The sequence below is a fragment of the Cyclobacterium sp. SOCE241 genome, from assembly GCF_056867545.1.
Genome location: NZ_CP149779.1, coordinates 2,595,212 through 2,652,882, shown reverse-complemented (window position 1 = coordinate 2,652,882; position 57,671 = coordinate 2,595,212). Strand labels below are relative to the sequence as shown.

The following is a 57,671-nucleotide window of genomic DNA, read 5'->3' as shown; positions in this document are numbered from 1 at the left end:
AATTGTTCCACTATGGCGAAAAAAATGGTAGAGAAATGTAAGCTCGCCTGTAAGCCTGTAATTATTGCTACCCAAATGATGGAAAGCATGATCGTAAACCCAAGGCCGACAAGAGCAGAAACCAATGATGTAGCATCAGCTGTTTTGGATGGGGCTGATGCAGTGATGCTTTCTGCAGAAACAGCTTCAGGAAAATTTCCTATTGCAGCGGTAAAGGCAATGAGCAGTATTATCGATCATATTGAGGTCAATGGAGAAGTGTACCACAACCTCTACAAAATCCCGGAAGATACTGAAAGCTTCCTAAGCAATAATTTATTGCTAATGGCTAGTAGGTTGTCTAGAAATGTAAAAGCCAAGGCAATTGTCGGAATTACAACCTCCGGATTTACAGCATTGCGTATTTCGTCACACCGTCCTTCAGCCGATATCTTTATCTTTACTCGGAACAAGAAATTGTTAACGCAATTAAGTTTGGTCTGGGGGTAAGGGCTTTTTATTACGATAGCCAAGTGTCCACAGATGGTACTTTCCATGATATTCAAGAAAGATTAAAATCTGAAAAACATGTGTCAGCAGGCGATATTGTTATCAATACTGCCAGCATGCCACTAAAAGCAAAAGGTAAAACCAATATGTTGAAGATTCATGTGGTGGATTAATCTCCACGGTGATAAAACCGGAAATGTTGGTTCATTTCTTTAGGAAAATGGCAGTCTGATTGATTAGGCTGCCATTTTATTTTTTTACTGGGTTTAGCCCGGATTATCCAAAAGAAGGTTTGTAGCACATTTAGTGGAAAAAATAATTTGCAAAAAAGTGCTTTTAATCAGCCTACTGTTAAGGCTTCGACAAAGGTTAATTATAAAAAATGGCTTTGGGAAAAACAGATTTGGCTTTACATTTCCTCAGGCCCCTCAGGTTTAATTAATATGACTTTTTCGCGATCCACCATCACAGCCCCCGGAAGTGAGCCTTTGACTTTCCTCACGTATTTACATGGAGTATAAATGACCGGAGCTAAAGATGCTGTTTTATTCTTTGAATAATGGGCTGCTAAGGCTGCTGCTCGTTCCAAAACTTGTTTAGTAGGGGTCATTCCTGATTGGGTTTTAATAATGACATGTGAGCCTGAAACGTCTTTGGCATGTAGCCAAATATCTTCTTTCCACGTGTACCTTCTCAATAACTCATCATTGGCCTTGGCTGATTTACCAACCCAGACCTCAAATCCCTCAACTTCAAACCGCTTATAGGGCAATTGTACCTGAGGCTTAGCAGTAGAAAATTTGTTCTCTTTTTTGAGCAATGTCTTTATGGATCTAAAATCCTCCGAATAGTTAATCGTCTCTTCTTCCTTAGCAATTTCATCCAGATCCATTTCCTTCTGGGCCAGGTTTTTTCTCAATTGGTCAAACTCAATTTTCTTATTCTTGCTCTTTTTATATAGTTGTTCCGCAAACTTTTGAGGGCTAAGCCCTCTTTTTAAAATTATTTCCCGGGTTGAATTAGTATAAAAATCAAAAAGATCTACTTTGTCAGCCCCGCTAGGAATTTGATGGAGATTGGCCATGATAACATCTGCTGTTTGGCTTGGAGGTGGTTCCTTCTCCATGCTTTCGAGTTTATCTCTGGTTTTATGGATGTAATTTAACGTTTTTTTCTCCGCTCATTGAGGTTTCGGAGCAATTGATTTTTTACCGATTCAAAGTTTTTTCTTACAACGGCCTTCTGAAAATAAAGATTGCAAGCTTCAAGGGGATTAGAAGTGCTTGCAATTGCTGATTGATAGGGTAATAGACTAAGCAAGTAATTGTCATTTTTCTTAAAAATTGAGAAAAATGGTACTTCCATCATTTCTAAGAGCTCGGTCATCAATGAAAATCGCTCTTCCAGGCCGACTTCCAGGTAACCTGCCTCTTTTAGCCAAGCTCTTGGGAGTTTACCTAAAGTGGGCAAAAATTGGGAAGCATTGCCTTCTAACTCCTTGAATCTTTCCCATGTGAGTGTCAGGTCTTTTTCTAAGCCTTGAATTTTTATCGTTTGGTCTTCTTTTAGTTCTTTCCTGAAAATATTGGATGGGAGATCTTCTTTTTCGGAGAAATAGAGAATATTTGATCGGCTTCCATGCATCTTAAACAGTAAGGCTTGGTCTTCATCCAAAATAAAATAAAATGCCCGCTCGAAGCTGAGTAAGCGTAGTTCAGTTATCTTTTTACCGATGGCTTCAGGAAAAAGATCTACATTGTTTTTTTTGCTTCTTTTAAAATCTTTCGGAAAACTTAGGCATGGATTTGAAGGCAATAGTAAAGCTCTAATGTAAAACGGCCGGCCATCCCTTCTTTTTATTTCAATGATTAATTCTTCTTTGTTTTGGGAAAAGCAAGCGACAACTGTTCCTCCCGAAATTTCACTTTGAAGCGCAGGGCATAAAAACTTAAAGAAGTGATAATTTAAGTGCATATTATAGGTGCAGTTTCATGCCGTCAAAAGCAATTTCAACATTGGGTGGCAGCGATAGGCTTACCTCTCTATGGGTGCCCATTTGATGGCTGATATGGGTCAGGTAAGCTTTTTCTGGAGCAACATGTTTTATGAATTCCAATGCTTCTGCTAGGGTGAAATGCGAGATGTGAGGTTTGATTTGTAGGGCGTTAATCACAAGTATCTTACTCCCTTTTATTTTTTTTATTTCTTCTGGAGAAACATAATTGGCATCTGTGATATAAGTGAAATCCCCAATTCTATACCCTAGAACAGGAAGCTTGTGATGCATCACCTGAATCGGATTAAATTGGATCCCTTTGATATGGAAAGGTGTATTTGTAATTTCGTTTAAAATCACTTTGGGTACTCCAGGGTATTTCGTAGGGGCAAATATATAGGAAAACTCTTTTTTAATTTGGTCTAGCACTTGTGCTGTGGCAAACAAAGGAATGTCCATTTGCTGCTTAAAATTAAACGGTCGTATGTCATCAAGACCTGCTGTATGGTCTTTGTGTTCATGAGTATATACTACAGCATCAAGTTGGGTGATTGGAGCCCTGAGCATTTGGGTCCTGAAATCCGGTCCTGTGTCAATAACAATACTTTGTCCATTTATGTCTAGGTGTAAGGAGGATCTAAGGCGCTTGTCTCTGTAATCCAATGAGGAACAAACATTACAGTTACAACCAATTACCGGAACTCCCTGGGAGGTTCCGGTTCCTAAAAATGTAATATTCAAAGCTTCAATTCTGTTTGTTTAAGTTCAATTAGGAAATCCTGTTGTTTTTGATCTTTAAAGGACTGAGGATTGAAATCAAGCATTTTCAAAATGTCTAATAATGCATTGATTTTGCCTTCTAAGGTGAAATATTTATTAATAATTACAATTTTGGTTTCCTTTAAAATACAAAAACCGGATTTAAAGTTGCCTTTCTCATATCTTAAATGATAATCCGATGAAGCAAAGATATTCTCCAGTTTGTCCAAAAAGTTTTTGGTGTATTTTATGGGCATTTTACTTATAAATATGTTTTTTCACAGTTGATAATAATAAATCATAGTCCAAAGGTTTTTGGACATAGTCATCCAAACCTGCTTTCTTAAAGTCATCAAGGGTGAAATTTTTGTAATTCCCTGTAATGGCTATAATTGGGATTTTGGATTTTACCGGGTCCGAAAGGTTTCTGATGGCTTTGGTACATACGATGCCATCCATTACAGGCATATTGATGTCCATTAGAATTAAATCAAAATCTTCCTCGGCGAGTTTGTTTAAAACTTGCTGGCCATTTTTAACAGCGGTTATTGAAAAATTCTCAAAAGAAAGAACATTCTTAGTTAGATTGATAATTACAGAGCTGTCTTCAGCTACCAATACTTTTTTTGCATCACTCATATTTTATAAAAATTTTGTCATTTTCAACCAAGGTCTTAAACTTACTAAGACTTGTTTCCAGTTGGTCAATGTCATCAGTCAAAGCCACTTTCGAGGAATTTTTTATTTTATTTTCGAAAAGAGCAGTTACTTTATACATCATATTAATACCCAGTGTTCCTGAATTACCTTTCAATATGTGAAGTTTTTCACCAATTTCTTCAAATTTATTAAAATCTGCCAATAATTTTATTTCTTCTGTGAGGTTTTCGGCTTCTTCTAAGAAATCTTTGTATACCGATTTAATATTTTCCAGGCTGTGGTATTTTAATAATTGTTGAATGACAGATTCATTAATATCTACATCAATGTCTTTGTCTTTTTCTGATATGATTACCCGGTTTTTCTGGTGGTTGAGGTGGAAATGAATCGTTTCTAATAGATCTTTTGGCTTTACTGGCTTGGCAATAAAGTCATCAAATCCTGTTGATAAAAAGTATTCCCGGTCTCCTTGATTGGAATAAGCGGAGATTGCAATCACAGGAATATCTGTTATCTCTTCTTCTTTGATGATTTTCAGGCAACTAATGCCGTCAAGCTTTGGCATTTGGATGTCCATTAACACGATGTCGTATTCGTTTTCTTTTAAAAGTGCTATAGCCTCCAGTCCATCACCCGCAGATTCGAAAAAATAATTGTGGCCGATTACGTTCTCAAAGACTTTTCTGTTGAGGGCATTGTCGTCTACGATCAAGACTTTTTTGTTTTTCATGGTCGAATTTTCTTAAATTCGGAGTTCTAAAATATAAAACTATCCATTGACTCCTTTTAATAAAATAATTCTGGTGATAGCAGGCCCAACAGCTGTTGGAAAAACTGATTTGTGCATAAATTTAGCCAAAAATTTAATACTGTCATAATATCATCCGATAGTAGACAATTTTTTCAAGAAATTAATATAGGGACAGCCAAACCAAGCAAGGAAGAATTGGACATGGTACCCCACTTTTTTATTGGCAATAAATCTATTCACGAACCTTATGACGTTAGATCTTATGAAGTTGAGGCCCTTTCGTGTATAGGTGATTTATTTAAAGAGAAGGACCTACTCCTATTAACAGGAGGTTCAGGGTTGTATACGGATGCTGTGATAAATGGTTTGGATGATATGCCCAAAATAGCTCCGGAAATCCGACAAGAATTAAATTTGCTATACGCCAAAGAAGGTATTTTCCCTCTTCAAGAAATGTTGAAAAAACTAGATCCCAATTATTATGGTAAAGTAGACCTGCAAAATCCTCAACGTTTGATTAGAGCCCTGGAAGTTTGCCAAGGTACAGGTAGAAAATACAGTGATTTCAGGGTTCGAAAAAGGTTGAACGACCCTTTAAAACGATCAAAATTGCCTTGAATAGGGATAGAGAGGAGCTTTACAGTAGAATAGACAGACGAATGGATAAAATGATTGCTGAAGGGCTGTTTGAAGAAGCTGAAAAATGCACCCCTACAAAAACAGGAATGCTTTGAATACTGTTGGTTATAAAGAGATATTTGGTTACCTGGAGGGTGAATATGACCGAGAGGAAGCCATCAGACTCCTTAAAAGAAATTCCAGAAGATATGCCAAGAGACAGGTGACCTGGTTAAAAAGGGATGAAGCATACCATTGGTTTCATCCTGACGATGTCAATGGTATACTTTCCTTAGTGCATGATCAAAGGGGTTGATGCCCCGTTATCTTGGCGGCAAATGAATAAGGTTTGGTTTCGATTAGTTTGTTGTGCTCAAACCGAAGTCTTTTTAACTCCCCAAGCTTTTGTCGAATACCTGATGCTAAGCTTTGAAATTCAACTGAATTAGACATTCCACCAATTTTCTGTAGCGTTGTGATTGCTTCCTCGATGGAATACACTTTCTGACCAGAAACTTTGTTGACTTGGTTTGATATGCTATTAAGTTCGGATGAAATTAGGCTTAATTCATGCCGAATTTTGTTTTTCTTTTGCTTTAAATTTTGGTGAACCAACATTACAAATAGAAATACAAATCCTCCTAGGGTGATGAAAATTGGAATGAAACCCATGGTTAAATACTTAAAATCTCTTGCAATCTTAAGTAGTCTTTGTTCAATGGCTTGTTTTTGTTGATGCAATCGTCGAATGGAGTGTAAACGACCTGATCATTAATAATACCGGCCATACAGTTGAATTTACCATTTAGCAAGCCCTCTACTGCGGCCAATCCGCTTCGGCTACCCAATAACCTATCTTTGGCTGTAGGGCTCCCACCTCGCTGAATATGCCCAAGGGTGGTCACTTTAAACTTCTTTTCTTCTTCTCCTACAAATTCGGACTTCACTTTTGCCATAATGGTGGCCGCATCACCTTCTTCATCACCTTCGGCCACCACCACTATGCTTGATGTTTTAGATTCTCTTAAATTTTTTAAGTAATCAGACACTTGCTTTGAGGTGGTTATGGTTTCAGGTACCATCACTACTTCAGCTCCACCGCCTATGGCACATTCTACAGCGATATAGCCACTGTCTCTGCCCATTACTTCCACAAAAAAGACACGGTCATGTGCTGCTGCTGTATCCCTGATCTTATCTATTGCTTCCAAAGCTGTATTTACAGCTGTGTCGAAACCAATGGTGTAATCGGTACCATAGATGTCGTTGTCAATGGTGCCGGGACAACCTACTACAGGAATTCCGAATTCCTCATAAAATATTTTAGCACCGGTAAAAGTACCATCACCACCTATGGCCACAAGGCCATCTATGCCGTGCTTGGTCAATTGATCATAGGCTTTTTTCTCCCTTCTTTGGTGCGGAATTCATTGCTTCTAGCGGATTTTAAAATGGTACCGCCCCTTTGAAGTATGTTGCTAACCGAATGGGATTCCATTTTTGAAATATTCCCATTGATGATGCCATCGTATCCGTATTTGATGCTGTATACATCCAGGTTATGATAAATTCCTGTCCTTACTACTGCCCTGACGCAAGCGTTCATTCCGGGCGAATCCCCACCAGAGGTATAAACTGCAATTTTTTTCATAAGTATATTTCATTTAAAGACCAAACCCGGATAATGGGTATAAATTGCTACCTGTTACTTTGGGCTGATTGAAATGTAAAACTAATCAATTCACAGTATCTGCTGAATGTTTGGGCAAAAAAAGGGTGGAATTTAAATACCACCCTTTAAAATTAATTAAGCATTTTGTGCTTTTGCCGCTCTATTTCTTTCATTCTCTTCCAGATGAATTTTTCTCATCCGAATACTTTTAGGCGTTATTTCTAGGTATTCATCTTTTTGGATGTATTCCATAGACTCTTCTAAGGAGAATTTTTTTGCGGGAGCTATCTTCGCGTTGTTATCTGAACCGGAGGCTCGCATATTGGTAAGTTGCTTACCTTTTTTCACGTTTACTACAATGTCATTGTCCCGAGAGTGCTCACCAATAACCATTCCTGTATAAAGCTCGTCTCCTGGATCTACAAAAAAGATTCCTCTATCTTGTAATTTATCGATGGCATAAGCGGTACATTGACCGGATTCCATAGATATTAGAGAACCATTAATTCTTCCTGGAATTGTACCTTTAAAAGGTTCGTATGAAGAGAATCGGTGATTCATGATCGCTTCTCCTTGTGTGGCAGTCAATACATTGTTTCTTAGACCAATCAACCCTCTTGACGGGATGCTGAACTCAAGGTGTTGTAAATCTCCTTTTGGCTCCATTACCAAAAGTTCTCCCTTTCTCTGGGTAGCTAGCTCTATCACTTTTCCGGCAGATGACTCAGGTACGTCTACTACCAATGTTTCAATAGGCTCATGCTTCGCTCCATCAATCGTTTTATAGATTACCTGCGGCTGTCCTACTTGCAACTCATAACCTTCTCTTCGCATGGTTTCGATAAGAACGGACAAATGGAGAATACCTCTACCATAAACCAAGAATTTATCTTCACTATCAGTTGGCTCTACCCTCAAAGCAAGGTTTTTCTCCGTTTCCTTCATTAACCTTTCTCTCAAATGGCGAGAAGTTACAAACTTTCCTTCTTTACCGAAGAAAGGAGAATTGTTGATGGTGAAAAGCATGTTCATGGTAGGCTCATCAATTGAGATCCTATCCAAAGGTTCAGGATTTTCAAGGTCTGCAATGGTGTCCCCAATATCAAAACCTTCTACACCTGTGATAGCGCAAATGTCTCCTGCTTGAACTTCTGTTACTTTATTTTTACCAAGACCTTCGAAAACATGAAGTTCTTTAACTTTAACTCGCTTAACTACACCGTCTTCTTTGCAAAGGGCGTATTGCTGACCTTCTTTAATGCTTCCTCTTTTTACCCTTCCGATGGCTATACGACCTACGAAATTTGAAAAATCTAAAGAAGTGATTTGCATTTGAGTGCTTCCCTCATCGATTTTCGGTTCCGGAATGTATTTGACAACTGCATCTAAAAGCGGTAGAATGCTATCATTAGGATTCTTCCAGTCTTCACCCATCCAGTTGTTTTTGGCAGAGCCATACAAAGTATGGAATTCTAGTTGCTCTTCTGTTGCATCAAGGTTGAACATTAATTCAAAAACTGCTTCATGAACTTCGTCTGGACGACAGTTTTCTTTGTCCACCTTATTGATGACTACGATAGGGGTAAGACCTAGCTCCAAGGCTTTGCCTAACACAAAACGGGTTTGTGGCATGGGTCCTTCAAAAGCGTCGACCAAAAGAATAACACCATCAGCCATTTTCAAAACTCGCTCTACTTCACCACCGAAATCGGCGTGACCGGGAGTATCAATAATGTTAATTTTGGTATCTTTGTACCTTACAGAAACATTTTTTGATAAAATGGTAATTCCTCTCTCTTTCCAGGTCATTGTTGTCCAATATAAGGTCTTCAAACTGCTGATTTTCTCTGAAAATTTTAGAGGCGTGTATAATTTTATCTACCAAGGTTGTCTTTCCGTGGTCAACGTGTGCAATAATTGCAATATTTCGAATACTCTGCATGTGAAATTAAATTAAGATGCAAAAGTAAGAATTAAATTTTGAAAAAGTATTTAAATCTGTAATTGATAATTATTAAATAATATTATTCTTTTAAAAACGTCCTCTTTATTTTTAAAATTATTTTAATTCAAAAGGCTTACTTTTTAGGATGACGTTAGAGCCCGGATAGCTAATATCTAAGCTGTTTTCGGCCGTTATAAGTAGCATTGTAGGCTTGTACATCGTTTCTTTTTCAAAAGATGCTTTTCCACGGTTCTTAAACATGCCACTATTGTTAGCAATTTCTCCAAGTTTTATAAGGCCTTGTCCAGTTGCCTCAATCCAAACTATATAATGTTTTTTTGGGGGAGAAAGTCGTTCCGGTAGTGCTAAATTGTTAATGTCAAGATTAACTTGGTAAGCTCCCTCCTTGGTTTTATTTATTGAAGCGACCGGTTCTGCACCAGGAACAACACTTGAAACAGGGAAGGTGACTTTGGTGGAACAGGCATATGCCCCCGAAAGAATTACCAAGGCTGTAATATAAGTGAAAATGTTTCGTTTGAATTGTAAGTTTTTTTTCATCGTTTTGTTCTTTTTTGTGAGTGTTGATTGTCAATTATTTTTAGATTCTCTGTTATGAGATCATAAATTTTTAGCAACTAATGCTTTTGTAAAAAATTGGTTGTGGCTGATTCCTCCTAAAGTTAAATTAGATTTTATCTTCACAACCATTTCCGGGAGATAATTGTTTTATTAATGCCTATCCTAAACCCGAGTGATAAGCTTACTGTTAAAATAGCTCATTCAATTGGATAGTATGGAGGCTATAATATAATAGTTTAGGCTTACTTCAAGTTATTTGAAATTAAAGTGATCGAATTATGTGTTTAAAACAGTTTTATACCTTCATCTCTTTTTTATTGTAAACTTAAATTCATGTGAAGATCCTTAAATGTTTTATTTTAGTGGGTTTTTTCCATTACCTTCAGTCATAAATACCCAGCGTATATTTTCAATATTGTTCGGTTTTTGTGCCTTAGCAGGAGAAATTGAGCCTTTCCACTGTTCATCACTTCCTTTAAATACCTTAATTTCTCTCCAAGAATAGTGCCCTTTTTCATAATCATACGAAATTCCGTCGTCATCATACAAAGAAAAGTGGCTTGGAGCCTCTCCATAATGAAAAATTTCCAGGTCATATCGCTCTCCCTTTCCCGGGGCATGTAATCGGGATTTCATCATAGGTATAATTCCTCCATCCTTTACAAAAACAGGGATTTGATCCAAGCGACCTTCTACGGTGATTATTTCTCCATTTCCTACGTATATTCCTGTGTAAAAGTCATACCAATTTCCTTTAGGTAATACTACACTGCGACTTTTCTCCCCGGCAAATAAGGGAGCTACCAATAAGGATGGCCCGGCCATGTATTGGTCTGTAATTTCTTTTTTTATTGCTTCTTCGTAGGGGTTTTCTTCAAGGTCCGTAAGTTCATTTTTTGGCCCTTGGGGTTTGAGGGTAAAACCTGACTCCAGCTGCATCGCACGAAAAGGTGGGATTCCTTCAAAATGGTAATCAGCAAAAGCACTGTACCAATATGGCATCATTTTCATTCTTAACAGTGCCATTTCTTTTACCTCTTCGGCTACTTCCGGATAAGACCAAGGTTTGGTGTTACTAGCCCAAGCATTGATCATGGCCATGGGTGAAAAGACCACCGTTTGAAATCTTCTCAACCATTCCTCTGCGCTTTTGGATGCCCTTGCTTCCGGTGTCCATAATAGTCCGGAAAATCCACTGTTGATAAGTGCTGTGATAAAATCTTTGTGGTCATAATAATCATTGTAAATGACATAGGGAAAAGAAACACCTCCACCATTTGAAGCCCTTACCAGTCCGTAAGTCCTCCGGTTTTGGTCACGAAATAGTTGACTTGATTGTTTTTGAACCAGCAAACCATAAGTCTGCCGCATTTGTTCAGCAGCAAGTCCGGATGGGAATCGGGCCACATCCGGCCAAAGCCAACGATCATAACCGTCCACTTCATCAATTTTATATCCACCTACTCCCGGAAGAACGTGTTCTTTATTAAAGGTTTTCCAGTACAATGCCTGAGCTTCCGGAATGCTGAGGTCAGGAACAGCTCCGGCCCAAACCGTATGGCTTCCATAGTATGGTTTAAGTGTGTTATAAAAATCTGCCTCCGGGGAAACATAAGGATTGATCCAAAGGTTTAAACTAATATTTTTGTCTTTTAGCTGCTGTATAAGCTTTTCCGGTTGGGGGAAGCGTGTGGGATCCCATGCGAAAGTATTAGGGTAGGACTTACTTTGCCAGCCCGGTTCAAGACCAATGAAATCCAAAGGATAGCCCTTGGATTCAAATTCCTCTGCTTCAGCCAATACTTGTTTTTGGTCATATAGTCGGTGAACCCTTTGAGTGAAACCAAGTCCCCATCGGGGAGGGATTGGGCCTCCTCCATTAAATAAATTAAACCGTTGAATGGCTTCCAGCATGGAAGGACCGGCAAAAATATAAAATTCTACCCCTTTGGCAGGGATCAAAATTTCCACGGCATCAGAATATGGTGTGGCCGTCCATAAAGGGTCCGTATTTCTGTCTAAAGCTTCTGCAGGATTGTCACTGTCTAGCCTAGATCCACTGCCTGCATAGATATCCAAGTACCTCGAAGAATTGATGAAAACCCCATAGCCTTCACTTGTCACATAAAATGGAACAGGGGCGTGCGTTCTTCCATTGTCCTGGCCGCCATAATGATCCACATGTAGGCGCAATATCCTTCCTCTTTGATGAATGGTTTTGAAATTTAACCCGAACCCATAAATCTCTTCTCCTTTTATTAGTGGCAATTGAAGATAGGTTTTTCCATCTTGTAATCTGCCTGAGATTTTGTCTTTACTCATGGGGAAAGGTGGCTTGCCCAGTTTGGTCAAAGCAGTAAAATTGGGTATTGCGCCCGAAGCAGTCAATAGATTGTATTTCTCAGCCTCTCCCAAGGTGCCTTTCCATACACCAGGCGCGGTATTTTCCCAATGGATTTCCTGAGCAGTGCTTGCAAAAACAAGGGATAGGAATAGGAACCACGAGTAAAAATATTTCATAAGGTCAGGGTTTTGTCTTTCAATTGGAAATATTAATAAAATAGGTGAAATAAAAAAGCATCAATTGCCATAACCTACTTAAAACATTGGTACAATTTTATCAATCTACCGTATATTGGAGAGTTAAATTTGAAGAAACTTTAAAAATGACCTTAAATAAACCTAAAAATTATCTTTTTTCTGCATTGTTCATGATGGTAACCTCAACGCTTTTTCTCAAAATATTTGGCAAGTCAAGCAATTGACCCATCAAAAAAGAATCATGCCATGGACAATAATCAAAATTTTTCACCTGATGATGTCTGGATAGTTTATGATACGAGACCAAATGAAGGAGGAATAGGGGAAAATGCAATCATAGAAAAGGTAAATGTTCAGAACGGTGAGACAAAAGTTGTTTATCAAACCGAGCATTCCAATGAATATGGTCCAGGTGTAGGGGCGGTCAGTTACCATCCAAGTAAAAATGAACTTGTATTTATCCATGGTTTGCCTCCATCCAATAAAGAAAAGCCCTATGCTATGCATAGAAGACTAGGGAGGATTGTGGATGAAACCACCAATTCATCTTATTGGATGGATAGTCGAGATGTTGAGGCCCCATTTACTGCCGGAGCATTACGAGGGGGACCCATAGGCACCAGTGGAGTGGTGATGGGGATTGGTTAGGCTATACTTATAATGATGCCATAATGTATGATTTGGAGGAGAAAACAGGGGAAACGTTCAATTTAAGGACAATAGGGGTGTCTAAAAGAAACCTGAAAAGCCCAAAAGTCACAGCAAAAAACGGTGAAAATTTCCAGGGAGGATGGTATTCGGTGTTGGTCGTTAAAGTAGTGCCAAATCCTCGCCCGGGTACAGAGGAAATTAGCAAGGCATATAGTGACTGGTGGGTTGGCCAAAAGGGGTATCAAAGGGAAGATGGTAGTTGGCAAATGGCCAGAGCTTTCTTAGGTGACCTAAAGACCAAAAAAGGAGAGAAACTTACAGAAGTTTTTATAGTGGATATTCCTGAAGAAATTAATGTGGAGGGCCCCGAAGGTCCGCTTGCAGGAACTTCTACTACCATGCCCATGCCACCTGCAGGAGCAGAAGTTAAAAGGCTAACTTATACTGAGAACGAAAAATATCCGGGTGTTACCACGGATTTCAGGCATTGGGTGACTTCGTCAATGGATGGGTCTTTTTGTCTTATTTGGCCAAAGATGAAAATGGGATTGATCAGGTTTTTTTAATTCCTGCTCTTGGAGGAGAACCTAAGCAAGTGTCTTTTCATGAGACAGCAGTGCAGAGTACAGTGCGATGGCACCCGAAGACAAAGGAGTTTGCATATATCTGCAATAATCAGGTTTTTGTCAATACTGTAGATGAGGAGATGAATCCAGGCAAAGCCTCTGCTATTACTCCAACCTTTGACACTGTACCTTTTGCTATCAATTATTCAAATGATGGAAAAAAAATAGCCTTCAACAAAGATGTTAAAGGCTATGTGCAAATTTTTATAGCGGAAAGACCTTGAATTAATTATTCAAATCATACCACTCTATTTCTCCTAAAGGTGCCCTTCGGCCTCCTTTTCCCTGAGAAGCACTTCCCGGAGCATAATTCTTGGACAAATAATCAAGAATTACTTCTTCTTGTGTGCCCAGGTCCCACAGGTTTTGGGAGCTTTGCATCCACCTGATCATTTTTTTCCAACCTTCACGGTCAGCATAGTTTTGGGTAACTAGTTTAGCTGAATGACAGGCGGTGCAATTGGCGATAACCAAATTAAGCCCTTCGTCTGCTATTAAGCCTGTGGGTACATGAATTCCATTTACTATTTCTGATGCCAAAGGGTTGGCATCCACCGGTGCGTCAGCAGCAACAAACTCCCCATCGGAAGGGGCTTGGTCTTTGGTGGACCACAAATAAGCTCCAAGGGCTAATAATGCGATTAATATTGTGGCAATGATTGCTCTCGATTTTCCCATATTAGGCTACTTTTATGGCAATTCTATGACATGCATTGTTCAGGTATCCTTTTGGATTCCAGCCCGGGGTAACCATGGGTTGGCTGATGCCTTTGTTATCTGTAGCTTTGGCCCAAACTTCATAATATCCTTTTTCAGGAAAATTAATTTTAGCTGTAAAGTGCTGCCAAGAGTACTGATTAGCGGCTTGTTTGAGATTACAGCCATGCCAGGTGGCTCCAAAATCAATAGAATATTCCACTTTAGTGATTTGCTTAGCACCGGTCCAGGCGTGTCCTCTAATTTCCAATGCTTGTTTAGGGGCGATCATTGCACCGGATTTTGGATAGGAAATAAGAGATTTTACAGGCATGCTTTCTATGATTTTCATGTCCTCGTTTTTCACTTCCGCACCCGGTTCCACAGGTGTTTTAGGAATTGAATAGGAGGGGCTGCCATTTTTTCTCCATCGTGAACTCGGTCACGAATAGACAAGGCCTCCAGCCACTTTCCGGATACTGATGCAGGGAATCCTGAAGCTATCAATCGTAAAGGGTGTCCATGTGCTATAGGGATGTCCTCTCCATTCATGGCAAAGGCTAATAAAGTGTAATCCTCCATTGCTTTAGAGATAGGTATTCCCCTGGAAATAGGGCTTTTGTTTGGATCACGGCTGATGTGTTTGTCAGCACCGTGGTAACCCACATATACCGCATTGTCTTTTATTCCTGCATCCTTTAGTAAATCCCTAAGTCGAATTCCTGTCCATTTGGCACAAGATACGGCACCCAAAGACCATTGGTTTCCCTTGGTAGGTGGAAAGTATTCTTTTCTGCCATTTCCTCCACATTCCAAAACCAGTTGGTAGGTGTGATTGGTGAATTTTGTTTTAAGTTCTTGTAAAGAATAGGTTTTTTCTTCATCCATGGCCTCCCCTTTTATGGTTAAGGTCCAGTTGTCTACATCGATTTTATCAGGAATCAACCCATTATTTCTTATGAACATTTTATCGGCAGGTGTGACATCATCGTCCAATAAATGGGCTTTTGATTCCACATTCCAAGGCTTGTCATTCAAGACAATCATATCCTTATGTTTTCCGAAAAGTGTGCCCGGATCATTGTCTTGTTCCAGAGCAACAGGTGTGTAATTTTCGGGAAGGGCATAGACTATTTTACTACCCAAAAGAGCAGCCATTGAACTCAATGCTGATCTTTTAATAAATTTTCTCCTATTTGGATTTTCTGTTTTAGCCATAGGTATTCTGGTTTCAATTGAAATCGTAAATTAAACGATTTTAACGGAAAAATATAGGGAGAACTTAATATAGTTGAAAAGCGGTAAATACGCTATTTCGATCAATACAGACATGTTTCTTTAAAGCAAAATATTGGATGGCTTACATGATATTTGCTTGTACAATCTTTGTATTTATAGTTCAGCTGACATTGAAGTAATTGTTTAACTCTTCTGTCATTAGACTTTTGTCTTCTAAGTCTCTCACAATGATGCCTTTTTCCAATAGTACTATTCTTTCACAGATTTCCGTTACATGGTTTAAATCATGGCTAGAAATTAAAAAGGTAACCAAATTTTCTTCTTTTTCTTTTAAAATTAATTTTTTCAACCTGATTTGAGAGCTTGGGTCAAGGTTTTCAAATGGTTCATCAAGCAAGACAGCTTCCGGCTTTCCTAAAAGTGCGGCCGCTATCCCTACCTTTTTTATGTTTCCTTTGGATAGGTCTCGAATGTACTTTTTTGTGCCCAAGATCTCCCCATTAAAAAAATCGGCAAACTTGTCGAGATGCAGTTGAAGGTCTTCTTCAGATAGCCTATAAATTTTTATTAAAGCTTTGAAATATTCCTCCGGGCTAAGATAGGAGAGGAGCATGTTTTCATCCAAGTAGGCCCCCACTTTTGTTTTCCATTGCTCTCCCTTGTTTACCTCTTCCTCATCCACGCTTACAAAGCCCTCGGTGGCCCTAACTAGGTCGAGCATAATTCGAAATAAGGTAGTTTTTCCTGCACCATTATTCCCCACAAGGCCGATACATTGGCTTTTTGGGATGGTAAGTTCAGGGATGTTAAGGACGGTCGTGGTGCCGTATATTTTTTTTAAAGCGTTTATTTTTATCATAATTCTTGACGAAATGCAGCGGAAATTTCATACTTTTTCTCTACAACCACATCAGCCATTTTTTTAGAGACCATTGGGAATACCAGCAGGCCGAATCCTCCAATTATACTGAGAGCCAACAAGCCGAAATAATCCCCAAACCAGTAGGCGACAGGTAAGAAAACCACATAGGGTACAGCTACCAAAGGAACAATCATTAGGAATTGAGAGAGGCCCATGCCTTCATAGTTGAATATAGAGCCTTTGTTGAGGTTCATTGGCTTGGGTTTCCAAAGGGCAATGTAAATAACCAAGTGTATGGTAACCCCCATATTGAATAAAAATGTAGCCAAATGTATGAATAGTACATTCCAGCCGAAATAAACATAGGGTACGGAGAGGATGAAGCACAAAAAAGAAATACCACAAAATAGCAAGTATTTCCCTCTGACCAAAGCGCGCAATCCATTTTTCTGGTGGGTGTAGAAGTCAAAAGTAGGCGAATTCCAGCTTAGGAATAATTGCCCATATTGAAGCATAAAAATTCCCGTAATGAAGGTGCCTACAAAGATAAATAAATAGCTAAATCCTGTTTCTACCCGGTAGGCAGGGTTGGTGTAAAATATCAATCCATACAGTAAGAAAAAAGGCAAAGCATAAGGTAGGTTCTGCTTTTCTTATGCCTGATGATAAGTTTCCATTCCAAGTTGGCCATTTCACCGGCAAGTCCAAATTTTGATAAAAAGCCTAAATCTTGGTTGGCAAATTGTAAATGCTCTCCTTCTGCCAACTCTTCCAAATAGGCATTTTGCCTATAAAATGCAAAGCATAGGAAGTAGCTTAAAATAAAAAAATGGCTAATAATACGATAGGAGCAGGGTTTTCAAGGGCAAAGGTGAAGACGGGTTCAAAGAAACCACCCAGATCATATAAACCGAAATAATTTGAACCAATACTAATCAAAAGTGCGCTGAATACAACGAGTGTTCCAGTAAGACTGTCCTCAAACCTCTGTTTAAACCATAGCACAAACCAGTGCATGGACCAGCTAGTTAATAAAATTGCTCCCAACCATACCAAAGCAGGCGCCATTCCATACACTAACATGACTTCCACAAATGCAAAGGGCCCAAATATTAACAAAGCCACAATGTTAAGTGGGGACAAGAAACTGCAGATCAGTAAAGAATGAATTATTCCTGATTTAGGAATAGGTAAATGTAAATAGTTTTCTAGGTTGATTACCGGCAATTGTTGGATGAAATACCGGTAAATTAGCTCTAATAAAAAGAAATAAAGCAGGTTGCTGTTGATGAAAATAATTGCATCTGGCTTTTCTAGAACATCTGTGACCAGTCTATTCAGGAATAGCCCAAATAAAAACAGGTAACCCAATAATAAAATACCAATGAATAGCATCAATATGCCAATGGCTAAGCTTCTTGCGAAAGAAGTTCCTCTTATTCTTTTAAGTACTTCAAGTTTTATCAAGGTTTTCACCATATTGATAGCTGGGTTAATTGGGTTTCCGGAGGTTAGAATTTCTAAAATATGAAAAAAATCTCAAATGCAGTTAAATATTCCAGTTTACCGATTTATATTTCAATTTAAGTTGTTAAGTAAAAATGGATTCAGAATTATTTTTAAGGGAAATGCAGCTGAGTGACTTGGAGGCTGCCATGCGCTTGAAGACTGTGGAAGGATGGAACCAAACAGAGGCAGATTGGCAATTGATATTAGCTGAGAACCCTAGTTTATGTCTCGTAGTTGAGGGAGAAGATGCAGTTGTAGGCACAGTTTGCGCCTATTCTTACCAAAATAAATTGGCTTGGATAGGAATGATGTTGGTGGACCGAAGCTACAGAAGACGAGGAATCAGCAAAAGGTTGATGCGAGAGGTTATCCAAAGAATAGGAGACAAACAAACCATAAAACTGGATGCAACCCCCGCCGGCCAAAAAGTATACGAACAATTGGGTTTTGTTAAAGAGTATTCACTTTTTAGGTGGATCCGTCCCAAGGAAGCATCGTCAATAAAAGAAAGTGTGACAGTAGAGGTACAAGTGGTAACCCCGGATGATTTTCCTGACATCCTCTCTTATGATTACAAAGTTTTTGGCGTTGACCGGGCCAAGCTTCTGGAACAGTTGTTTGAGAGGCTTCCCAATGGAGCTTTTTGGTAAAAGAAAGAGAAGAAATAGTAGGTTATGTGCTTTGTAGACTGGGGAGTAAATTATTACAATTAGGCCCCATGATAGCCTCAAATGATTTTGTAGCACAAGCACTTATTACTCGGATATTGAAAACATTCGAGGGCCATGACTTTGTGTTGGATTTGGGAGTGCATCATTATAAATTATACTCCTGGCTGGTAAATCGTGGTTTTGTTAAGCAAAGAGAATTAATCAGAATGTATATCCCACCCAATAAGGTAAAGGAAGAATTAGCTAATTACTATTTGATAACAGGACCTGAACTAGGTTGATCAGGGGTGTTTTGAGAAAACTTTCTAAGAAATCGATAATGAGCATAAACAAGGAAGCCGGTTGGTTTCTGGAAAATGAAAAATATTTAAATGCTCAAGTTTTCAGTAGGTTAGGGAAATTGAACTGGTAAAAAGGACGAACTGTGAGTTTTAAGTTCGATTAATTTTATAAATTGCGGTGATGGAAAATTTTGTTGTTTCTGCCAGAAAATACAGACCCTCGGACTTTAAAAGTGTGGTGGGGCAAAGCCATATTACCACTACCCTCAAAAACGCCATAAAAAATGAGCATTTAGCGCAAGCATTTTTGTTTTGTGGGCCCAGAGGAGTCGGTAAAACTACATGTGCCAGAATTTTGGCCAAGACCATAAATTGTGAAAACAGAAAAGACAATGGGGAAGCTTGCAATGAATGTAGTTCTTGTGAAGCTTTTAATTCCAACAGCTCTTTTAATGTTCACGAATTGGATGCAGCATCGAATAACTCCGTCGATGATATGCGAAACTTAGTGGACCAAGTGAGGTATGTTCCTCAAAAGGGGAAATACAAAGTTTATATAATTGATGAGGTTCACATGCTTACCACCCAAGCCTTCAATGCTTTTTGAAGACTTTGGAAGAACCTCCCAAACATGCAATTTTTATTCTTGCCACCACTGAGAAACATAAAATTATTCCTACCATTCTTTCAAGATGTCAGATTTTTGACTTCAATAGAATTCAAATTCAGGACATTAGCCAGCATTTAGAATACATTTCTAAGGAAGAAGGGGTCGATTATGAAACGGAAGCGCTAAGGCTTATCGCCACCAAAGCCGATGGGGCCCTTAGAGATGCTCTCTCTATCTATGACCTGATTGTTACTTTTTCCGCAGGAAAAAAGGTTACCTATCAGGAGACAATTGACAACCTTCATGTACTGGATTATGACTATTATTTTAAAGTTACAGATGCGCTTTTGGAAGAAAGCATCTCCAAGGCTTTACTGATTTTTGATGAAATTCTTAAAAAAGGTTTTGATGGGCATAACTTTCTGGTAGGTTTAAGTGAACATTTGAGGGAACTGATGGTGTGTAAAGATCCAGATACAGCCATTTTGCTTCAGGTGTCTGAAACAGCCAAGGAAAGGTATGTAGAGCAATCTGCAAAAAGCCCCTTGTCTTTTTTATTGTCCGGACTAAGTATTTGCAATCAAGCAGATTTGTCTTATAAAGCCAGTAAAAACCAGAGATTGCATGTGGAATTGGTTTTGATGAAACTGGCTAAATTGCCCCACGCTATTTCACTTGCGGCAGTGTCGGACCAAGAGGCAAAAAAAGCCTAGCAAATGAGTCTGAAGTAAGAAATGAGGCTGTAGAAAATCCCAAATCCTCAGCAAAATCTACTCCGGCTCAAGTCATCAAAAAGACAATTTCTATTCCTTCAAACCTGAAAGCAGTTAAAAATCAGGTGAATGCGAAACCCGCAGAGAAATTGGCCAAACAAGAAAGCGCCAAAGAGGAAATACCAGTATTGGACGAGAGCTTACCTAGACAGCCCATCAATCAGGACACTGTAAAAAATGTTTTTGCTGAAGTACTTGAAGAGTTTAGAGAAGACCATAAAAACATGGAAATGGCCTTGCTTAATCAACCTTTTGAGGTTAGAGGTCAGGAAGTTGTCTTTATGTTAAGCAGTGGCTTGCATGAAGATTTATTTCCGAAACTGAAACCTGAACTCACAGGGATTTTAAGAAGAAAATTGAGACATCCGGATGTGGAGGTGACTTTTGAGATCACTGAGCATGAAAAGGATCCTATAAAAAACCTCTATACTGCAGGCGAGAAGTTTACTTATCTGATGGAAAAATCCCCTGCGCTGAAGGAGTTGAAAAAACGGTTTGGTTTACAAGCGGATTTTTGAAACGAAATTTTGGTTCTTCCCTTTCATCTGCCAAAAGCTTTTAAAGTTATTCAAGGAAGAACGGGTCTTGAAAGGGGTAAGAATAATAGAAAATGGCTTGAATCAATCTTGCTCAATATCAAGGCAGGGATGTTTCGAGTTTTAGGTTTTAAAAATCTAAACCAATGCCAAAATTAATGAGGTTTTGAAGCTGTATGGCCCGAGTGGCTGGCCCCTCATCTTGTGGAACATACACACTTTCATCATAGATCATGATGGTAGCTATTCTAGTGGTGATGTATTTATTCACTTTCAGGCTGATAACGGAGTTAAAGTTAACAACAGTATTGCCCAGTTTTTCATAGTTGGTAAAGAGGTTTAAATCCATTTTCCAACTGACATTCTCCATAACTTTAAAATCGGCTGTGGTATTTAGAGATATACCCGCCTCAGGCTTTACCTTCTCCCCAGGCACAACTCCAAATGCTCCTGCTGTACTGAGAGAATCGTCCAATACTACCGTAAACCTTCCTGTAAAAGGAGATAAAATGGAGGAGAATTTGGCTCCGTTTTTTGATGTGGTTTGGTAATTCAAACCTGTTGAGGATTGGACATAGCCCGGACTCAGAAAATCTGAAAGGCGGCTTCTACTGTCTCGATCAGCTCCCGACTCTCGATAATATCGGTACCCTTCAATCAATTGGGTTCGGGCATCTATTTGGGTGGAAAGGTAAATTTTTTTACTGAGCTGTCTGCCGTATTTACTAATGAAAATAAAGTTGTCGTTGGATTTTCTAGTGGGGTAAGCTCTACCTGTTTGCCGGTTTATTCCATAGTTGATGGTAAGGTTTGTGTCCCAGATAATATTTTCTTTTTGTAATTGGCGAAAAGTTGAAGTCCGGTATTGAGTGCAAAGGAGCTGGCTCCACCGGCAGCCCAATTGCTTAAACTTACTTGTTGTAAGCTTAAATTAAAGTTGCCCCCTTTTTTCCAATAATTAGGTTCTTCTTCTGTAGTGAAAATCAGCGAGTCTCCCAACATGATCAATGTATCACCTCCTATGATTACCGTGTCAGCTTTGGAGAGAGCATCTTGCCCAAAAACAATGCTGATTTTGGCTGTAATGAGTAAGAATAGAACGAATACAAATTTGATGTTCATGATGAATAGACAGTGAAATGCAAATATACAGTCAAAAATTTTATTTATTTTCTGATTTCCAGTTTTTGTCCTACTGATAGGAGATTATCTTCACCAATATTATTCCAACGTCTTAATTCTTCTACTGTTACAGCAAAAGCTCTGGAAATGGAGTAAAGGGTATCTCCCGGTTTTACCTGATATTCTTGGTAAGCCTCTTTCGTTTCTTTGGGAATTGTAGGCACCGGATCTTTTTTGGAGTGCTTACTTCCACTCTTGGTTGGGCCGGTTGAGGACTTGGCTGTGTTCTCGGCTCATTTCTAGGTTCAGTTCCTTGGACAGGTACAGGACTTAGTTTTACACGCTTTATACTTTCGTCTTTTTTATAGTATTTTCTTAGGCGCAATACCATTCCCGGCAAAAGCTGCTCATCTTTATAAATCCTGTTTTTGGCCATTAATGAATGCTTTCTGATACCATATCGTTGAGAAATTTCCCAAAGGGTTTCACCCGGCTGAACGACATGCTCCGGGGTTTTGGCTTTACTTTTTTTGTTTTTAGTATAATAATAGGCTCCCGGCTGAATAGGATCTGCCGCTTTTAAATCATTAACCCTTCTTAACTTCCCCTCACTTATGCCTGCTTGAATCGCTAGTTCACTTTGGTTATTAGAAATAGCAATAATACCTTTTATTCCATTGATTTTTATTTGATTAGCCTGTTTGGCGTTGCCTAGGTTACCTGTGATTTTAGGAAAACCGGAAGCATTGGTACTGCTTGCAAGTAATCCTGCATTATTTGTGGAAGGCGGATTACTGGCCAGCAATGGTCTTTCAGGAACTATTCCTTTTACTATATAGGTGATGGTGTAAGTTTTGTCGCCTGGTATGTTTCCTTTCAAACACCATTTGTTGTATTCCTTTAAATGATTTTCACTTACCCCTAGGGTTTTTGCTACAGCTTTAAGGTTAGTAGGTCCTTTGATGGAATATTCATGCAAATAATCTCCATTGCTAACCATTTTTCCAAGTTGAGCTTGATAAGCGATTTTATGCGCCAAGAACTTTTTGAGGTACCAATAGGTGCCTCGCGTTATGTCCATGCTGCGGTGACCTTTGTACTTGTCATCATAATAGCGCCTGGCACCACCTAGTCCCATTTGGTAGGACACTAAGGTGGTAGCCCAGTTGTCCAAGTATTTTTGGTGTTTTTTTAGGTACCTTGCAGCTCCTCTAGTGGCCGAAACAATGCTTTTTCTTTCATCTACCTCATTATCCACTCTTAAAAAAACTTCTTCGGCTGTTCCTTTTTTAAATTGCCAGAAGCCCACTGCATTAGAAGTGGAGACCGCATCCGAAATCAGGCTGCTTTCCTGAATTACGAGAAACTTAAAATCCTCCGGGACTCCTTCTTCACGTAAAACTCTTTCGACTATGGGAAGATAGAGGTTTACTCGGTCTAGTTTTACTTGAAAATGTGAGGCGCTTCTGTATTGAGCATCCACATCTGCCTGAATATCCTTTCTTGCTGCCTCGTTTAATTTAAGGGTGATGCCGGCAAACTCAATGATTCGGGGAACCTGTGGTGTCTGCCCAAATACCGGTGCATTTAGATGGATAAAAAAAATTAAAAAGGCAATTACTGTTTTTTTCATTCTTTGATTCCGGTTAAAGCTTTCGAGCAAGCATAATGCCATCCCTTATCGGTAAAATTACATTTTCAACTCTCGGGTCCTTGTTTACTTTCTCATTGTATGCCAAAATCGCGGCTGTGTTTTTATCCAATTTTTTCGGTTCTTCTCCAAAACCTTTCCCGACCATAAAATATTGTCTGCTAAAATTAATCCTCCGGGTCTCATTTTGTCAACCACCAAATCGAAGTAGTTGACATAATTCTGCTTGTCAGCATCAATAAAAACAAAATCCAAAGGCGCCGTTAAGTTGGGTATCACTTCAAGTGCATTGCCTATTGTATAATCAATTTTGTCATTAAGTCCTGATTGCTTGAAAAAACCACGCACCATTTCCTCCAATTCCTCATTGACGTCAATTGTTGTCAGTTTACCTTCGGGAGCTAGCCCTCTGGCCAGAAATATGGACGCATAACCTGTAAACGTACCAATTTCTAAAACATTTATACCGCTTGTCATTTTTACAAACATTTCAAGCATTTTTCCCTGCAGGTGGCCGGACAACATCCGAGGTTTCAAAACCTTTAAATGCGTTTGTCTTTTGATCAACTGAAGTAGTTTGTCTTCGCTTCCACTGTGGTCTTCACAATATTTTAATAGTTCTTCGTCCATCATGATTATTTGGGTAGATAGGTTAGAAAACTAAATTTATCTATATCATATATTTCATTGGCAAGTTCCAATAGTTCCTCAGCTGTGCAAGACCGAATGCTTGAAAAAATAGCTTCTAAAGGTTCAATTTTTCCTTTGTCAAGCAGATTTTTGCCATATACCAGCATTAGTCCGGCATGGTTTTCTTCCGCCATGGCCATCTGCCCTATGGCTTGTTCCTTGCCCATGTGCAACTGCATGCTCCCGAGTTTTCGGGTGCAAATGCGTTGAATTTCCTTTAAAACAATATTCCTTGCTTTGGCGGCTGCCTTTTCTTCAGTGCCATAATAGATGCCAATAAAGCCTGTGTCTGTAAATGCCTGATAAACGGATTCTATGCTGTATACCAAGCCGTGTTTTTCCCTTAAAGCCATATTGAGCCTTGAATTCATACTTGGGCCTCCCAATATATTGTTGAGCAAGTGAAGTTTATACCTCCTTGGGTCATGGATAGAGAGCGCCGGTTTGCCCAAGGCGCAATTGGCTTGGCTGATGTCTTTATGAAAGGCATTGGATTTTGGTACATAGGTTAATGAAGGAATCCTTTTTTTAGTGCTTCGGCTGGTGGGAATATTGCTTAGCAAAGGAGCTAACCGGTTGACAGCCTTTTTAAAACTGATATTGCCTACCACAGAAAACACCATCTTGGAGGTGTCCAAATGCTCTGCAATGAAATTGATAAAGTCCTGTTGAGTAAAACTTTTCACAGAATCTTCAGTACCTAAAATATTATAGCCTAGAGAATGATCGGGAAAGAGTAAGCTGTCGAATTCATCTTGGAGGGCATCATCCGGTGAATCCCGGTACATGGCCATTTCCTCCAATATTACCTGTCGTTCTTTTTCTATTTGCTTTGGTGGAAAAGTGCTGTTAAAGGTAATGTCACAAAGTAAATCAGCTGCTTTGTTCCAATGCTGCTGCAATACAGTGGCATAGAAACATATCTTTTCTTTGGTAGTATAAGCATTGAGTTCGCCACCTACAGAGTCAAGTCTATTGAGGATGTGAAAGGCCTTCCGCTTTTGGGTGCCTTTAAAGGCCATGTGTTCCCAAAAATGCGCCAAGCCAACCTGTTCTTCTGTTTCATCCCTGCTTCCGATGTCAAGAATAAATCCACAATGAACCAGGCGGGTACTGCTTACTTCCTGATGAACAATTCTAATACCGTTTTCAAAGGCCTTGATTTGATATGTCATACTTCTCTTTCCAAAATACAAAAATAGCATCAATTATTGGGAAAGAAACCCGGTAGTAGAAAATTTGGGCCCTTGGATAAGATTTATCTGGAAAATGAGTTCATTGCTTTGGTAAAAAAATAGTACACTAAAGCTTAGACGTTTTAACCCCAATTCTACATCAGGTCATAATGCAATGCAGCATAGTTTACATGAGTGTTTTTGCGGGTATTGTAGCTTTTTTACCAAAATTAGGCGTAAACTATTTCAATAAACAGGTTTCGCTTGTAGATGTCACTACTAGGAGTAGATTGCATCTACTCCTACCTATCAACGAACTTGTAAAACGCAATTACAATCAGCTATTTAATAGAAGACCCTTGTTCAATTCATTCCGGGTTAATAAAAATGAGGGGATTTACGCTGTCATTGTGTTTATATCCCTAATGAATAAAAAAAATAACCAATTCGAAAACCTACATTACTTTACATGCCTCAGGACTATAGGGGTTGAACAGTAATAACTGCCTGTGTCAATTACAGTATGGCAGAATACTAACCTTCCCGCAAAACTGTATGAAGTCAAAACAGTGACATCCGGAACCAGGTCGTAAGAGGTGTGATTTATTAAAATCAATTGCTTTAAGCAGTTTAAACTTGCCCAATGAAGGCCAGGTGAAAAAAAATCAATTTTTTTTCAAAAAGTTTTTTTGAGGTGAAATGCAATTTAAGTAAAACGATTTGCAATTAAGGTTTTTTGTAACGTATTATTTTGTAAAACATTGAAATTCAAAGGGATCTAGGGGTGTTGGGGGATTTGTTTTTACGGATTTTATGTTCCAATTTTGTCATGTTATCAAGTGTAAATAACGGCACTGATTATTTTTAATAGCTCTGATAAAGTAAATTTTAAGATTATGAAAAGTCAAAAAAATTAATGTTGGCCCATCTTTTTGCTCTGGTATCTTTGGTTTTGATACTGGCTGTAGCCAACCTGTTGAGTTTAAATGTATCCATAAGTGGTGGGGTGAATTTTCTTCATGTAGTGTTGATAATTGTTCCTCAGTTAGGATTTGGTTATTTGTTCTGGAACAATGTTAAAACCGAAAAGAAAGTGTTGAGTTGATTTTTTGAAAAGATTCTAAGCGTTTGGTTTATGCGCTGGAAACTATTGAATTTTTTGGGATTTTTTGAAGCTTACCAATACCTACTTTTTTTTATATTTTTTAATTTTTTTCCCACCTTTCTCTTACAATTTGAAAGATTTAATTACCCCAATGCTTAGGCGATTTTTGTGAAGGATTTGATTTCCATTTAAACTTTGTGACAAAGGCGTCTGCCAGACAAAACTCAAAGTCCAATCTTTAATGTTGAGGTCTGTTCCGGCCTGTGCAAATACCACATCACCGCCTGTTAGGGCTTGTTTTTCACCCTCCCAAGTATCATTCGCTGCATGTTCAAAATACCCACCAAGGTTAGGTACTAAAATCCAATCGTTATTGATGGTAAATTGGTGAAAGCCTACAGCCGATCCGTTAAAGCTATTTCCGAATTGGTAATCCTGGCTCCCTTCAGTGGCTGTTTTATAGCTAAAAGAGAGGTTGGCACCTGTTTTTGTATAAAACAATTGGTAATTCATTCTTCCAATCAAACTCCAGGACCCTGTGCCGGGTTGAATAATCGGATCATAAAGTTGCTCCGCATTGGCTATTTGTCTTGATTGTCCGGTGGGAGCAGTGATGGCTATCCCGGGACGGAAAGTATGCCTTGCCTTAGGGTTATAGATATAGTGGATATAATCAGCTGCTAACGTCAAATCCCCCAACCTTTCACGCTTATGGTGGTGTCCTGAACGGGATTGGGTAGGTCTAACAATTTTTCATAATAGACAACATTGGATTCGTAAGGTAGGAGAAAGGCGAAGTTCCAGTTGTTTTTTAACATGAAGTTTCCTCTCAACTCTACCGTTTCATAAGTTTCCCAATCCATTTTGGTTTTGTTGACATAAAGTCCGGTTCCCTCAGGTTCATGCATGACCCTTTGATCGGGTATAGTAGCAGATAAGGTTCTGGCATTGGGCGTGTAGTTGTTAGCAGCACTGTTTTCAAAAACGGCATTTGAAAAACCTGCAGTGGTGACTTGGTTGGTGGTGTTCCCATATTGTGTGTAGTCGCCAAAACTGCGGTGCCTGTAAAACAGACCAAAATAGCTTCTGTTTTGCAAGAGGCTGTATTCGAAAAAGTTACAGCTATCACATGCTTTTGCTTCTTTGGGTAAAAAGGAGAATGTCAACAGGGTGATCGCTAAAATAGTGAGTCGTTTCATAGTTGTAAACCTATTTTTGGTAGGCTGGATTTGTAATAAAATTATAATCATTAAGGCTGTGAAGGAAAGCCAGTAGTTGTGTTCTTTCGGTGGTACTTAATACAATACCATTTTCGAGTTCTGGGGCCAAGGTTTCATTGGTCTTAATGCCGGTTTCATAGTGATCCAATACCTCTTCAAGGCTAGCAAACCTGCCATCATGCATGTAGGGGGCGGTAAAGGATAGGTTTCTCAGAGAAGCAGTTTTATAAGCACCCATATCCTCGTCTTTGTAGGTGATCCTGTACCTGCCCTGATACAGCCCTTCCAATTCCGGTGGGTCAGGATAGCTGCTGTCCAGTCCATTGTTATGGTAACTTAAATCAGTAAATAATCCCTCTTTATGACAACTACTGCAATGTTCTTGGTATACGCTGTAGCCTTTCAATTCTTCTGAATTGAGCTCGATTTCTTCCCTTTTCCATTGGTCGTATTTGCTGTCATCGGAAATAAGGGTTCGCATAAACTGAGCCAGGGACCTTGCGATGGTTGAACTTGTAATGCTGTCTGAAGAAAATGCCTCCTGAAATAACAGGGGGTAAGCTTCATGGGTGTTGATGTATTGAAGTACTTTATTTAGATCTGCTGCCATTTCGTCGGGATGTGTGAGGGGACCAAAAACCATGGATTCCAGGTCATTGGCCCCGCCTTCCCAAAATAGCCCGTCATGCCAGGCTAAATTAAATAAGGCAGGAGAATTCCTATGCAAGGCCGATCCGGATACTCCAATATTGGTCAATGCCAGTCCATCGCTGAAAGCTTTGTCAGGCAAGTGGCATCCTGCACATGAAACTTTTCCATTGGCAGACAATCCCGGGTCATAAAACAGTGTTTTGCCCAATTCTACTCCTTCTTTGTTGAGGTAATTCCTTTCCGGTTGCGGAAAGTCATCCTGTTGAAGCGAAGAAGAATACACCGGAACATAATATTCCGGTATATTTTTTCCACCTCATCAAATGCAGGCATACAAGCATTTGACAAGCCTGAAGCCAACAGTATAAATAACAAACCGGTTTTGCAGAAGCCCATTTAATTAGGAGTGTAAATATGATTTATTTGATGGAAAAAAGGCTTTTCTGGTAATTGTTCGCCACAGAAATGGCCAATGGTCCTCCCATGATACTTGTGCTTTCTAGCTCGTGTACCACTAATTCAGTGTCGCCGGTGAACAAGCTGCTTATTTCGGCTTCTATGTCAAGGTCTACCATGGCTTCACTGCCTAAGGTTAAGCCCTCTGAAGATAAGTCAAAAGAGAATTCTTTGAAATTAACTTCTGTCTCAGGATCGTTATTGCCAATATGAATGACAAGCCCTCTTCTGTCAGAACTTTCGTATTCCCATTCACCTTCTAAGACCAAAAACTTGTATCCTGTTTTCCAGCTCCAGACCATGTCATTGCTAGGATCCAAATCGCCCACTTGATCTGTAGATAGGTTTCTTTCTTTGTCTATGCCTACGTAATAAGATAGTTTGTCGTAACTCCCAGCCGGTACTTCAAAAGTGATTTCTTTTTTCCGGCTTCATCAATAAGGTAATAACCATCTGCTACGAAATAGGTGTTGCCGGTTTCACTGTTTTCAAACGTGATATTAGAAATGTAATATTTAAATTTACTCGGGGTGAAGCTTTCACCTGAGGGCAGGTTATAAGCTTTTCCATCCAGTTCTAATGCTTCTCCATTGAGAACATGAGCGAATTCAAGGTTCACTTGAATTGAAGTAAACATTTCCTCTTCGTCATCTTTACAAGAGGTAAAGCCTAAAACGACCAATAGTATAATAGCTAAATTTTTCATCATATTTTAATTAAAAGGATCCGAAAATGCCGGATCAGTTATAAATGTCTCGTCTGTTAATGTGTGTAAAAAAGCGATAATGGCCTCTTTTTCTTGTGTAGTAAGGTGGAGCTTTACCGGATCTCCCGGTGTAATGATTTCATTGCTGGCTTCCAGGATAAGGATGTCCAAAGTCGCATTGTTTTCCACATGCTCATTGTAATGGTCCAGTACTTCTTCCAAAGTGTTAAACCTGCCATCATGCATATAGGGAGCGGTTAGTGCAATATTTCGTAGCGTTGGAGCTTTGAATTTCCCCTTGTCTTCCGATTTTCCCGTGACCGCCTCTAAGCCCGAATCTAAATTTTCATCCGAATCCAATCCGTTGTTATGAAAGCCCAACAAATCGTTTCTATCGCCTGAAGTCAAAAAACCCAAGTGACAGTCACCACAATTGCCACCTCGCAAGGCTATAGATGCTTCCGGGTGAGTGAAGAAAAGCTCCATTCCCAATTGTTCTATATCGGTAAGGACAATCTCTTCTTTGATCCATTGGTCAAACCTTGAATTGCCGGAGACCAATGTTCGCATAAATTGAGCAAGAGCCTTGCTGACCATGTCAGCACTTATTTGGCTTGTCCCAAAGGCTGCTTCAAAACGTGCTGGGTAATCCGGATCATTTTGCAATCTCACGACCGCTTCCTCTATGGGTAAGTTCATTTCTGTAGGATCCGAAATTGGCTGAAGGGCTTGATCTTCCAGGCTTTCTGCGCGTCCGTCCCAAAAGAACCTGGAGGTCCAATGTAAATTGGCCAATGACATGGCGTTCTTTACACCAATGGTGCCATTTACACCGGCGCTGAACTGCTCACCATCCGTGAAAGCCTTAGACTGCTGATGACAGGAAGCACATGAAATGGACCCGTCCAGTGACAGTTGTTTTTCATAGAAAAGCATTCGACCTAGCGCTACACCTTTCTCTGTGAGGGGATTGTCGCTTGGGGAAGCAATATTGTTAGGGAAATAATCAGGATGTTGTAATTCAATTTCGGTGTTATCGGGAAGGGGCTCTTCAACCAATTCTTCCTTGCAAGCCCAAATTGACGTACAAATCATGATTATCCCAATAGAATAAGTAATTGGGTATCGTGACATAACCTTTACCAGCCAATGTAAAATAATAGAAAATGTGACAGGTTGCCCTAAATAAACGTTAAAAAAGCGAGTTTGATTGCAATTTTGGTGTTAAAGCCACCAAGTTGTATGCCTTCTGTTTATCAAGACTTTTAACCAAAAAGACAATAGCTATATTAACTCGTTTTTCAGATTAAATGGCCCACTGTCAAAGAGAATTAGGCAATTGCTTTGGGTGGGTGAAAAATATCTACGAGTTGGGAAACCCTGTTGGCTTCCTGATAGGAAGTTCCGTGATTTAGGTTGGTGGATGGAAGGGTAGTCAATGAAATAGAGGCTTCTTGTAAAATGAAAATGCCAAAGTCTCTGTTAAATTCTATGCCTCCTGCTTGGTTTTCTTTTTGGTCCTGGGCCTTTTTAATTTCTCTGCCAGGAAGCATTGCCCATCGCAATGCAGCATGGGTTTGTCTTTATTCACACAAAAGTTCTCAATGATATAAGCGCGGTTGATGGTGAAGTCCATCTGTATGACAGAAAAAACCAAGCCGTTGAGCAAGATCATCAAGGAGAGAGATATGTGAATTATTGCTTTCGCCATTTGAATGCAAAAGTAAGGATTTATTTGTTTAAATGCACTTTGTTTGCAAAACTAAAATTGCTTCATGGGCTTATGATTTTGATCATTATCTCAGCCCTTAAATTTGCCTAAGTTTATTAAAAGTAACAGTAACCCATGTGATAGGGTTCAATGAGGTGAAGTGGATAAGTTGATTCTGAGTGTTTAGGGTAAAATTTGGTACCTGTTCAACCCCATCCGGGGTTGTGGTGTTTGAGGTAGGTTTCTGACCCGTGGGTTGCCACCCACGGCTATTATTGTTCAGGCCCTCCAGGTCTGGGATGATGAATATAATAAGTTCAGAATTAACTTGATTATGTAATATTCGGTGAGGGGATTGGCAATATTGGCTGAGGCGTGTCTGGTGGTTGTGATATATTCGGTGGCTACGGTGACTGAGTTGTCTCCGGTGGCTGAGCCTGTCGAAGCCGTCGAAGTCGTCGAAGCCATCGAAGTCGTCGGATCCGTCGGAGTAAAATTGCCGATTGTTTTTATAATCGCCAATATTGATGAAGTGATTTTGACTGACGAATAAGCTTTCAGGGTTTGAAGTTATGTAATGTGAGCAGTTGAGGGAAAAGCGACCCTGCCCAATGATTTTTTAAGTCACGTAATAACTTGTTCGTAATCTAAACCCCGGCAGGGGTGATATTATTGTAGCCAGTGGCCTCAGCCACTGGTTTAGTAAATTATCAGTTGATATGATTTTGGCGGTATTGTTGCTCTTTTCTGCAACAATGCTGACAAAATTACACCGTCTATTTCTTATCAAAAACGCGCTTTAGGGCAAACCAAATCCCAGTCCTTTTAGGAAGAGCCGGCATTGCAAATGCCTCAAATTCTTTTAAATTGGATAATTGGGAGTAGTTCTAAACTACTCCCAGCGGAGTAATCACCAACCCTGACGAAGTAATATCTACCGACGAATATGCTTTCAGGGTGTGAAGTTATGTAATGAAAGCAGTTCAGGAAAAAGTTACCCTGCCCAATTATTTTTTTAACCACGTAATAACTTGTTCGAAACCTAAAACCCCGGCAGGGGTGATATTTTTGTAGCCAGTGGCGTCAGCCACTGGTTTAGTAAAATTATCCCCCATCACGATTTTGGCGGTATTGTTGCTTTTTTCTGCAACAATGCTGACAAAATCACAACGTCTATATTATATCAAAAACGGGCATGAGGTCAAATCAAATTACCCAGCCCTGAATGCAAAATACATCAGCCCATGGTGCCAACCCTATATTAAAATGCAATACCAAACCTCAGCCCTAAAAAGTGGAGCCGGCATTGCAAATGCCTCGTATTCTTTAAAAATGGATAAATGGGAGTAGTTTTAAATTACTCCTCGGGGGAAAAGCGACCCTTCCCAATGATTTTTTAAGTCACATAATAACCTGTTCGAAACCTAAAACCCCGGCAGGGGTGATATTTTGTAGCCAGTGGCCTAAGCCACTGGTTTAGTAAATTATCAGTTGATATGATTTTGGCGGTATTGTTGCTTTTTTCTGCAACAATGCTGACAAGATCACAACTATTTCTAAAATGGCGAAATCCCTAAACACAGGGTGGGACCCCTATGTTAAAATGCCAAATCAAATCTCAGCCTTGAAAGGTGTAACCGGCATTGCAAATGCCTCGTAATCTTATCAAATGGATGGTAGGGAGTAGTTCTAAACTATTCCCAGAGGAGGAAAAGCGAGCCTTCCCAGTGATATTTTTAAGCCAGGTAATAACCTGTTCGTAACCTAAAACCCCGACAGGGGTGATATTTTGTAGCCAGTGGCGTCAGCCACTGGTTTAGTGAAATTATCCGTTAATATGATTTTGGCGGTATTGTTGCTTTTTTTCTGCAACAATGCTGACAAAATCACAACGTATATTTCTTGTCAAAAACGCGCATTAGGTCATTGGGTTAAAATGTGAAACCATATCCCAGCCCTGGATTCTAAGATATATTATTTTCTTCCCTTAACCTGTATTGGTCAAGCCGGAATTTCTCCACACGTTGCCATAAATTTATCCATCAAAGTTTAGAGAGAAATTTTAAACTTTTATATTAGTTATTAAATGATTAAGTTTAGTTCTCTTTCCTTTTTTAAGTGTTGAGAAACTTTATAGGTGACCTCTATTAAGAAAAAAACATTTTGAATAGCTCTTTATATGCTAATTTTTACAAATAATTTATCAGAATATAGGAATGTTTTTATCATTTTCCTTTCACTGTTTTATTCCTGTCAGATAGAAACAGAAAATAAATTTCTAGAAATAGAATTGGTTAAGGAGATAAAAATTAAGCCTGAAGTTCTGACCATACCTAATCCACCCTATGTTCACTTGATAGAATCAGATTCAGGTCAACACCTTTTTTACCTGAATCCTACTTCGATGAGTTTACAATTTATGAATATGGAAAATGGAAAAGTAGCAAATGAGATCGTTTTGGAATACGATGGCCCGAATAGTATGAGCAGACGTTCCGGAATTGCAGGTCTGGAAGACGACAAAGTTTGGACAACTTTTAGGCCACATGCCATTGCTTATTTCAACTATAAGGCAGAAATACAATTTAAAAAGGACATTCCATCTGGTGAGGTTGATATTACTTATGTAGGATCTAGTTTTCAAAAGGGACTTCACCAATATGGTGATAAGGTTTTTGGCATGCAACCGCTTTTTATGAACCATCATGGGATGAATAAAGAAGACATTCAAAAACATTCTCTGGTCTATAGTTATGATATGGTTTCAGATCAGACCAAATGGTACGATGTGTATTATGCTAAGGATTATTGGGATAGTGGGAAAAAACTATCTGATTTTTCATGGGTAAGAAGAGAGGACAAGCTTTATATATCCCCATGGTATGACCATGAAATACAGGTATTTGACATGGAGCAAGAAAAAGTGATTAATAAGGTGGCAGTTAAGTCAGATCATATCAATAGCTTTTATTATGTAAATGAGATTCCAGGCACACACGAAGAAGGGTTAATGGGCTATTTAAAAAATGATCTATATGGAATAATTCTTTATGACAAGTACAGGGATTGTTTTTATCGTTTTTTTATCCGGGATATACGGATGATGAAGAATATCCAATAGATAAACTGTGGATGCTAAGAAATTCAAGACCTTATACAGGCGTGATGGTTTTGGACAAGGAATTGAATATAATAGGTGAACATGTCTTTGATAAATTTCAAGTACATACTTCTTCTAATGTATTTGTAGGAGAAGAAGGCTTATACCTCTCCCTTAACAATGAAAACAGTCCCGATTATGATGAGGACCATTTAAGGTATATGGTGGTTCGGTTTGATGTGGGCGATTGAGCAAAAGAACTGTTTATAATTAAAATACCTTTGATTTTATTCGTCCTTTTTTGTGAATCCGGCATTACAAATGCCTCAATTTCTTTTAAAATGGATAAATGGGAGTAGTTTTAAATTACTCCTAGGGGGAGCGACCCTTACCCATTGATTTTTTAAGTCACATAATAACCTGTTCGAAACCTAAAACCCCGATAGGGGTGATATTTTTGTAGCCAGTGGCCTCAGCCACTGGTTTAGTAAATTATCAGTTGATATGATTTTGGCGGTATTGTTGCTCTTTTCTGCAACAATGCTGACAAAATCACAACGTATATTTCTTGTCAAAAACGCGCATTAGGTCATTGGGTTAAAATGTGAAACCATATCCCAGCCCTGGATTCTAAGATATATTATTTTCTTCCCTTAACCTGTATTGTTCAAGCCGGAATTTCTCCACACGTTGCCATAAATTTATCCATCAAAGTTTAGAGAGAAATTTTAAACTTTTATATTAGTTATTAAATGATTAAGTTTAGTTCTCTTTCCTTTTTTAAGTGTTGAGAAACTTTATAGGTGACCTTTGATAAGAAAAAAAACATTTTGAATAGTTCTTTATATGCTAATTATTACAAATAATTTATCAGAAAACAGGAATGTTTTTATCATTTTCCTTTTACTATTTTGTTCATGTCAGGGAGAAGGAGACAATAAATTGCTGGAAATAGTAAAGGTTAAAGAATTAAAAGTTAAGCCTGAAGTTCTGACCTTCCCTAACCCTGCTTATGTTCATTTGATTGAATCAGATTCAGGGCAATACCTTTTTACTTGAATCCTACTTCAAAGAGTTTGCAATTTATGAATATGGAAGATGGAAAAGTGGTCAATGAGATCGTTTTTGAAGACGATGGGCCAAATAATATGAGCAGACGTTCCGGAATTGCAGGTCTGGAGAAGGATAAGGTTTGGGCAACGTTTAGGCCGCATGCAATAGGATATTTCAATTATAAGGGCGAAATACTGTTTAAAAAGAAAATACCTTCTGGTGAGGTTGATATTACTTCTATAAGATCGAACTTTCACAAGGAACTTCACCGCTACGGGGATAAGGTTTTTGGTATGCAACCGCTTTTCATGAATCATCATGGGATGAATAAAGAAGACATCCAAAAACATTCTCTGGTCTATAGTTATGATATGGTTTCAGATCAGACCAAGTGGTATGATGTATATTATGCTAAGGATTATTGGGATAGTGGGAAAAAACTATCTGATTTTTCATGGGTAAGAAGAGAGGACAAACTTTATATATCCCCATGGTATGACCATGAAATTCAGGTATTTGACATGGAGCAAGAAAAGGTGACTAATAAGGTTAAAGTTAAGTCAGACCATATCAATAGCTTACATTATGTAAATGAGCTTCCAAGGACGCACGAAGAAGCATTAATCAATAGGTTAAGTCATGATATTTATGGGATAGTTCTTTACGACAAGTATAGGGATTGTTTTTATCGGTTTTTTTATCCAGGATATACTGACGATGAAGAATATCCAATAGATAAACTGTGGATGCTAAGAAATTCAAGGCCCTTTACAGGTGTGATGGTTTTGGACAAGGATTTGAATATACTGGGTGAGTATGTTTTTGATAAATTTCAAGTACATGTTTCTTCTAATGTATTTGTAGGAGAAGAAGGTTTATACCTCTCGCTTAACAATAAAAACAGTCCCGATTATGATGAGGACCATTTAAGGTATATGGTGGTTCGGTTTGATGTGGGCGAATGAGCAAAAGAACTGTTTATAATTAAAATACCTTTGATTTTATTCGTCCTTTTTTGTGAAGCCGGCATTACAAATGCCTCAATTTCTTTTAAAATGGATAAATGGGAGTAGTTTTAAATTACTCCCAGAGGAGTTTTATAAATTAATAGTTAATTCTATAAATAAAATTGAAATAATTATATATAAAATATATTGGGTAGGTAAAATTATTTATTAAAAATAAATTAGAATATTATTTCCCAGAAGGGGAAAGTGTGTGTGTTATATTGATTGTATAGGTCTTTTTGTAAAGCTTATACGAAATAATATATTGTTAAGTGGTGTTTGTGATGTAGTATTATTTTGTTCCTTAAGAGTTTTAGGCTTGTTTAATTTTGTAGTTTCATTTTTTTTTTTTTAGTTTTAACTAAATAAATGTTACACTTAAATTTTCTTATTATTTATGAAAAAGTTAATTAAAAAACCAGTTCTTTTATTGGGTACTCTGGGAGCATTGATTGGTTTAGGCTTTGTTTCTACGCAAAATGCAGATGTATTTGAACAAGGTTCTGTTAAATGGTGTGATTGGAAAGATGCACCTGGTGATCCTTTAGATGGGTGCAAAATTCCAATGGATAATGAACCATGTATTTGTGAAAACCAATGTTAGTTTCATTTGGATTCTTTGTTTTTCGGTTTTTTTGAAAAAGGAAATTTGAAACGAAAAAGGAAGGTCTTTGTGGTTAAAACACCTTGTTAATAGGTTAAATATAAATTTCATTAAGAATTGTTGTGTTAATTGAAATTTGAGATAATTTTAAATGCCATTCGTTGAATTTATCATCGAATGGCATTATAGTTAATTGAGATGATTATGAAAGTACAAATTATTATTATTTTTCTATTGTTTTGCTGTTGCCAAAATAGTCAAAAAAAAGATTCAATTGATCTGGTAGTTATAAAGGAGATTGAGATTAAACCTGAGAAAAATTTATTCCCTAACCCGGCTTATGTCCGTTTGGTAGAATCAGATTCAGGTCAACACCTTTTTTACATTAATCCTAATTCAATGCGTTTACAATTTATGAATATGGAAGATGGAAAAGTGGCCAATGAGATCATTTTGGAAGACGATGGGCCGAATAGTATGAGCAGAAGTTCAGGTATAGCCGGTTTAGAAAAAGATAAAGTTTGGGCAACTTTTGAGCCTCATGCCATAGGTTACATCAATTATAAAGGGGAAAAACTGTTTGAAAAGTCCATTACCTCAGGTAAAGTAGATATTACTTATTTGGGTTCGGATTTTGATAAAGAATTGCATCGATATGGGGATAAGGTTTTTGGCATGCAGCCGTATTTTATGAATCATCATGGGATGAATAAAGAAGACATTCAAAAACATTCTCTGGTCTATAGTTATGATATGGTTTCAGATCAGTCCAAATGGTATGATGTGTATTATGCTAAGGATTATTGGGACAAAGGAAAAAAAGAGCCTATTTTTCATGGGCAAGAAGAAAGGACAAGCTTTATATATCACCATGGTATGATCATGAAATCCAGGTGTTTGATATGAGTAAGGAAAAGGTAATTGAAAAGATAGATGTTAAGTCAGATCATATCAATAGCTTTTATTTTTTAAATGAGATTCCGGGATCCCGTGAAGAGGGGAGGGTTAATACATTAATTCATGACCTTTATGGAATAATTCTTTATGACAAGTACAGGGATTGTTTTTATCGTTTTTTATCCGGGATATATGGATGAAAGAGAGTATTCTTTAGAGAAACTAAGTATGCTAAACCGCTCGAGGCCTTTTATAGGCGTGATGGTTTTGGACAAGGATTTGAATATTTTAGGTGAACATGTTTTTGATAAATTTCAAGTACATACTTCTTCTAATGTATTTGTAGGAGAAGAAGGCTTATACCTCTCGCTTAACAATGAAAACAGTCCAGATTATGATGAGGACCATTTAAGATATATGGTGGTGCAATTTGAGGTGGAGGAATGAGAAGAAGTAGCGTTTATAATTAAAATACCTTTGATTTTATTCGTCTATAATTGTGGAGCAGGCATTGCAAATGCCTCAAATTCTTTTAAAATGGATAATTGGGAATAGTTCAAAACAACTCCCGGATCCCTGTTCAACCCCATCCGGGGTTGCGGTATTTCAGGTAGATTTCTGACCCGTGGGTTTTCACCCACGGTTATTATTATTCAGGCCCTCCAGGCCTGGGATGCTGAGTATAATAAGTTCAGAATTAACTTAATTATGTAATATTCGGTGAGGGGATTGGCAATATTGGCTGAGGCGTGTCCGGTGGTTGTGATATATTCGGTGGCTACGGTGACTGAGTTGTCTCCGGTGGCTGAGCCTGTCGAAGCCGTCGAAGCCATCGAAGTCGTTGAATCCGCCGGGTTTAAAATTGCCCAGCTTTTCTAGAAATCACCAACCCTGACGAAGTAATATCTACCGACGAATATGCTTTCAGGGTGTAAAGTTATGTAATGAAGCAGTTCACGGAAAAGTGCCCTATTTTCCAGCCCTGCAGGGGCGAAATATCTCAGCCAAGGGTGTCCCCTTGGTGTGAAAATTATAGCGCCATCCTGATTTTGGCGGTATTGTTGCTCATTTCTGCAACAATGCTGACAAAATCACAACGTCTATTTCTTATCAAAAACGCCCACTATGTCATTGGGTTAAAATGTGAAACCAAATCCCGGCACTGAAAGGTGGAGCCGGCATTGCAAATGCCTCAAATTCTTTTAAATTGGATAATTGGGAGTAGTTCTAAACTACTCCCAGCGGAGTAATCACCAACCCTGACGAAGTAATATCTACCGACGAATATGCTTTCAGGGTGTAAAGTTATGTAATGAAAAAGCAGTTCAGGAAAAAGTTACTTGCACAATGATTTTTTTAAGCCACGTAATAACCTGTTCGAAACCTAAAACCCCGGCAGGGGAGATATTTTTGTAGCCAGTGGCCTCAGCCACTGGTTTAGTAAATTATCCGTTGATATGATTTTGGCGGTATTGTTGCTCTTTTCTGCAACAATGCTGACAAAATCACAACTATTTACTGGTTTTTTCCAATTGCTTGACCATTACTGCGAAATCTTTGGGGTAAGGTGCTTCTGCACTTATTTTTCTCCGGAAAGGTCTGTAAAGGAAATGGCAAAAGCATGGAGCGCCACCCGTTGCATAATGGGGCGCTCTTCGGTACCTTTTTTTAAATTAAATTTCCTTTTGATACTTGATAAATAGAGCGGTTGGCCACCGTAAAGCTCGTCCCCACAAATGGGCGCAGCAAGGTAAGCCAGGTGAATTCGAATTTGATGCAGACGGCCGGTAATTGGCTTACAGGCAATAAGGGTATGGGCAAAGTAACTTTTTACAGTTTTAAAAATGGTTTGTGCCGGCTTGCCACTAGGTACGATTCTGGCAATGCCGTTTTTGCTGGCCGAAAGATTTCTATCTACCATTATGCCATCAAAATCATGAATCCCTTCAGCCACAGCGTGGTAGACCTTTTCTACTTTTCTGTCCTCAAACTGCATGGCAATATTTCGGTAAGCATCAGGGTTTTTGGCAAATACCAGGCAACCCGATGTTTCCTTGTCCAATCGGTGACAAACCTGAATGTCCGGAAATTCCAGTCTGGCCAATGCCAGCATATTTTGTGCCTCATGCCTATCATCCAGCGTGGGGAAATATGGCGGTTTATTGACTATTAAATAATCATTGGTTTCTTTAACTACCAATGATTTAAAATCGATCTTTTTCATACCCTTGTGTTTCGATACAAAGTTCTGAAATTAGCCAATAAAAAAAAGCCTAATTGAAAACACTTGGTTTTATTTTTTTGAATGTCCTTCCTCAACGGCCATTTTTTTGGCCGCATGAGGTAGCTCAAAACTAAAGACAGAACCCTTGCCGGGGGTAGAACTAACGCCAATTTTGGATTGATGTCCTTCCAGGATATGTTTGACAATGGCCAAACCCAGTCCGGTGCCGCCCTTTTCTCTGGAACGACTCTTCTCTACCCTATAAAAACGCTCAAAAATCCGCTTAAGGTCATCCGGGTGGATGCCTATGCCCTGGTCTTTGACTTTCACCGTAAAATGGTTTTTGTGGTCATTGATTTGAATGGTTACAGTGCCACTGTCTTTATTGTATTTGATGGCATTGGAGACTAGGTTTTGTAAAACCCTGAAAATTTTGTCCTTGTCAGCGTATGTTTGGTAACTCGTTGCTTTGTCATATTTGAAAATTATATGGATGTCCCTTTTAAGGGCTTTCCCTTCCAATTGTTCTACGACTTCCTGAATGGATTCTTTCAGGTCAAAATTGCTGGGATGAAAGCGAATAAACCCACTTTCAATTTGATTGATGGTAATCAAATCCTGCACCAGGTCTTCAAGGTTGTTAAGGCTTTTGGCGGCTCGTTTTAAAAACTTATCCCTAACGGTATGGTCTTCTATCGCACCGTCCATTAGGGTGTGGATATAACCTTGGGCCGCAAAAATAGGCGTTTTCAGTTCATGGGAAATGTCGGCAAAAAATTCCCGCCTAAAGGTTTCATTCTTTTGTAAGGTTTCAATTTCCCTGTTTTTGGCCGCCGCATAATCATGAATATTGGCTTGGATACTCTTTAACGGTGGGAGTGAAGCTTTTATCTTATTGCTGGCTTTGAAAGTGGTGTCTTTTTTTGAATTTTCTCCAATACGCTGTAGATATTGCCGATTTCTCTAAAAATCAGGTATTCAAGGCTAAGGTGGATCAATAGGTAGGCAATGGAAAAGGTAAGGGTGCCGGCAGCCAGCAGTATTATGGAATTGGAGGCCTCCAAAAGGGATAAAAAGGCCACCAATAGTAAGGCTATAGAAATGGCAAGCCCAAATGCAATGCCTTTTGAAGTGCTGATCATGTATTGAATTTATAACCTACGCCTTTCACAGTAAAGATATAATCCTCACCTATTTTTTCTCTAATCTTACGAATATGAACATCCACTGTTCTGGCCAAGACAAACACATCTGTGCCCCAAATGTTTTTTAGCAGTTCGTCTCTGTTAAACACCGTATTGGGGTTTTTTGCCAAAAAGTGCAACAGTTCAAATTCTTTCTTTGGCAACACAATTAACTCACCGTCCTTTAATAGGGTGAAACTTGTGCGATCAATGATCAAGTCCTTGATGGAAATTTTTGAGGTGTCTGCTTCTTTTTTAATTTCTCTTCGAAAAAGTGCAGCGATCCGGCTTACCAATGCCCTAGGCTTGATGGGCTTAAGGATGTAGTCATCTGCTCCGACATCAAAGGCTGCCACCTCCGAATATTCTTCTGATCGGGCAGTGAGGAATATGATAAAGGTATTCTTGAGATCGGGGTTTTCTCTCAATTGACGGCAGGTTTCCACCCCATCTTGATTGGGCATCATGATGTCCAATAGGATGACATCAGGCTTGAATGTAGCGGCTTTTTTACTGCTGTGATACCGTCACTTGCTGAGTTGACCTCATAACCTTCTTTTTCCAAATTGTAGGTTAAGATTTCAATGATATCCTCTTCGTCATCTACTACCAATACCCTTTGTTTCTGATTGTTGCCCATCTTATGATTTCCTGAAAAACAATTTATTTTGAATGAAGCTACAAAGATAAGGATTATAAAAAAACAATTAAGTCTTTGTAGGCTGAACTGATTAATTGAATGGGAATCATTAAAAAAGCGATGGTTTAGATTAAATTAATTTTAACCCATTGTTAATTAATTGTTGCTTAACCCTTCGGCAGAGACGATCTCCATATTTATGGAACCGACAAACATGCTGGCCTTAATTTTAACCGGAATTCGGTTTTCATCTGCGGTAATCCATATTTTAATTGGTTTTTTACCTCTAAAGAGTTTGTTGCTGGGCATCTCAGGGCTGAAAATATAGGTGTCAAAATCACCAATGTCAGTGGATATGTCGTCCATGCCCTCGTATGTTAATTTTAAGTTATAATTTTTCTCGTCAAAAAAACCTTTGATTTCAATTTTATCACCTTTTGTTAACCCGGAGAAATCCATTGTTCGCAATAGATAATAACCGCTGACAATGTCCTGAACATTTGGGGGGATGGCATGGGATTTCCTCTCTTTAATGAACTCATTCTCCCTATCATACAATTTGGTATAGGCCATTTGGTCTTTATGGTCGAAGTCAATTACCTCATGTTTTCGATAATTCCCTTCTTCAATATGTCGGTAAGAGCGGTAAGGAATAATTTTGGCAGTATCTATATAGCTTCCCCAATTGTCTTTTACATAAAAAAGCTTAAAAATGCTTAGGGTTTTTCCGTAGACATCTACCTTATAGGTTGGCTTTCCATTGATATAGTGGATGTTATTGTCGATCACCATTTTGGCCTCAGCAGCATTAAAAAGGAAATAACTCACATTAAAAGTAAGCGTTTCTCCTTTGGTAAATGCCTTGTTAACAATGTCTTGGCTTTGTGCATTTACAGCAGTTTGAAAAAGCAATAACAGCGCTATTGCAAGTGATTGGAGGTACACGATCATGCTTTTTTAAAAGTTTTACTTCAAAGTTCATACCATTGTGAATTTCAGGGAATGATGTTTCATTCTTCAAATGTACTACATTGTCTTGCGCTAACAATGGTTATTCAATAGTTGTTAATGACCTGCCTAATGTTTACTTTCACATTAGGAATGAACAACAGTGAATATCTGAAGAGACTATGAGTGGAAATACTGAAAAATTAAAAGCCTTACAGCTTACGCTGGATAAGTTGGAAAAACCTACGGTAAAGGGACCGTAATGAAATTGAGTGATAATGTGGTACTAGATGTGCCTGCTATTTCTACAGGATCATTGGGTTTGGACATGGCCCTTGGTATTGGGGGAGTACCAAGAGGAAGAGTGATAGAGATATATGGTCCGGAATCTTCCGGGAAAACAACACTTTCTATGCATTGTATCGCTGAGGCGCAAAAGCAGGTGGCTTAGCGGCATTTATAGATGCAGAGCATGCTTTTGATAAAGCCTACGCCGAAAAATTGGGAATAGACATTGAAAACCTGCTCATCTCTCAGCCGGACAGTGGTGAACAAGCCTTGGAAATTGCTGAGCACCTTATCAGGTCAGGAGCCATTGATATTATTGTGATTGACTCCGTCGCTGCCTTGGTGCCTAAGGGTGAACTTGAGGGGGAAATGGGAGATTCTAAAATGGGCCTACAAGCCAGGTTGATGTCCCAGGCCCTTAGAAAGCTTACAGGTGCCATCAATAAAACAGGTTGTGCTTGTATCTTTATCAACCAGTTGAGAGAGAAGATTGGGGTGATGTTTGGTAATCCTGAAACCACCACTGGTGGAAATGCCCTAAAGTTTTATGCTTCTGTTCGCTTGGATATCCGTAGAATAGGTCAAATTAAAGATGGACCTGATAATATTCTAGGCAATAGAACCAAAGTAAAAGTAGTGAAAAACAAAGTTTCCCTCCATTTAAGGTGGTGGAGTTTGACATTATGTACGGGGAAGGAATCTCCAAAGTAGGAGAGGTAATTGACCTTGGTGTTGAGTTTGAAATTGTTAAAAAAGCAGGGTCTTGGTTTTCTTACGAGGGAAATAAGCTAGGTCAAGGTAGGGATGCTGTTAAAAATCTCCTATTGGACAATCCTGAATTGATGGAAGAAATTGAGTTGAAGGTGTTGGAAAAAGCCGGTGTTGTGAAGGCTGATAAGGAAAAGGCAAAAGCCGGTAAAAAAGGCAAGTCTGCAGAGTAAAGTTCTTTGATGAAAAGCAATTGGTTCTGGTGGAGGTTGTCACATTCTGATAGCCACTACCGGATCCATTTTTGATGCCAGTGAAGCAGGTATGATACCCGAAACAATACCAATGGCAGATGATAATACAAGCCCCAAGATAATGTTTTTTAAGGAGAGTATGATTTCTAAATTGCCAAGAGAAACAAAGGTGGCAGCATACACCACAATTAGTCCGGATAATCCTCCAATTAGGCTTAAAGCAGTCGCTTCAAATAGGAATTGCAGGAGGATAAAATAGTTTTTTGCACCTAGAGATTTCTGAATACCGATTATACCGGTCCTTTCTTTTACTGATACAAACATGATATTGGCAATTCCAAATCCTCCAATTAGGATTGAGAATCCTCCAATTACCCCTCCTGCGATAGAGATCACAGCAAAGATGGAGCCTACTGCATCTTGAATAAATTCTGATTTATTCAAGGCAAAATTGTTTTCAGCGGTCGGTTTTAAACCTCTTTTTGCTCTGAGAAGTCCTGCCATTTCATTTTCCAGCATGACCAACCCGGGGTCATCATCTCTTCCTTTGGCTGCTATGATTGGCTCTATACCGTTTTTACCCACATAAAATAGTTTGGTAAATGCTCCATAGGGTACCAATAGCGCTTCATCCTTAGAGGGGTGTCAAAAAGACCTTCTCCTTCTTCCACAAACAACCCTACCACTGTAAACTTTAATCCTTTTATTTTAAAGGTTTTGCCCAAAGGTTCCTGTCCCGGAAATAAGGCTTCTCCGATCTTTACACCAATTATGGCCACATTCCTCGCAGCCTTAATCTCCATCTCGGTAAAAAACCTTCCTTTATCAATAGGTATGTCGTAAACCTCTTTATGGTTGAAAACAACACCGTCTAGATTGGCCATTTCATAGGCATTGCTATTGGCCTTTACAGTAGTCCTTGTGTTGGCAGAGATGGTGACAGCTTGGGCGCTTTTCAGACGTTCTTCTAAAAATGAAAATTCAGCGTAGGTTCCGGGGGCCTCCTGAAATACCTCCACCAGGGATAATTTCGCCCATTTTCGGCAAATGGAAACCGGTCTACCCGAACCACATTACTCCCTAGGAAAGTCAGGCTGTCTTTGATGTTTTTTTCCAATGAATCTACTAATGTAAAAACAGCAATAATGGCGAAAATACCCACTGTTACACCCAATAACGAAAGTATGGTTCTCGTCAAATTAGACTTTAGTGCATCCATCGCAAAGCGAAAACTCTCCCAAATTAGTCTGAATACGATCAAATTTCAATATTTTTTAAAACAATTTGACAATATAAATAGAATCTGGCTAAATTCTTATTAACTTTGCATTTTTTACGATAATTACGTTTAATAGGTATTTCCTAAATATATACATATGAAGTTATCAGATTTCAAGTTTGAAATTCCAAAAAACTTATTGCCCTTCATCCACCGGAAAACCGAGATGAATCCAGATTAATGGTTATTCACAAGGATACCGGAAAGATAGAACATAAAGTTTTCAAAGATGTCATCGATTATTTTGATACAGGAGATGTATTTGTAACCAACAATACAAAGGTATTTCCTGCAAGACTGTATGGAAACAAAGAAAAAACCGGGGCCAAGATAGAGGTTTTTTTATTAAGAGAACTCAATCAGGAGCTTAGGTTGTGGGATGTTTTAGTGGACCCTGCCAGAAAGATTAGGGTGGGGAACAAGCTTTATTTTGGTGATAGTGATTTGGTTGCTGAAGTAATTGACAACACTACTTCCAGAGGCCGAACCATTCGGTTTTTATTTGACGGTACAGATGAGGAGTTTTACAAGACCATAGATACTCTTGGTGAAACGCCTATATTGAAAGATTTCATCGAAAGAGATGTGGTAGATGCTGACAGAGAGCGGTATCAAACCATCTTTGCTCAACATGTAGGCGCTGTTGCCGCCCCAACGGCAGGTTTGCATTTTACTCCACATTTGATGAAGCGACTGGAAATTAAAGGTGTAGAAGTTAGTCCTATTACTTTGCATATTGGGCTAGGGACTTTCAGGCAAGTTGATGTGGAAGATCTTACCAAGCATAAAATGGATTCGGAGAATTATGACATTCCACAAGGAACTGTTGATTTGGTCAATACCGCCCTTGATGAAAAGAAAAGAGTGGTGTCTGTGGGAACAACCTCTCTTAAAACGATTGAATCTTCCGTTACTGCCAATGGTAGATTAAAAGCAAGTAGTGGGTGGACAGATAAGTTTATCATTCCTCCTTACGAATTTAAAATTGCCAATGCCCTAATCACCAACTTTCATTTGCCTGAATCAACATTGTTGATGACAGCTTCTGCCTTTGGTGGGTATGATTTGATCATGAAGGCTTACCAAGAAGGAATCAAAGAGGGTTATAAATTCTTTAGTTATGGTGATGCCATGCTAATCATTTAGTGCTACCCATTTATAAATTATAGAAAAGAGCCTTTTCAATTTAACTTGGAAAGGCTCTTTTTTTAAGGCTCCAGTAAACGAAGGGAAAATTTCCCGGAATGAGTTGGGATTAAATCAGTTGTAGTACTCAAACTATAGGTTTAAGAAAGCAGGAAGTCTCCGCCTATTCTGAGCTAGCCTATTCCCACTTCTTCCACAAAGCTTTCCAATGCCTCGGGTTTACCTACCACATACACAATGTCTCCCAACTTAATTTTGGTATGACCGGTTATGTCAGTAAGGGTTTTTCCTTCGCGTTTGATGGCTACCAAATTGAGGCCTGATTTTTCTCTTAAATTGCTGTCCTTAATTGATTTGCCGATAAACTGGCCATAGTCTTTTTCAATTTTTATTCCTGAGAAATTGATTTCAGGGATGTCAAGGCTAGGAACAGAACTGTCATTGGAAGGCGTTCGGAAAACTTCGTAATTGTGAAACCTTACATCATCGGTGAAATCATCAATTTCACCCTTAGGAACAAGGTATTTATTTAATACCCTAGTGAAAATTTCAATGGAAGTTTCAAATTCTTCAGGAATAACTTCATCGGCTCCCATATTGAGCATCGATTCGATTTCATTGACATACCTTGTTCTAACGATAATAAAAACATTTTGGGAGGCTTCCCTGATGTTCATAATTATCCCGGTAGTGGCAGGTTGGTTGGAGATGGCAATTACAGCTACCCTGGCTTTGTGGATTTGAACATGCTCAAGTACCACAGCATTGCCTGCATCACCATAGATAATAGGTTCACCCTTTGCTGCTTCCACTTTAACCGTTTCAGGGTTCATTTCTATGATAACATAATTGATTTTAGCCCTTTTAGCAGCCCTAGCCAAGTTTCTTCCATTCAGTCCATAACCAATAATTACCAAGTGGTCATTCAGCAATTCTTTTTCAAGTTCAATTTCCGGGACCTGTACGCGTTCTTCTAACCTATCTTTGATCTTTTTCGGCATTGGGGTATTGAGCACCCTATAGGCAAGCTTTTCCCTTTGTTTCAGAACAAAAGGGGTTATAATCATGGTAAGGATAGAGATGGCAAGAAAAAATTGATAAGTAGTATTGTCCAATAACTCGTATTTTAACCCCTCTTTGGCCAGTAAAAGAGAAAATTCACCAACTTGGAAGATAGAAAAACCCACTATAAAAGATTCTTTAAAACTACTTCCCAATGATTTTACAGCCAGAGAAGCTACTATAAACTTCACTACAAAAGTAAGCGCTACCAAAGCCAAGATAAGTAACAAGTGTTCGGTCAAAAAGCTTATGTCAAAAAGCATCCCCACAGAAACGAAAAAGAAGCTCAAGAATATTTCTCTAAATGGAAGTATCTTACCCGTAGCGTGGTGGCTGTATTCTGATTCACTGATAATAAGTCCTGCCAAAAAAGCTCCCAAGCCTAGAGAAAGTCCCAGTAATGAAGTGGCATAGGCTACGGCAAAACAGGTTACAATAATGCTTAATAGGAAAAGCTCTTCATTTTTGGTTTTTGCAATACGGTATAGCAATTGGGGAATTAGGTATTTTGCACTGAGTATGGTGAGCAAAATTACCAAGCCTCCCTTTAAAGCCATATAAAAAAGCGAGAGGAGGACATTGTCGGACTCTCCTGCCAGCATGGGAGTGAAAAGAACCAAAGGCACAATGATGATGTCCTGAAAGATCAGAATAGCCAGAGTAGTTCGTCCGGAGATTGTGTTCACTTGTCCGGATTCTTGTAATAATTTCAAGACGATGGCTGTACTACTTAAGGCAAACAAAAAGCCGAAAAATACTGAAATATTCCAGCTAAAGCCAAAAAGGTAGCTAATCAAGGCTGTGGCGCCAATAGTAAGGCTTACCTGTAAACTGCCTCCTATAAATACGGCTTTTTTGATGGCCATCAAGCTTTTCAGAGAAAACTCAAGCCCAATAACAAACAGTAGCAATATGACCCTATTTCTGATAATACTTCCACTGCGGTGGAGGCATATACCAGTGATAAACCATAGGGGCCCGCGATGGCGCCGGTAAGCAAGTACCCTATAATGGTGGGGAGCTTGAGTCGCATAAATACCAAGATTACCAAAGTGGCCAATCCAAAGATGACTACAATGTCTGACAGTAATGGTAATTCAGCAACAGCTAATATAAATGAGTTCATAAATAATTCGAATGGTAAGCAAATAGGTTTGAAAGGTAATAATATAATAAGAATACTAAGCTATTGACAAGCCTTCAATTCAAAACTTCCTCGTTGGGTAATGAGCAAATATTAATAGCCTATACCTAAGCGTTTATATATGAAATGCATCAACCAAGCCGGGCCAATCAGGAGAAATTGGACATCCTTAAAGAAAGATGGTTTTTTCCTTCAATTTTATGGCCGTAAAATTGAAGAATCCATGCTACTATAAAGAGGATTATGGAAAAAAGCCACAAGGGTATAGGTAAAAATAATGACAATAAATTGGCCGCTGCCAAGCAGACTGCAGAGAATAAAAACATTCCTAAAGCCAGGGGGACAGATAATGTAATGTAATAATACAACACAAGAAGCAATGCTATGGTAGCCCAATTAGTGAAATTACTCAGGAGGAAATCCATAGAATTCAATGGCCCGGGAGGGATGCTGTAAATCAAACCTACAATACTGAAAAAAATTGCAGGGACGCAAAACCAATGTATGGTTTTATTGGTAGGGTTTTGGTGACTAATGCCATATTCTTCTAAAAGACCATCTATTTTTCTCATACGAATGTGTCTGATGGATAAAGCTGCTATAAGTTAAAAAAATGGAAACATTCATACTATTTGGTCCATTGAAAATTTCTTATTTGATAGTCTGTCTCTCAGATTTTTTAAAGTGTGAACCGTTCAGCAGGCAAAAGCGCATAATTTTTCCTAACTTTAAATTAGATTAAGGTCTATTGCGGAGGGGTTTTAAAGTAAACAATAAGAAGATAGTGTGGTTTTTATAAAATGTAATATACTTTACGCTAACTTGATAGGCTGACTAACAGAGGTAAATAAGATAAAATTTCGAAAAATTGTTTCGAAGGATTTTATAAAGCATTTAATTTTTATGAGGATTATACGGGACATTCATGGGTGATATTTCAAAAGACCTACCATTATGGAGGCATTATTCCCTATAATTTTCTTGATTGTTCTTTTAGCAATCAATATCAAAGTGTTTGGGACAGATGGCTTGTCAGGATCTAATCAACTGGTGCTTATTTTCGCTAGTGGAGTGGCAGGTTTAATTGCGGTTTTTAGGCTAAAGGTGAAATGGGCAGCAATTGAAAAAGGTATAATCAATAGTATTTCTTCTGCCATGTCTTCTATTTTAATCCTATTGTTGATTGGTGCTTTGGCCGGCACCTGGATGTTGAGTGGGATTGTTCCGGCAATGATTTATTATGGGCTAAAAGTTTTAAACCCTACGGTGTTCTTATTGGCTGCATGTGTGGTTTGTGGAATAGTTTCCATTGCAACGGGCAGTAGCTGGACAACGGTAGCAACCGTCGGCGTAGCATTATTAGGCATAGGGAAAGCATTGGGTTTCAGTGAGGGGCTGATTGGAGGAGCCATTATCTCCGGGGCTTATTTTGGTGATAAAATGTCTCCACTATCAGATACCACTAATCTTGCCCCTGCCATGGCAGGGACGGACTTGTTTACGCATATCAAGCACATGACGAAAACCACTGTACCTTCCATCACCATTACCTTGATAATATTTGGAGTGATAGGGCTTTTGAACAAGCCTGAAGGCGTAGTAGGTCAAGTGGAGGATATTTCCCAAGTAATATCCAATACCTTCACTATCAACGGATGGTTGTTTTTGGTCCCGGCAGTTGTGATTTTTCTAATTATTAAGAAAGCTCCTGCCATCCCGGTGTTATTGACCGGATCAATATTAGGAGGGGTATTTGCAGTTCTTTTTCAGCAGGATATTATTCATGAGTTGGCTATGATTTCTGATGTAGAAGGAGGGATAAGCTTTAAATCATTTGTAATTGTTTTTCGCTCTCTGTATGGTGAAACCATGATTGTTACCTCAAATGAAATTGTAAATGAGCTATTGGTTACAGGAGGAATGTCCGGTATGTTGTATACAGTCTGGTTAATTATTTGTGCCATGACCTTTGGTGGGATTTTGGAGGTTTCCGGAATGCTAAGTGTTATTGCCGAAGCAGTCATTAGTAAAGTAAACTCAGTGGGATCCCTAATTGCATCTACTGTTGGTACAGGTTTGTTTTTTAATATTACTACCTCCGATCAATACTTGGCGATTTTAGTACCGGGAAGGATGTATGCAGATATCTACCGAAAACGGGGATTGAAAGGGGAAAACTTAAGTAGAACACTGGAAGATAGTGCTACGGTTACTTCTGTCTTGATCCCTTGGAATACTTGTGGAGCAACCCAGGCATCTGTCTTGGGTGTGGCCACTTTGACTTATGCACCCTATTGTTTTTTCAATATAATTAGCCCATTTATGACCCTGCTATTTGGCTATTTTAATTGGGGAATCAACTACTATTCTGAAAAAGAAATGAAATCAATTAACAAAGAAGAAAGCTTGGCATGATACCATTGAAGATAAGCAAAGAAGAAGTAAACGCATTGGATTTAGGTGCTTTTACGGGTAATATCATTCTTGTTGAAGATGAAAAAGTCTTCAAGAAATGGAAAAGGATTTATTGTCAAGTAAAATAATTGGTTTTGATACTGAGACCAGACCTGCCTTCAAAAAAGGAGTGAGTTATGATGTAGCTTTACTCCAACTCTCTACTACTGATAATGCCTATTTGATAAGGATTAATAACTTTGGCTTTCCTTCTAGCGCCAAAGCCATTTTGGAAAACCCCAATATAGTGAAGGTAGGTGCTGCTGTAAGGGATGACTTGAAAGCGTTAAAAAAGATTTCTCCCCACTTCAAACCTGATGCCTTCTTTGATTTAAATGAAGAGTTGAAACGAGTAGGGTTCTTGAATGTAGGCGTACGCAATCTTAGCGCAATGGTACTGGGTATAAGAATATCTAAATCAGAACAGGTGTCCAACTGGGAAGCCCCGGTTTTAACTTCCAAACAAATGCTTTATGCAGCCACTGATGCTTGGGCTTGCCTAGAGATTTTCCTTAAACTTTACAAAGAAGGATATTTGGATGAAATATTTTCTACTTGACTTGGCTGGAGGTAGGGACTTCAGATAGGACCCCAATTACCTCTTCTGCTTGACTTTCCCTGCATGCCACCTTTATTCTGCAACTGTTATCAAATGCTTGGGAAATGATTTTCAAATTGTACCTTTTGACAGTTCTCATTATCTCATCCATAGAAAGATAGCCAAAAGAAAATTCAAGAGGTACCATAACCGTTTTCTCTACTATTTCCGCAGACAAGATTGCATCAGCAGCAGCTGTTTTATATGCTCTGATTAGGCCTCCAACGCCTAATTTGGTGCCACCAAAATACCTGACAACAACAATTAAAATTTGGGTTAATTCATTTGATCTGATCTGACCCAATATGGGGTCTCCTGCACTGTGGTTGGGTTCTCCATCGTCATTAGAGCGAAAGTTTTTCATGTCTTTTCCCAAGATATAGGCATAGCAATGGTGCCGAGCATCATGGTATTGCTTCTTTAATTGATGGACCAAATCTTGTATTTCTTCTTCGTTTTCTACAGGGTAGGCAAAAGATAGAAATTTGCTGCCTTTTTCTTTATAAATACCCTGTGAAGGCCTTTCAATACTTCGATAAGTATCCTCCATTATTATTTGTTTAGATTAATTTTCTCAATTTTCATTTGCTAATTTAGGCATTTGAATTAATCTGATGAAGAAATCAAGCCTTAGTGCCGGAATGCAAACAAAAGAAAAGTCCCTTGTTACGGTGATTTGCACTTGTTATAATCAGGCGGAATATGTTGTGCAAGCTTTGGAAAGCCTTGTAAGCCAGACCTACAGGCCTATAGAGCTATTGATTGTTGACAATGGGAGCAAAGATCATTCTAAATCGAAAATAATATCGTGGGTAAAAGAGAATTGCAATGAAATTCCGATTAAGACATTCTTTTACGAAAAAAATGAATTACTGTAAGGCTTTTAATCAAGCTTTTGCTAATTCTGAAGGAGAATACATAGTGGATTTGGCAGCGGATGATTTTTTGAACCGAAGCATTTGGAGTTTGCCATCTCCCATTTGAATCAAAGCGATGCCAAGGTTTATTTTTGTAATTCCTTGGAGCACTTTCCAAATGGTGAAACCCAAACTTTTTACCCTACAGATGCCTTTGGAAAGGCAAGTAAAAAGGTTGCTTCAGGTGATGTCTTTGCTGAGTTGATTCGAAGGTATGCCATCAGTTCACCCACTTTGGTTATGGATGCTGGGGCTTTTAGGGAAATTGGCTGCTATGATGAAAACCTAAATTACGAAGATTTTGATATTTTGGTAAGGATGTCTTCGAAGTATTCTTTTGTATATGGAGATCATATCACAGTAAATAAACGAATATTACAAGAATCACTTTCTCAGCAGCAGTATAGATCCAAGAAGTCTCAATTATTGCCTTCCACCTACCTAGTGTGTGAAAAATTAGCTACAATGGTAACAACCAAAACAGAAAAAAAGGCCCTTCAGCAAAGGTTGATTCATGAAATTAAACATGCGACGGCATCTGCTAATTTTGATGTGGCTCAAAAGATGTTGACCTTATACCGAAAATTATTTCCTTTTGGGCTAAGCTACATGTTTTTTTACCTTTGGACCAAGGCCAAGATAGATGTATCGGCCATGTATGAGAAATGGAGACTTAAACATTTTAAGTAAAGGGCCAAATTATCCCGCTCCAACTATAACCTCAAGCATTTCTTTTTCATTGAAGTACCTTTTGGCCATTGTCATAATATCGCTGCCGTCAAAGTTTTTGATATAATCAAGGTGGCGGGTGTAATAATCAAAATTAAGACCTTGGAAATGTACATGCTGGAAATGACTCATCTGATCGAAAGGACTGCTGAAATTGGCCAAAATACTTCCTGCCAGGTAATTTTTTATGATTTCTAGTTCACCAGCCGAAACAGGCTCCATTTTTAGCCTTTCAATTTCCTTATAAACCTCTTGAATAACCACTTCGCCATAGCCTCCTTTTACATCGGCCACTGTCATCCAGTATTCATTTCCATTTAATTCGCCCAGAAAGCTATTGATGCCATAAGTGTAACCTTTCTCTTCTCGAATGTTTTTGATCAGTCTACTGCCAAAATAACCACCTAACAGGGTGTTGAGTACAGACAACGCTGGGTAGTCTGGATGAGACTTGGGAATCATCCATTTGGCAATCCTTATGCTGGATTGTACGGCTTCAGGTTTTTTTTCAAGAAGCTTAGAGGGTTGAACGACTCCAGTTGGTAATAAGTGAGGTGTTTTAGGAGAAAGGGGTAAATCACTAAAGAGTAATTCTATTTGATTCAGTTCCTTTTCAGAAAGCTGTCCTGTAAGAAATATTTGGGGAGATAATAAAAAATCTTTTTCGTAATACGCTATTAGGTCATTTTGTTGGATCGCATCAACATCTTCCTCGGTTACTTGGTAGCCAAATGGATGGTCTTTTTCAAAAAGACTTTTTCGAATCAACTGGTTAGCACGTGCAGAGGTTTGTTCATTTTTTATGCTGATGCTTAACTTTTTCTGAGACTTCCTCTTTTTTAGTTCTTTTTCCGGAAATACGGCCTCTGTAAACAAGGACCTGAATACAGGCAATACTTCCAAAAGGTGCTTTTTTGTCGTCAATAAACTCAATCCTTGCCTTTCATATCCCGAAATTATATCAACCTCAGAAGCATGAAAATCAAAAAAATCATCTAGTTTTTCTGAGTTCATGGTTTTGGTACCTTCCAATAACATATAAAGCATAAAAAACGGCTGCAATGCTTTGCTGTTTTTATCTTTACTATTGTTTATTGGAAAGACAACCTCAATCTTTATTGCATCTATATTGGGGAAAGGAATGTAATATATTGGTGTACCATTTGGCTACCCTTTTTTCGGGGGGATTCAAATGGATTTTTTCAGGAATGCTGTACGGAGGTGCAAGACTTCGGTCTATACTCATTTTTGAACGTTGTATTGCAAGCTAAATCTTAGGGTTTCGGCCAATGGATGGTTTTGAACTTGTGGCACTAAATAAGAAAAGTCAAAGCCCAAACGATTGTATTTGAAGCCAACTCCCATGGTGAAGTATCTTCTTCCTCCTTTGCTGGCATTTTCATAAAAATACCCCAATCTAAGAGCAAATTTGTCATCATAAGAATACTCAGTACCAAAGGAAATCATTAGCTCTTGCAGCTCTTCACTAAAACCATCCGGTGCATCCACAAATGAACCAAACATACCGCTTATCAAGGGTCTTGTCGGGTCTTTCCCTGCCTCAATTTGAGGATTACCGGTATTAGGGTCTATGACCAATTGTCCATTCTCATCTTCCATGTAAACAGGTGGACTTGGTACCATTAGTTTGTTTAGGTCAAGGGCAAAAGTAATTTTATTTAACTCATCCATTGGGATGGTAAGTGCTGAACCGATTCTGAAATTCGTGGGCAGGTAATCAAGGTCGTCTGCACTGTTATAGGTGATTTTAGGTCCAATATTGGAAAGGTTTATTCCCCAAGAAAGAACACCTTCCTTATCGGAGATTAAAATTTCTGAAGTATGGTAAAGCCCTACATCTGTTCCCACTGATACTCCGGGTCGGCTTTCATTGCCACCTGACGCGCTTATATTTCCGGATAAATTGGAGTGAATAAACCGAGCACTGATTCCTAAAGATAAGTTATCTGAAAGTTTTCTTGAATAAGTACCGCCAATAGCGATGTCTCTGGGGCTAAAATCCCCCAAAGAATTTCCTTGACCGTCTGTTAAAGCAATGTCACCCATGTTGAAGTACCTGAGATCTATACCGAAAGCTGATACATCATCAATTTTTTTGTATCCGGTGAGGTAGTTGAGAGACATATCCGGTACTAATCTGCCAAGCCAAGGAGAATAAGAAAGGGAAAACCCCATGTCATCCTCTATAAATGCCAACTTTCCCGCATTCCAATGTGCGGAATTGGCATCAGGAGAAGTAGCTACGCCAACGTCTCCCATCGCTGAATGTCTACTGTCAGGTGCAAAGTTTAAAAATGGGACTGCCGTAATGATCACCCTCCTGTTGGGATCTTGGCTAGAGAGAACTACGGAGTTTTGTGCTTTGGTTTCGACATGAAAGAAGCCGAAGGCCAACAAAAAAGTAAAAATGGGGAGACTGTTTTTAATTGCTTTCATTGAATAATGATTTTACCTGCTAATATATCTGAAGTTGCGTCCTCCTCAGAATATAAATTTAAATTGTAAAGATAAGTTCCTTTTATTAGATTTTTTGAATTACGGTTTAAAAATATCCATTGACTGTCTATTATTGACCGTTCAACTTTTGGAAAACGTCCTTTATAAGAAAATATTTCAGTCCCTTGTAAAGAAAATATACTGACTTCTAAACTAAGGGTCTCGCCTAAACGATTATGGGTGACCACAAAATTAACTTGGTCGCTTGCAGGGTTGGGATAAACCAATAGGTTTTCGATTTTTAGATGCTTACTGCCCAGAACCTCAACCTTTTCTCGGAGTTGAGTGCTATTGCCCAACTGATCTATGGCTGTAATGAGCAATTCGTTAACACCTTCGTTTAAGTCGAAAGCCCAGGTTTTTACCCTGCCCTTTGTGTAAGTTCCATTTATTGCTTGATATTGATCAATTAGTGTAATCGGCTCCCCATTATTTATTTGAAGCGTCATGCCAGCTGCATCAATTATATTAATACCTGAATCATCTGAAATTTGGATCCAAATAGGGGTGTTGCGAGAGGAAATTCTAGCCTTACTGAATAGACTATCTGCCACCCATAAGGCTATCTCAGGGCCGTTTTCCTCAGGTAGATGGCCAATAGGTTTTATTTGGTAAGGGATTTCAGTGCTTCCAAAAGCTTCCCTATTGAGGTTCTCGTCTTCAGCAAACACGTTGATGCGGAAATCACTGTTGGAAAAATTCTCTAAAGTTGGGAGCAAAACTTCTCCGAAAAATTGGCCTTGAACAACTTCTCCCGTTCCCCGGAATAAGGACTGGTTATAAGCTAAATAAGTGGTTTTCGGACTTTCATCACCTAAAGTTTCTATTTCTTCCCCAGGTCCATTAATGGTTATTTCATAGGTTCCATTAAATTGACTTACAAGGGAACCTGTCAATGGATCCTCGATAGTGCCACTGTATTTAAGCCTATTTAAACCGCTAAGCTCCTCAGTCATTAGTTGGGTGTCTACCTCTATCCATTCTTTAGTACCTGCATTGTACAAAGGAATGTCCAGTTTTAGGGATGGGTCACCAAGTAAGGAGAAATTGCGGTTCAATGGACCATTTAGGCTGTTGTTTTTGGTTTCTTTGAATATTTCTCCTAAAGAAATGGTCTCATTTCTGTCAAAGGCTGCCGCAAGAAATGCTTTGTTTAATTCGTAATTTATACTGCTAAATACAGGTCTTCCGGTTGTAAGCATTGCAATCACTCCCTTTTGTTCAGCCAACAAAAGCTCTTCTGCCCCGGAACGAATATAGGGACTATCATGTCTTCCAAACTCACAGGTTGCAGTGACCATAACAGGGAATTTGTTGGTCAAGGGCCAATCTTCAATATCGCTTACACTAAATAGCCCTTCGGCTGTTAAATTAAGCTCGTTTCCATGACCAATATAATTTAAGAGTAAAATACCATCCTTAATTTCCTCAGCAAAGGTCTCTCTGGCTGCAATTGATGTTTGCAGACTGTTTGCTTCTTCTTGCTGAAAATTGTCTAGGTAAAGCTTTCTAAGTTCAAATGCGGGCGCCTGCTCATGAAGGAAAGCGGTATGTTTTTCTGAATCGTTCAAGTGGATATTATTGTCACCGTCATCTGCCACAAAAAGGAGTTTCTTTTTCCAATGGCCCCGGTTGCCACTTTGGTAATTGATGATTTTATCTACGGCTATTTTTGCTTCTCTGCTGTTGATAGCGGGAATCCTGCCTATTCCAATTTTTAGTGTATGGTCTCCTTCCTGTGTTTCAAGCCAATCCCCTCTCCAATATCTAAAAATCCAAAATAATCATCCGAACCGTAAGTTGTCAGTGGATTTAAACTTACTCGCGAGCTGTAAGTCGGGACGAGATTCGGTCTGCCACCAAGTTTGTGCTTGTAGTCAAAACTTCCTTTTCCAAAAATAAGACGTTTTTTAATCGCTTGTCACTGAGCCAATAATCAGCAAGGAAATTTCTTATGCCGGAAA

45 protein-coding genes and 19 pseudogenes (2 of these 64 running past the window's edge) are annotated in these 57,671 nt (G+C 38.8%); 23 read left to right on the top strand and 41 right to left on the bottom strand.

The genetic code is table 11. The annotated features are described in order from the left end of the window. Positions 1-662 (top strand): annotated as a pseudogene (gene pyk, locus WG932_RS13185) (pyruvate kinase); it begins 766 nt to the left of the window's first position. Between the two features lie 236 nt (positions 663-898). Here the strand turns inward: pyk and WG932_RS13180 are convergent. From WG932_RS13180 to WG932_RS13155, 6 genes are read right to left on the bottom strand one after another with little or no spacing between them, the layout of a single operon-like run. Continuing rightward, on the bottom strand, positions 899-1,615 hold the full coding sequence (locus tag WG932_RS13180) for an NFACT RNA binding domain-containing protein (protein ID WP_483088247.1): 717 nt from the start codon (positions 1,613-1,615) through the stop codon (positions 899-901). 35 nt (positions 1,616-1,650) lie between these two features. After that, entirely contained in the window at positions 1,651-2,463 is an 813-nt protein-coding gene (locus WG932_RS13175) for a hypothetical protein (protein WP_483088246.1), read from the bottom strand. Between the two features lies 1 nt (position 2,464). Beyond that, positions 2,465-3,226, bottom strand: coding sequence for an MBL fold metallo-hydrolase (locus WG932_RS13170; RefSeq protein ID WP_014018605.1), 762 nt, complete (start codon positions 3,224-3,226; stop codon positions 2,465-2,467). After that, positions 3,223-3,501, bottom strand: coding sequence for a hypothetical protein (locus WG932_RS13165; protein ID WP_014018604.1), 279 nt, complete (start codon positions 3,499-3,501; stop codon positions 3,223-3,225). Before WG932_RS13165 ends, WG932_RS13170 begins: the two co-directional genes overlap by 4 nt. Position 3,502: 1 nt before the next feature. Then, positions 3,503-3,883 (bottom strand): response regulator, encoded by a 381-nt coding sequence (locus tag WG932_RS13160; RefSeq protein ID WP_014018603.1) that lies wholly within the window; start codon positions 3,881-3,883, stop codon positions 3,503-3,505. Next, positions 3,876-4,634: an Hpt domain-containing response regulator gene (locus WG932_RS13155; RefSeq protein WP_149392616.1), complete on the bottom strand. Its 759-nt coding sequence runs from the start codon at positions 4,632-4,634 to the stop codon at positions 3,876-3,878. Before WG932_RS13155 ends, WG932_RS13160 begins: the two co-directional genes overlap by 8 nt. 46 nt (positions 4,635-4,680) lie before the next feature. On the opposite strand from WG932_RS13155, the pseudogene miaA reads away from it, so the two are divergent. Continuing rightward, positions 4,681-5,589: pseudogene (gene miaA / locus WG932_RS13150) on the top strand (tRNA (adenosine(37)-N6)-dimethylallyltransferase MiaA). On the opposite strand, the gene WG932_RS13145 reads toward miaA, so the two are convergent. The 5 genes and pseudogenes from WG932_RS13145 to WG932_RS13125 all read right to left on the bottom strand — a co-directional run bounded on the left by WG932_RS13145 (position 5,577) and on the right by WG932_RS13125 (position 11,992). Continuing rightward, complete coding sequence (locus WG932_RS13145) at positions 5,577-5,945, bottom strand: hypothetical protein (protein ID WP_014018600.1); 369 nt, start codon at positions 5,943-5,945, stop codon at positions 5,577-5,579. The pseudogene miaA and the gene WG932_RS13145 sit on opposite strands and share 13 nt — an antisense overlap. Positions 5,946-5,947: 2 nt before the next feature. Continuing rightward, a pseudogene (pfkA, locus tag WG932_RS13140) lies at positions 5,948-6,924 on the bottom strand (6-phosphofructokinase). Between the two features lie 156 nt (positions 6,925-7,080). Further along, positions 7,081-8,887, bottom strand: a pseudogene (gene typA / locus WG932_RS13135) (translational GTPase TypA). 117 nt (positions 8,888-9,004) lie between these two features. Beyond that, the gene (locus tag WG932_RS13130; RefSeq protein WP_483088245.1) at positions 9,005-9,451 is read right to left on the bottom strand and encodes a hypothetical protein; all 447 of its coding nucleotides are present in this window, start codon (positions 9,449-9,451) and stop codon (positions 9,005-9,007) included. 375 nt (positions 9,452-9,826) lie between these two features. Beyond that, entirely contained in the window at positions 9,827-11,992 is a 2,166-nt protein-coding gene (locus tag WG932_RS13125) for a glycoside hydrolase family 31 protein (RefSeq protein ID WP_483088244.1), read from the bottom strand. Positions 11,993-12,259: 267 nt separating this feature from the next. Between WG932_RS13125 and WG932_RS13120 the strand changes: the two are divergent. Both WG932_RS13120 and WG932_RS13115 read left to right on the top strand, forming a co-directional pair. Then, positions 12,260-13,230: pseudogene (locus WG932_RS13120) on the top strand (DUF3748 domain-containing protein). After that, positions 13,191-13,514 carry a TolB family protein gene (locus tag WG932_RS13115; RefSeq protein ID WP_483088243.1) on the top strand — a complete coding sequence of 108 codons (324 nt, stop codon included), beginning with the start codon at positions 13,191-13,193 and terminating at the stop codon, positions 13,512-13,514. The pseudogene WG932_RS13120 and the gene WG932_RS13115 overlap by 40 nt, the downstream one beginning before the upstream one ends. 1 nt (position 13,515) lies before the next feature. On the opposite strand, the gene WG932_RS13110 is transcribed toward WG932_RS13115, so the two are convergent. The 4 genes and pseudogenes from WG932_RS13110 to WG932_RS13095 all read right to left on the bottom strand — a co-directional run bounded on the left by WG932_RS13110 (position 13,516) and on the right by WG932_RS13095 (position 17,482). Then, a complete protein-coding gene (locus tag WG932_RS13110; protein ID WP_483088242.1) occupies positions 13,516-13,968 on the bottom strand; it encodes a hypothetical protein in 453 nt (150 codons plus the stop codon). A 1-nt stretch (position 13,969) separates the two neighbouring features. Further along, positions 13,970-15,204, bottom strand: a pseudogene (locus tag WG932_RS13105) (sulfite oxidase). A 181-nt stretch (positions 15,205-15,385) separates the two neighbouring features. Then, entirely contained in the window at positions 15,386-16,084 is a 699-nt protein-coding gene (locus WG932_RS13100; protein ID WP_014018592.1) for an ABC transporter ATP-binding protein, read from the bottom strand. Continuing rightward, positions 16,081-17,482: pseudogene (locus WG932_RS13095) on the bottom strand (DUF5687 family protein). The gene WG932_RS13100 and the pseudogene WG932_RS13095 overlap by 4 nt, the downstream one beginning before the upstream one ends. A 206-nt stretch (positions 17,483-17,688) precedes the next feature. Here WG932_RS13095 and WG932_RS13090 point away from each other — a divergent pair. The 4 genes and pseudogenes from WG932_RS13090 to WG932_RS13075 all read left to right on the top strand — a co-directional run bounded on the left by WG932_RS13090 (position 17,689) and on the right by WG932_RS13075 (position 20,449). Further along, positions 17,689-18,246: a GNAT family N-acetyltransferase gene (locus WG932_RS13090; protein ID WP_483088241.1), complete on the top strand. Its 558-nt coding sequence runs from the start codon at positions 17,689-17,691 to the stop codon at positions 18,244-18,246. After that, positions 18,240-18,548 (top strand): GNAT family N-acetyltransferase, encoded by a 309-nt coding sequence (locus tag WG932_RS13085; protein WP_483088240.1) that lies wholly within the window; start codon positions 18,240-18,242, stop codon positions 18,546-18,548. The genes WG932_RS13090 and WG932_RS13085 overlap by 7 nt, the downstream gene beginning before the upstream one ends. 181 nt (positions 18,549-18,729) lie before the next feature. Beyond that, positions 18,730-19,871 (top strand): annotated as a pseudogene (locus WG932_RS13080) (DNA polymerase III subunit gamma/tau). A gap of 125 nt (positions 19,872-19,996) precedes the next feature. Next, positions 19,997-20,449, top strand: coding sequence for a hypothetical protein (locus WG932_RS13075; protein ID WP_149392609.1), 453 nt, complete (start codon positions 19,997-19,999; stop codon positions 20,447-20,449). A gap of 148 nt (positions 20,450-20,597) precedes the next feature. Here WG932_RS13075 and WG932_RS13070 read toward each other — a convergent pair whose 3' ends face one another. The 6 genes and pseudogenes from WG932_RS13070 to WG932_RS13045 form a co-directional block, all read right to left on the bottom strand. Beyond that, positions 20,598-21,128, bottom strand: coding sequence for a hypothetical protein (locus WG932_RS13070; protein WP_483088771.1), 531 nt, complete (start codon positions 21,126-21,128; stop codon positions 20,598-20,600). A 45-nt stretch (positions 21,129-21,173) separates the two neighbouring features. After that, positions 21,174-21,469: pseudogene (locus WG932_RS13065) on the bottom strand (DUF3078 domain-containing protein); the annotation flags it as partial. A gap of 164 nt (positions 21,470-21,633) precedes the next feature. Continuing rightward, entirely contained in the window at positions 21,634-21,813 is a 180-nt protein-coding gene (locus tag WG932_RS13060) for a LysM peptidoglycan-binding domain-containing protein (RefSeq protein WP_483088239.1), read from the bottom strand. Further along, positions 21,762-23,222, bottom strand: a complete 1,461-nt coding sequence (locus tag WG932_RS13055) for a LysM peptidoglycan-binding domain-containing protein (protein ID WP_483088238.1) — start codon at positions 23,220-23,222, stop codon at positions 21,762-21,764. Before WG932_RS13055 ends, WG932_RS13060 begins: the two co-directional genes overlap by 52 nt. Before the next feature lie 13 nt (positions 23,223-23,235). Next, a pseudogene (locus WG932_RS13050) lies at positions 23,236-23,870 on the bottom strand (O-methyltransferase). Positions 23,871-23,875: 5 nt separating this feature from the next. Further along, positions 23,876-25,105, bottom strand: coding sequence for a M16 family metallopeptidase (locus tag WG932_RS13045; RefSeq protein WP_041934919.1), 1,230 nt, complete (start codon positions 25,103-25,105; stop codon positions 23,876-23,878). A 916-nt stretch (positions 25,106-26,021) separates the two neighbouring features. Here WG932_RS13045 and WG932_RS13040 point away from each other — a divergent pair. Continuing rightward, entirely contained in the window at positions 26,022-26,210 is a 189-nt protein-coding gene (locus WG932_RS13040; protein ID WP_483088237.1) for a hypothetical protein, read from the top strand. 123 nt (positions 26,211-26,333) lie between these two features. Here the strand turns inward: WG932_RS13040 and WG932_RS13035 are convergent, their stop codons facing one another. The 7 genes from WG932_RS13035 to WG932_RS13005 form a co-directional block, all read right to left on the bottom strand. Then, complete coding sequence (locus WG932_RS13035; RefSeq protein WP_483088236.1) at positions 26,334-26,900, bottom strand: hypothetical protein; 567 nt, start codon at positions 26,898-26,900, stop codon at positions 26,334-26,336. Beyond that, positions 26,897-27,409: a hypothetical protein gene (locus tag WG932_RS13030; protein WP_483088235.1), complete on the bottom strand. Its 513-nt coding sequence runs from the start codon at positions 27,407-27,409 to the stop codon at positions 26,897-26,899. Before WG932_RS13030 ends, WG932_RS13035 begins: the two co-directional genes overlap by 4 nt. Positions 27,410-27,419: 10 nt before the next feature. Next, positions 27,420-28,364: a cytochrome-c peroxidase gene (locus WG932_RS13025; RefSeq protein WP_483088234.1), complete on the bottom strand. Its 945-nt coding sequence runs from the start codon at positions 28,362-28,364 to the stop codon at positions 27,420-27,422. 136 nt (positions 28,365-28,500) lie between these two features. Next, entirely contained in the window at positions 28,501-28,899 is a 399-nt protein-coding gene (locus WG932_RS13020) for an MbnP family protein (RefSeq protein WP_483088638.1), read from the bottom strand. A 2-nt stretch (positions 28,900-28,901) separates the two neighbouring features. Further along, the gene (locus WG932_RS13015; protein WP_483088233.1) at positions 28,902-29,246 is read right to left on the bottom strand and encodes an MbnP family protein; all 345 of its coding nucleotides are present in this window, start codon (positions 29,244-29,246) and stop codon (positions 28,902-28,904) included. 3 nt (positions 29,247-29,249) lie between these two features. Continuing rightward, positions 29,250-30,377: a cytochrome-c peroxidase gene (locus tag WG932_RS13010; protein ID WP_483088232.1), complete on the bottom strand. Its 1,128-nt coding sequence runs from the start codon at positions 30,375-30,377 to the stop codon at positions 29,250-29,252. A 197-nt stretch (positions 30,378-30,574) separates the two neighbouring features. Next, entirely contained in the window at positions 30,575-30,808 is a 234-nt protein-coding gene (locus WG932_RS13005; RefSeq protein ID WP_483088231.1) for a hypothetical protein, read from the bottom strand. A gap of 501 nt (positions 30,809-31,309) precedes the next feature. On the opposite strand from WG932_RS13005, the gene WG932_RS13000 reads away from it, so the two are divergent. From WG932_RS13000 to WG932_RS12965, 8 genes are all read left to right on the top strand, one after another. After that, the gene (locus WG932_RS13000) at positions 31,310-31,507 is read left to right on the top strand and encodes a hypothetical protein (RefSeq protein WP_187770879.1); all 198 of its coding nucleotides are present in this window, start codon (positions 31,310-31,312) and stop codon (positions 31,505-31,507) included. Between the two features lie 1,626 nt (positions 31,508-33,133). Then, positions 33,134-34,075, top strand: coding sequence for a DUF4221 family protein (locus WG932_RS12995; protein WP_483088230.1), 942 nt, complete (start codon positions 33,134-33,136; stop codon positions 34,073-34,075). 11 nt (positions 34,076-34,086) lie between these two features. After that, positions 34,087-34,305, top strand: coding sequence for a hypothetical protein (locus WG932_RS12990; RefSeq protein ID WP_483088229.1), 219 nt, complete (start codon positions 34,087-34,089; stop codon positions 34,303-34,305). 595 nt (positions 34,306-34,900) lie between these two features. Beyond that, the gene (locus WG932_RS12985) at positions 34,901-35,113 is read left to right on the top strand and encodes a hypothetical protein (RefSeq protein WP_483088228.1); all 213 of its coding nucleotides are present in this window, start codon (positions 34,901-34,903) and stop codon (positions 35,111-35,113) included. A 32-nt stretch (positions 35,114-35,145) separates the two neighbouring features. Continuing rightward, positions 35,146-36,072 carry a DUF4221 family protein gene (locus tag WG932_RS12980; RefSeq protein ID WP_483088227.1) on the top strand — a complete coding sequence of 309 codons (927 nt, stop codon included), beginning with the start codon at positions 35,146-35,148 and terminating at the stop codon, positions 36,070-36,072. A 439-nt stretch (positions 36,073-36,511) separates the two neighbouring features. Further along, positions 36,512-36,718, top strand: a complete 207-nt coding sequence (locus WG932_RS12975; protein ID WP_483088226.1) for a hypothetical protein — start codon at positions 36,512-36,514, stop codon at positions 36,716-36,718. 204 nt (positions 36,719-36,922) lie between these two features. Further along, complete coding sequence (locus WG932_RS12970; protein ID WP_483088225.1) at positions 36,923-37,624, top strand: hypothetical protein; 702 nt, start codon at positions 36,923-36,925, stop codon at positions 37,622-37,624. Between the two features lie 138 nt (positions 37,625-37,762). Next, entirely contained in the window at positions 37,763-38,062 is a 300-nt protein-coding gene (locus tag WG932_RS12965) for a hypothetical protein (RefSeq protein ID WP_483088224.1), read from the top strand. Positions 38,063-39,126: 1,064 nt separating this feature from the next. Here the strand turns inward: WG932_RS12965 and WG932_RS12960 are convergent. From WG932_RS12960 to WG932_RS12940, 5 genes and pseudogenes are all read right to left on the bottom strand, one after another. Further along, positions 39,127-39,839: pseudogene (locus tag WG932_RS12960) on the bottom strand (RluA family pseudouridine synthase). A 69-nt stretch (positions 39,840-39,908) separates the two neighbouring features. After that, entirely contained in the window at positions 39,909-40,580 is a 672-nt protein-coding gene (locus WG932_RS12955) for a sensor histidine kinase (protein WP_483088637.1), read from the bottom strand. A 146-nt stretch (positions 40,581-40,726) separates the two neighbouring features. Continuing rightward, positions 40,727-40,981: a hypothetical protein gene (locus tag WG932_RS12950; protein ID WP_483088223.1), complete on the bottom strand. Its 255-nt coding sequence runs from the start codon at positions 40,979-40,981 to the stop codon at positions 40,727-40,729. After that, positions 40,978-41,663 (bottom strand): annotated as a pseudogene (locus tag WG932_RS12945) (response regulator transcription factor). Before WG932_RS12945 ends, WG932_RS12950 begins: the two are co-directional and overlap by 4 nt. A gap of 156 nt (positions 41,664-41,819) precedes the next feature. Further along, on the bottom strand, positions 41,820-42,614 hold the full coding sequence (locus WG932_RS12940; RefSeq protein ID WP_149392597.1) for a DUF3108 domain-containing protein: 795 nt from the start codon (positions 42,612-42,614) through the stop codon (positions 41,820-41,822). A 179-nt stretch (positions 42,615-42,793) separates the two neighbouring features. Here WG932_RS12940 and recA point away from each other — a divergent pair. Beyond that, a pseudogene (gene recA, locus WG932_RS12935) lies at positions 42,794-43,840 on the top strand (recombinase RecA). A gap of 39 nt (positions 43,841-43,879) precedes the next feature. Here recA and WG932_RS12930 read toward each other — a convergent pair. Further along, positions 43,880-45,122, bottom strand: a pseudogene (locus WG932_RS12930) (ABC transporter permease). 115 nt (positions 45,123-45,237) lie between these two features. Between WG932_RS12930 and queA the strand changes: the two are divergent. Beyond that, positions 45,238-46,286: pseudogene (queA, locus tag WG932_RS12925) on the top strand (tRNA preQ1(34) S-adenosylmethionine ribosyltransferase-isomerase QueA). A gap of 173 nt (positions 46,287-46,459) precedes the next feature. Here the strand turns inward: queA and WG932_RS12920 are convergent. Beyond that, positions 46,460-48,474, bottom strand: a pseudogene (locus tag WG932_RS12920) (monovalent cation:proton antiporter family protein). A 111-nt stretch (positions 48,475-48,585) separates the two neighbouring features. Then, positions 48,586-49,064 (bottom strand): annotated as a pseudogene (locus WG932_RS12915) (Mpo1 family 2-hydroxy fatty acid dioxygenase). Between the two features lie 382 nt (positions 49,065-49,446). Here WG932_RS12915 and nhaC point away from each other — a divergent pair. After that, positions 49,447-50,907: a Na+/H+ antiporter NhaC gene (gene nhaC / locus WG932_RS12910; protein ID WP_483088222.1), complete on the top strand. Its 1,461-nt coding sequence runs from the start codon at positions 49,447-49,449 to the stop codon at positions 50,905-50,907. Then, positions 50,904-51,505, top strand: a pseudogene (locus WG932_RS12905) (3'-5' exonuclease). Before nhaC ends, WG932_RS12905 begins: the two are co-directional and overlap by 4 nt. On the opposite strand, the gene WG932_RS12900 reads toward WG932_RS12905, so the two are convergent. Further along, on the bottom strand, positions 51,498-52,094 hold the full coding sequence (locus WG932_RS12900) for an IMPACT family protein (RefSeq protein WP_014018565.1): 597 nt from the start codon (positions 52,092-52,094) through the stop codon (positions 51,498-51,500). The pseudogene WG932_RS12905 and the gene WG932_RS12900 overlap by 8 nt on opposite strands. 64 nt (positions 52,095-52,158) lie before the next feature. On the opposite strand from WG932_RS12900, the gene WG932_RS12895 reads away from it, so the two are divergent. Then, complete coding sequence (locus WG932_RS12895; protein WP_483088221.1) at positions 52,159-52,422, top strand: glycosyltransferase family 2 protein; 264 nt, start codon at positions 52,159-52,161, stop codon at positions 52,420-52,422. Between the two features lie 81 nt (positions 52,423-52,503). After that, positions 52,504-53,151 (top strand): hypothetical protein, encoded by a 648-nt coding sequence (locus tag WG932_RS12890; protein WP_483088220.1) that lies wholly within the window; start codon positions 52,504-52,506, stop codon positions 53,149-53,151. Positions 53,152-53,160: 9 nt separating this feature from the next. Here WG932_RS12890 and WG932_RS12885 read toward each other — a convergent pair whose 3' ends face one another. The 4 genes and pseudogenes from WG932_RS12885 to WG932_RS12870 all read right to left on the bottom strand — a co-directional run. Beyond that, on the bottom strand, positions 53,161-54,204 hold the full coding sequence (locus WG932_RS12885; protein ID WP_483088219.1) for a M16 family metallopeptidase: 1,044 nt from the start codon (positions 54,202-54,204) through the stop codon (positions 53,161-53,163). Between the two features lie 228 nt (positions 54,205-54,432). After that, positions 54,433-55,647: a type IX secretion system outer membrane channel protein PorV gene (gene porV, locus WG932_RS12880; RefSeq protein ID WP_014018562.1), complete on the bottom strand. Its 1,215-nt coding sequence runs from the start codon at positions 55,645-55,647 to the stop codon at positions 54,433-54,435. After that, entirely contained in the window at positions 55,644-57,482 is a 1,839-nt protein-coding gene (gene porU, locus WG932_RS12875) for a type IX secretion system sortase PorU (protein WP_483088636.1), read from the bottom strand. The genes porV and porU overlap by 4 nt, the downstream gene beginning before the upstream one ends. Continuing rightward, positions 57,425-57,671 (bottom strand): annotated as a pseudogene (locus WG932_RS12870) (C25 family cysteine peptidase) (it continues 619 nt past the right edge of the window). The gene porU and the pseudogene WG932_RS12870 overlap by 58 nt, the downstream one beginning before the upstream one ends.

What these genes read in the sequence shown, in the direction of transcription:
- WG932_RS13125 (WP_483088244.1), bottom strand. Translation starts at nt 11,992, where the DNA reads ATGAAATATTTTTACTCGTGGTTCCTATTCCTATCCCTTGTTTTTGCA.
- WG932_RS12940 (WP_149392597.1), bottom strand. Translation starts at nt 42,614, where the DNA reads ATGATCGTGTACCTCCAATCACTTGCAATAGCGCTGTTATTGCTTTTT.
- WG932_RS13110 (WP_483088242.1), bottom strand. Translation starts at nt 13,968, where the DNA reads ATGGGAAAATCGAGAGCAATCATTGCCACAATATTAATCGCATTATTA.
- WG932_RS13040 (WP_483088237.1), top strand. Translation starts at nt 26,022, where the DNA reads ATGTTGGCCCATCTTTTTGCTCTGGTATCTTTGGTTTTGATACTGGCT.
- nhaC (WP_483088222.1), top strand. Translation starts at nt 49,447, where the DNA reads ATGGAGGCATTATTCCCTATAATTTTCTTGATTGTTCTTTTAGCAATC.
- WG932_RS13180 (WP_483088247.1), bottom strand. Translation starts at nt 1,615, where the DNA reads ATGGAGAAGGAACCACCTCCAAGCCAAACAGCAGATGTTATCATGGCC.
- WG932_RS12975 (WP_483088226.1), top strand. Translation starts at nt 36,512, where the DNA reads ATGAAAAAGTTAATTAAAAAACCAGTTCTTTTATTGGGTACTCTGGGA.
- WG932_RS13010 (WP_483088232.1), bottom strand. Translation starts at nt 30,377, where the DNA reads ATGTCACGATACCCAATTACTTATTCTATTGGGATAATCATGATTTGT.
- WG932_RS13130 (WP_483088245.1), bottom strand. Translation starts at nt 9,451, where the DNA reads ATGAAAAAAAACTTACAATTCAAACGAAACATTTTCACTTATATTACA.
- WG932_RS13145 (WP_014018600.1), bottom strand. Translation starts at nt 5,945, where the DNA reads ATGGGTTTCATTCCAATTTTCATCACCCTAGGAGGATTTGTATTTCTA.
- WG932_RS13015 (WP_483088233.1), bottom strand. Translation starts at nt 29,246, where the DNA reads ATGATGAAAAATTTAGCTATTATACTATTGGTCGTTTTAGGCTTTACC.
- WG932_RS13165 (WP_014018604.1), bottom strand. Translation starts at nt 3,501, where the DNA reads ATGCCCATAAAATACACCAAAAACTTTTTGGACAAACTGGAGAATATC.
- porV (WP_014018562.1), bottom strand. Translation starts at nt 55,647, where the DNA reads ATGAAAGCAATTAAAAACAGTCTCCCCATTTTTACTTTTTTGTTGGCC.
- WG932_RS13090 (WP_483088241.1), top strand. Translation starts at nt 17,689, where the DNA reads ATGGATTCAGAATTATTTTTAAGGGAAATGCAGCTGAGTGACTTGGAG.
- WG932_RS12895 (WP_483088221.1), top strand. Translation starts at nt 52,159, where the DNA reads ATGAAGAAATCAAGCCTTAGTGCCGGAATGCAAACAAAAGAAAAGTCC.
- WG932_RS12970 (WP_483088225.1), top strand. Translation starts at nt 36,923, where the DNA reads ATGAAAGTACAAATTATTATTATTTTTCTATTGTTTTGCTGTTGCCAA.
- WG932_RS12965 (WP_483088224.1), top strand. Translation starts at nt 37,763, where the DNA reads ATGACAAGTACAGGGATTGTTTTTATCGTTTTTTATCCGGGATATATG.
- WG932_RS13030 (WP_483088235.1), bottom strand. Translation starts at nt 27,409, where the DNA reads ATGAAACGACTCACTATTTTAGCGATCACCCTGTTGACATTCTCCTTT.
- WG932_RS12990 (WP_483088229.1), top strand. Translation starts at nt 34,087, where the DNA reads ATGCTAAGAAATTCAAGACCTTATACAGGCGTGATGGTTTTGGACAAG.
- WG932_RS13100 (WP_014018592.1), bottom strand. Translation starts at nt 16,084, where the DNA reads ATGATAAAAATAAACGCTTTAAAAAAAATATACGGCACCACGACCGTC.
- WG932_RS13175 (WP_483088246.1), bottom strand. Translation starts at nt 2,463, where the DNA reads ATGCACTTAAATTATCACTTCTTTAAGTTTTTATGCCCTGCGCTTCAA.
- WG932_RS12900 (WP_014018565.1), bottom strand. Translation starts at nt 52,094, where the DNA reads ATGGAGGATACTTATCGAAGTATTGAAAGGCCTTCACAGGGTATTTAT.
- WG932_RS13155 (WP_149392616.1), bottom strand. Translation starts at nt 4,634, where the DNA reads ATGAAAAACAAAAAAGTCTTGATCGTAGACGACAATGCCCTCAACAGA.
- WG932_RS12995 (WP_483088230.1), top strand. Translation starts at nt 33,134, where the DNA reads ATGCTAATTTTTACAAATAATTTATCAGAATATAGGAATGTTTTTATC.
- WG932_RS12885 (WP_483088219.1), bottom strand. Translation starts at nt 54,204, where the DNA reads ATGAACTCAGAAAAACTAGATGATTTTTTTGATTTTCATGCTTCTGAG.
- WG932_RS12980 (WP_483088227.1), top strand. Translation starts at nt 35,146, where the DNA reads ATGGAAGATGGAAAAGTGGTCAATGAGATCGTTTTTGAAGACGATGGG.
- WG932_RS12950 (WP_483088223.1), bottom strand. Translation starts at nt 40,981, where the DNA reads ATGATCAGCACTTCAAAAGGCATTGCATTTGGGCTTGCCATTTCTATA.
- WG932_RS13045 (WP_041934919.1), bottom strand. Translation starts at nt 25,105, where the DNA reads ATGACATATCAAATCAAGGCCTTTGAAAACGGTATTAGAATTGTTCAT.
- WG932_RS12985 (WP_483088228.1), top strand. Translation starts at nt 34,901, where the DNA reads ATGCTAATTATTACAAATAATTTATCAGAAAACAGGAATGTTTTTATC.
- WG932_RS13160 (WP_014018603.1), bottom strand. Translation starts at nt 3,883, where the DNA reads ATGAGTGATGCAAAAAAAGTATTGGTAGCTGAAGACAGCTCTGTAATT.
- WG932_RS13055 (WP_483088238.1), bottom strand. Translation starts at nt 23,222, where the DNA reads ATGAAAAAAACAGTAATTGCCTTTTTAATTTTTTTTATCCATCTAAAT.